Here is a 45,049-nt window from a genome sequence, read left to right as displayed (position 1 = left end):
GCCACCTGCACCGGCCGCTGGGCGTGGGCCACCTGCACCCGCTGCTGGGCGCTGGCCACGCTCGTCGTCGCGACGCCTGGCGAGGCATGCCCTGTGAGGGTGCGAACGGGTTGTTGCCTGGCCGGGGTCCGCCTGAACGATCGCCGTCGCCGCGCCCTGAACGGGGCATGCCCTGTGAGGGTGCGAACGGGTTGTTGCCTGGCCGCGGTGCGCCGGGGCGAGCCGCACCGGGACGCGCGGCTGGAGCCTGCGCATCGGCTGGCTTCGGTGCCGGGCGAGCGCCCGGCTTGGCTGCCGACGATTCTTCCTTGGCCGCTGGCTGGGCTGCTTGTTCCGCTGCCGGCGCCTGCGGTGCCGCTGGTGCCGCAGCCGCTGGTGCCGTAGCCGCTGGCTCGGGAGCCGCTGCTGGGGTCTCCTGGCGATCCTTCGCCGGTGCCTTCGGCCCTGGAGTGGCCGATGTTGCTGCCTTCGGCGTGGCAGCCTTCGGTGCGGCGGGGGTGGAGGACGCCGGGGTTGCTGCGGGCGCCGAAGCTGCCTTTTCGGGCGCTGGGTCGGCCGCAGACTTGGCTGGTGCCGGTGCGGCTGGAGCTGCTGCCGGTGCCGCTGCTGGGAAAGCGCCGCGAAGTTTCTTCACGACGGGCGCCTCAATCGTTGATGAGGCGGAACGGACGAATTCGCCCAGCTCCTGCAGTTTGGCTACTGCATCTTTTGAAGTAATTCCGAGCTCTTTGGCGAGCTCGTGTACGCGGACCTTAGCCACATTTCTCCTGTCTCGGTCCGCACCGAGTCAGGCACGAACCGTCTAATTCCTACTGCAGACCACAGTTGCCGGAGCAACCGAAAAGCCATTTGCAAAGCTCAACAGATTTTTCATCGTTGGGCACTCATCGCTGGGTACTCATCGGGAATCCATCAGTTTTCTGACCCGCTTTCAGGGAGGACGGTTTGTTTAGGGTGGCTTCCTAGTGAAGCTTCCTTGAGTGCGTGAAGTCGATCCTCAACGTCGCGAGTTTCAACCTGGCCCCGGAAGGCACGGTTGAACGCACCGCGTTTGAGGGCCTGCTCCATGCACGCCGGCTGGGGGTGCAACCACGCACCTCTACCGGAGAGTCGGCGGCGATCGTCAATCACAACGGCATTGGAGCCGTCCAGATTTCCTCTCACCAACCGCAGCAAAACAGCCTGGTCATCACGCTTCCGGCAACCTACGCACGTTCTAATGGCGGTTTGTTGGGATGGCAATGACCTAAGCCTCTTCCATTCTAGCGCTTTTCAGCTGGCAAGGCCGCATCTGCGGCACTACCGGGTTGTTCAGGCCTTGGCGGCGTCGGACACGATGTCGATCCGCCACCCGGTCAGCTTCGCTGCCAGCCGTGCATTCTGCCCCTCTTTGCCGATCGCCAGGGAGAGCTGATAGTCGGGAACAACAACGCGTGCCGACCTGGTGCTCTCATCTGTGATCGTCACCGACGACACCCTGGACGGGGAGAGGGAACTGGCAATGAAGGTGGCCGGATCGTCGCTGTAGTCAACGATGTCGATCTTCTCATCATTGAGTTCGTTCATGACTGCCCGCACGCGTGAGCCCATCTCGCCGATGCATGCCCCCTTGGCGTTGACCCCTGGCACCTGAGCCTTCACAGCAATCTTTGTGCGGTGTCCTGCTTCGCGGGCCAGCGCCACAATCTCGACCGTGTGGTCGGCGATCTCCGGCACTTCCAGTTCGAACAACTTGCGGACGAGCCCCGGGTGCGAGCGTGACAGGGTAATCGAGGGGCCCTTCATACCGCGGTGAACGTCGACGACGAAGGCTCGCAGCCGCGAACCGTGCAGATATTTCTCGCCTGGCACCTGTTCCGGCGGCGGCAGCAACGCCTCGACCGATCCGAGGTTGACCTGGATCATGTGGGGGTTGGTGCCCTGCTGGATCATGCCGGCAACCAGTTCGCCCTCCTTGCCGCGGAATTCACCAAGGATGTTGTCGTCCTCGGCGTCCCGGAGCCGCTGCAGGATGATCTGGCGGGCGGTGCTCGCAGCGATCCTGCCGAAACCGGTGGGCGTGTCGTCGAACTCGCCGACGGCGGCGCCGTCGTCGTCGGTCTCAGTTGCCCAGATGGTGACGTGGCCGCTCTTGCGATCCAGTTCCGCCCGCGCAGTATCCTGCGATCCGGGGGTCTTGTGATAGGCCACCAGGAGGGCCTGCTCGATGGTCGGAATCAGGAGCTCAAGCGGTATTTCCCGTTCTCGTTCCAGCAGCCTTAGCGCACTCATATCAATATCCATTTAGGCCTCCGAAACTGTATTTTTGGTGGGGCGGGCATCGTGCTGGATGCCTTCGTCCCCGGTGTCGTCAAGATGCGTGTCGTCAAGATGCGTGTCGTCAAGGTGCGTGAACTCGACCTGGACGGTGCCCTTACGGATCTCGGTGAACAAGAGCGTCAGGGGGTCGCCGGTTTTGGGCTTCATCCCCTTTTTCACTGGTATCTGTGGGGTCAACCGGATGCCGTCGTCGTCAACTTCCAGCAGCCGGCCGGTCACGTCGTCGCCCTTGAGCCGGCGGACCGTGACCATGCGTCCCTTGTTGCGCCGCCAGTGCCGGGGCTGCGAGAGGGGGCGGGAGACTCCCGGGGAAGACACCTCGAGGCTGTACGGACGCCCATGGTCGTGTGGGTCGGCGTCCATCGCGAGTGAGACGTCGTGGGCCACTTCCGAGATCAGGTCCAGGTTGACTGACCCAGTCTGATTCTCCGGCAGGTCTACCACCACGTTGACGATACGGTCCGATCCGGCGGATTTGATCTCTACGGCCTCCAGAAAGAGCCCGTGCCCCTCGACCGTGGGCAGCAGCAGCGCTGTGAGCCTCACCGATTCCGCCTCGACGTCCGCGTCAGGAGCTTGTTGCTGCAGCGTGTTTGCCGCAGGCGGACTGTCATTGCCCGGCCGAACCGCCATTACTGCCTCCCACTCGATGATGTTGTAGCTCTAGGGTACCGACTTTCCGGCGCGTACGGTGTATCAGCCGGAGAACGACCGGGGATCATGACATCATCAAGAGTTGTGAAGGATTCTGCTGACACCCGGCGTTCCGGCTTCCGCGGCACCCTGCGTACTCTCGCACGGCGAACCCTACGGACGGTCGCGCTCCTTCTCGCCTTCACTCTGGTGGTTGCACTGGGATTGAACCTGGATGGTCCCCCCGCTGATGGTCCGCCACCGCTGTCCTTCACTGAAGAAGCGCAATTGGGTGCAGAATCCCGGGCAGCGGACCTGGCTGCTGCTGCGACAGCGCTTTCGGTCGCTGTTTCTTCGGGCGGTGCCTCTTCAGACGGAGCCTCTTCAAACGGTGCCGAATCCGAACTGAGCGGCACCTATGCCGAAACGGCTGGCATCCTTCAGGAGCAAGCCGATGCCCTCTGGCACCCGGTACTTTCGGACCCGCCCGTCACCTCCGCTCCCACTGCCGCAGGTTTGTCGGAACCCACCGTCGCAGCCGAGTCAACGGCAGCTCCCACCCCGACACCCACCCCGGCCGGTTTCGTGGCAGACCTGTTCAGCTCCGCACAGCAGAACCTCAACGCTGCTGTGACGGCGGAACCAGGGATCGCACGGCTACTCGCGTCGGTTGGCGCCAGTCAACGACGCCAGGCGTTAGCTCTCGCCGACCTGCAGGGCCTGAAATCGCCGCCACCGGGACCGTTGCCGAGCGTCGCCGCTGGGCCGTCGCCCACCTGCCCTGCCCCGATACCCCGAAACGGGACTGCGGGCGGCTCCACCCCGCGCGCTGGAACTAGCCCCGAAGATCATCCGGAGGCTGATCTGCTTGGCGAGGCGGTTGCCGCCGAACACCGGTCCGCCTATGCGTACGAGGTCGCTGCGGCCCGTGGGGCTGAGCCGTCGACCCTGGTCGAGTTCGCGGCCGAGCACGCCAGCGCTGCCGGCGCCGGCGAGACCCTGCTGCGGACCATCACCTGCCCTCAACCCGGCCCCCAGGCGCCGGCATTTGCCCTCGACGCGGCGTTCTTCGACGACCCTGAGGCGACGCTCGCCGCCCTGAACACTGAGCTCATGACCATGTACGTCGACATGGTGGGTTTGACCGACGGCCCCGCCCGGCGCTGGGCCGTCCAACGATTCAGTGATCTTGCCCACCATCAACACCTGGCCACCGACGCTGTTGAAGCGTTTCCCGGCATTCGCAACTGACCTGCCAAGGGCAACCCGCGGTGCGACCAGCCTTGGGCAATGCCGCACCGGGCAACACCTGAAGCCTAGACTTGGCCTCGTGGAACTCCCTGGAATTGAACTCCCGGCGGCCTTGGTTCGCAACGCCTCACGGCTGCCCGGCGGGCGCGCCTGGCTGAGCCGGTGGCAGGACCTGGTTCACAGCGCGCTGGCTGAATGGGAGCTGACCCTCGATCTACCCGGCGGGAGACGCCCCTGGTTCGGCAGCGCCGCCGTCGTGCTGCCCGTGCACCGGGCTGACGGTAGCCGGGCGGTCCTGAAGGTCACAGTCCCCCACGATGACGCACTCCCCGAGCCCGACGCTCTGAGGCTTTGGGCTGGCTGCGGGGCCGTCAAACTGCTGGAAGCCAGCCGGGAGGACTACGTTCTGTTGCTGGAGCGACTCGACGGGGACCAATCTCTCGCAGGGGTGCCGCTGGCAGAGACAGCCGGGATCTGGGGTGGCCTGGTGAAGGATTTGGCGTTGGCTCCGGGTAGCGGCGAGCTCTGGCAGGACATTCCATCGGTGGCCGCCCAAGCGGAAATGTGGACGGACACTCTCCCGGCAGACTGGGACCGGCTGGGCCGTCCGTTTGAACGCTGGCTTCTTGAGTGTGCCCTGGAGGTCTGCCAGGTGCGCGGAGCTGTTGGACGACGCTCTGAGCAGGACGTACTGCTGCACTCCGACCTCCACTACCTCAATATCCGGGCCCGCCCTTCCCCCGCCGACGCGATCGTTCCGGTCGGTCCGGCGGATGCCCCGGCGCCTGCTCCCAGCTACGTGGCCATCGATCCGAAGCCGGTTGTCGGGGACGCGGAGTTCGCCGTCGCACCGATGCTATGGAACCGGATTGGAGACCTGTTTCCGGGTGATCCTGCGGGCCATCTGCGGGAGCGGTGCTCCGATCTGGCTTTCGCCGCTGATCTTGACCCGCTGTTGGCGAGGGACTGGTCGGTGGTCCGTGAGGTGCAAAACGCACTTTCGGCCGTGGAGTCGGGGAACCGTGACGACGCGCAGCGTTCCCTCTGGGTGGCAAGTACGCTGCTGCGTCGGACCCTGCCCGAGCTGCCGTCGCCAGCGGACCTGGTCAGCCCCTAGCCCGCACCCGGACTGGAGCTACAGTGCCGGTCGGATGTTCTCGACCCAGACGTCGTAACCGAGTTTGGCGATCAGCGCCGCGACCACCACGAGGAAGACGATCCTGATGAATTTGCTGCCCTGGGTGATGGCCATCCTCGATCCGAGATAGCCGCCGGCCATGTTGGCCAGGCCGAGTACCAGCCCGAGACCCCAGAGCAGCGACCCGTTGGGCAGGAAAAACATCAGCGCACCAAAGTTGGTGGCCAGGTTCACGATCTTGGATTTGGCGCTGGCGTCCAGGAAGCTGTAGCCGAGCAGGGTGACCATCGCGATGATCAGGAAGGATCCGGTACCGGGGCCGATCAGCCCGTCATAGAAGCCAATGACCAGCCCGATCGCCGCGGCTGTTCCATAGTGTCGCCCGCCGGTGTGGCGCAACTTTGTCAGGGTGCCGACGGTTGGACGGAACGCGGTGAACACCGCGACGGCGATGAGAGCGGCGACGATGATGGGCTTGAAGACCGACGACGGCAGCGACGTCGCGATGATCGCGCCACCGAACCCACCGACCAGGGCGATTCCTGCCATCGGTAACGCAGTCCTGAGATCGGGTCTGGCCCGTCGATAGTAGGTGATTGCGCTGGTGGTGGTGCCGAAAAGCGAACCCATCTTATTGGTGGCCAACGCCTGCACCGGGGTAATCCCGGGTACTAAAAGGAGGGCGGGGAGTTGCAGCAGCCCCCCACCGCCGACCACCGCGTCGACCCAGCCCGCAGCGAACCCTGCAACCACCACCAGCAGGATCGTCGCGAGCTGGATATCCTCCAGCCCGGAATTCAAGCTGTCCTGCTAGGCGCTGACGAGGCGGCGAAGGTATTCCACGACCTCAGCCACTGCTACGTTCCCTGCCTCGCCACTGCGGCGGTCCTTGACCTCCACCACTCCATCCGCCAGACCGCGCCCGACGACGACGATGGTCGGTACACCGATCAGCTCGGCATCACCGAACTTTACCCCCGGGGACACCTTGGGGCGGTCGTCATACATGACGTCAAGACCGGCGGCCGTCAGGTCTTCGGCGAGCTGATTGGCTGCTGCGAAGATTTCCTCGCCCTTGCCCGTAGCGACCAGGTGGATATCGGCCGGGGCTACGTTTCGAGGCCAGATGATGCCCTTGTCATCCCGGTTGGATTCGGCAAGCGCCGCAATCGCACGGGTCACCCCCACCCCATAGGAGCCCATGGTCACGGTGGCGAGTTTGCCGTTCTGGTCCAGGACCTTCAGTCCTAGCGCTTCAGCGTATTTGCGGCCGAGCTGGAAGATGTGGCCCATTTCGATGCCGCGGGCGGCCTTCAGCGGTCCGGAGCCGTCGGGCGCTTCGTCGCCGTCGCGAACCTCGACTGACTCGATGACCCCATCCCAGGCGAAATCGCGGGACGCGACCAGGCCGAACACATGTTTGCCGAAGACGTTGGCACCGGTGATCCAGGACGTGCCGGAGACCACCCGTGGATCCACCAGATAGGGGATCCCGGTGAGCCCGTCCGCGCCGAGTACCGGAGCATCAAGCTCAGGCCCGGCCCGATGTAACCCTTGACCAGGCCCGGGTGTTTCCGCAGGTCCTCATCGGAGGCCGGCTCCACCATCACTTCGCCACCGACCTCGAGGTGCGGCGCGAGATTCGCTTCGACGCGCTTCAGATCGACGGTGCGATCACCGGGCAGCCCGATAATAACCAGACGGCGTTCACCGGTGGGCAGGACTGCTGCCAATACGACGTTCTTGAGGGTGTCAGCAGCCGTCCAGGGGCCGGCGTCCCGCGCCAGGACCTCGTTCGCGTGGCTGACCAGCGTGTCGATGGTTGGGGTGTCGGGTGTGTCCCTGATTTCTGCCGGGGCCGCGTCGGAGAAATCTATGTCCTCGGGCACGACGGTGGTGACGGCCTCAACGTTCGCGGTGTAACCGCCTTCAGATGCGACGAACGTGTCCTCGCCGATTTCGGAGGGGTGCAAGAACTCTTCGCTTTTGGATCCACCCATCGCACCGGCAGTCGCGGCCACGGGGACCACTGTCAGCCCGAGCCGCTCGAAAATCCGCAGGTAGGCGCTGCGGTGCAGCTGGTAGCTGCGCTCCAGGCCGGCGTCGTCGATGTCGAAGGAGTAGGAGTCCTTCATGATGAATTCGCGTCCCCGCAGCAGGCCGGCGCGCGGCCGCGCCTCGTCCCGGTACTTGGACTGGATCTGGAACAGGCTCACCGGCAGGTCCTTGTACGAGTTGTACAGGTCCTTGACCAGCAGCGTGAACATCTCTTCATGGGTTGGGGCCAGGAGATAATCCGCGCCCTTGCGGTCCTGCAACCGGAAGATGCCGTCGCCGTACTCGGTCCAACGGTTGGTTGCCTCGTAGGGCTCTTTGGGGAGCAGCGCAGGGAAATGCACTTCCTGGGCGCCGATGGCTGCCATTTCCTCACGGATAATGGTCTCCACCTTGCCGAGCACCCTCAGGCCGAGCGGCAACCAGCTGTAGATTCCGGGGGCAGCCCTGCGGATGTAGCCCGCACGCACGAGGAGCCGGTGACTGGCTACCTCGGCGTCGGAGGGGTCCTCGCGCAAGGTGCGCAGGAAAAGGGTTGAGAGTCGAAGGACCACGCGTTTAAATCCGTTTCTTCAGCACTGGCTGCCAAGGCAGCTTAATCAGATACCAATCTATCCGTTTCGGGCAGCGCCCGGTGACACGCACCCTCGCCGCAGGCGATTACAGGGATCGCAGTGCGGTTATTGTCGCGTCGACGAGACTTTCGCCGCGGGCCAGATCCTGCGCAACGTCACCCGAACTGCCGATCGTCACGTTGATGGTGGTGGTTCCGATCAAGGCGGTCAGTGACACGGTCTCCTGAATTGTCCCGGGAACCTGCACCACGGTCCTGACCGCGAAGGTTTCATCGGCATTGGTGCTGGCCGTCAGCTCCGTCACCGCCACCGAGACCTCCTCTCCCCTGATCTCCATGTCGAACGCCGAACACTCGGCGAGCTGGGTCCGGTTGGCCTCGATTTGATCCTGGATTGATTCGTCCGATTTCTGGCTGGTCAGGCTGACCGAATCCGGTTGCAGGGAAGAGGCCCCGGCAAAGGTCATCACGCCGAGGGTGGCACTCAGGGCCTGCCCGGCGAGGTTCGGATCGGCGAACACGTCGCATTCCTCCGGGGTCACGGTCAGGTCGCTTGTCCCATCGTCGGCCCCGTTGACGAGCTCCCTAATGGCCGAATCGTCAAGGATAACCCCGGCAAGGGATTCCTGCTCATCGACCGCTTCCAGTGCCATCTCTAGCTCGGTTGCCGTGTACTCGTTGTCCTGGCCGGGCGTCGGGTCGCTGCCCGGGTCGGCGCCGACCGGCGGGTCTGCGTCTTCAGTCGGCTCTGCTGGGGTTGGTGCGGCGGGCAGGGTGGCAGGGGCGGGCAGTTCATCTGTTCCCTCATCCGCGGTGCAGCCGGTGCCGACGATCAGGACGGCGCAGGATAGAACAGTCAGCCAACGCCGGCCTGCGGTGCTCACAGGAGGACCGTTGCGAAGGTCCCCACTTCGCGGAACCCAACCGTCTGATAGGCGGCCAGGGCCCGGGTGTTGAATGAGTTGACGTACAGGCTCACCACCGGGGCGCGTTGCTGTGCAGCGAGGACGACGGCAGCAAGGTAGCTGGCGCTAAGGCCCTGTCCGCGGTACGCCGGGTTCATCCAGACACCCTGAATCTGGACGGTGGTGCTTGAGACAGTACCCAGTTCGGCTTTGAAGATTACCTGGCCGTCGTCGTCGAAATCGGCGAGCGACGCCTGCCGTCTGACCAGTGACGCCACCCGACGCCGATAGTGTTCTCCCCCGCCAGTGAACGGCGAATATCCCACCTCTTCTTCGAACATGGCGGCACACGCCGGGACTATGACGTCCAGTTCGTCATCCCGGGTGAATCTGAGACCCGCGGCAGGTTCCACCTTGGGTGTCCCAGTGATCGCCAGCAACGGCTGGGAGGGGCGCACATCAAATGGCTCGGGGCTGTACTCGCGCAGCGTGGACCAAATGGCCAGGACGGCTTCGGCTGGCCCGAAAATGGAGGAAAACTTCCGCCCCGACTTGCCCAGGTGGGTGCCTAACGCTGCGCCATCGGCCTCGGAAACCCCGATGGGTACCAGGTTGACGCCCGCCCAACACGCTGCAACCAGGTCGCCGTTCCTGAAAACGCCGATCACCTCGCCCCCGGCGTAGGACGGCGAGAGGCCGCGGGAGGCTTCCAGATGCGAGGCGATGAACACGTTGGCGGTGGGATCACGGTCGACCAGGCGCCCGAGTGCTTCGTTGTGTTCCTTGTCGAGCGTCACGAACCCGTCGGGCACAACCGCATCGGGTGCCCCGACCCGCCCGGAAGTGTCGAGCTGCCCGGAGTGTGACCTAACTGACGGTAACCATGGGGCCACCCTGGCCAGCAGTCTCGCCATCGGCTTCCCCCATCTCCTCAGCTATTCTCATTGCTTCTTCAATGAGTGTCTCAACAATCTGGTCTTCGGGAACAGTCTTGATGACTTGTCCCTTAACGAAGATCTGGCCTTTTCCGTTGCCGGAGGCGACGCCGAGATCGGCTTCACGCGCTTCGCCTGGGCCGTTCACGACGCAGCCCATCACTGCCACGCGCAGCGGGATTTCCATTCCCTCAAGGCCCGCCGTCACCTGCTCAGCGAGGGTGTACACGTCCACCTGGGCGCGGCCGCAGGAAGGGCAGGACACAATTTCCAGCTTGCGGGGGCGCAGGTTCAGCGACTGCAGAATCTGGTTTCCGACCTTGATTTCCTCGACCGGAGGGGCCGACAGGGACACGCGGATGGTGTCGCCGATGCCCTTGGACAGGAGCGCTCCGAAGGCCGTGGCTGATTTGATGGTGCCCTGGAAGGCGGGGCCTGCCTCGGTGACGCCGAGGTGGAGGGGCCAGTCGCCGCGTTCGGCAAGCAGCTCGTAGGCGCGGACCATGATCACCGGGTCGTTGTGCTTGACGGAGATCTTGAAGTCGTGGAAGTCGTGTTCCTCAAAAAGGGACGCTTCCCAGACCGCGGATTCCACCAGCGCCTCGGGTGTTGCCTTGCCGTACTTTTCCATCAGACGAGGATCGAGCGAGCCGGCGTTGACGCCAATGCGGATCGAGGTGCCGGCGTCCTTGGCCGCGGCGGCAATCTCTTTGATCTGGTCGTCGAACTTGCGGATATTGCCGGGGTTGACCCGAACCGCCGCGCAGCCGGCGTCGATCGCTGCGAAGACGTACTTCGGCTGGAAGTGAATGTCGGCGATGACGGGGATCTGCGACTTCCTGGCGATAATCGGCAGTGCTGCGGCGTCGTCGGCCGATGGGCACGCAACACGCACGATGTCGCACCCGGTGGCAGTCAGTTCAGCGATCTGCTGCAGCGTCGCGTTGATGTCAGTGGTCGGGGTGGTGGTCATGGACTGGATGCTGATAGGCGAATCCGATCCCACCCCCACTGAACCCACTTTAATCTGCCGGGTTTTCCGGCGGGGGGCAAGGACGGGCGGTGGTGCGGCTGGCATTCCTAAACTGACCGAGGTCAAAGGATCCTCCATGTGTAGTTCATCGGTACAACAAATTTTGTGGGCTCAGGCATACTGCGAGAACTGGCCGATGCCGGGCTTCCACTCGGTGGCCTTGACTGCGGCGATAGCGCCCTCGAGCGCGAACGGATCCTGGCGGAGGAGGTCGTTGAGCGACTGCTCGTCGTCGGCGGTGAAGATCAGAAGGGCTCCTGCTCCGTCGGTGAAGGCGCCGGCGGAGAGCACCCGCCCGTCGCTCACCAGGCTATTGAGCCAGTCGCGGTGAGCCGGTCGGTGCTCGTCGCGTAGGTCGGAGCTATCAGGGCCGTATACATATTCCACTGCGAAAACACTCATAGAACCACCTTATACGTGATTACAACAGGTACGCCGCCGCGAAGGCAGCAACCCCGGCGGCCCATAACAGCGAGGTCAGGGTCCCGATGATGAAACGCTCGGCAACTGCAGGGGTTTCTTTCAACTCTGCGTACCTGCCGAGACCTTTGATGGCCACCACATACGCGATCGCCACCGGTTCGTTGGCGAGGATGGCCCCCGCAACACCAAGACGTTCGAGAATGCCGATGACGAGCCCGCCACGAAGAACACCCGGTCGAGGTGCCGGCAGGCCCCCCGGTGTCGCCGGTGCCGGTCTTGCTGGTGCCGGTGTTGCCGGCGCCGGTGTCACTGGGTCGTTTTCCGGCGGGTCGGGAATCACAATTCCCGGGGTCTTTTCAACCACGACAGGCGCTGCAGGCCCCTGCTGATCTACCGTTTCCTGGCGCTCAGCCGTTTCCTCGCCACCCGGCGCCTTCTCGTGTTCGTCGACTGAGCGAGCGAGCTTCAGCACGCCTACGGTTACCGGCCAGCCAACGCCGGCTGCCACCAGCAGGGTCAGTATCACCCACAGCACTTCCATGTCGGCCCTCGTCTTCCTGTCGTTACACCGGGACTCTACAGTCCGCGTCCGACATTCCACTTCCGGAGCCAAATTCCGAAGCTACTCCCGGAGCTACTTCCGGAGCTACTTCCGGAGCCTCTTCGGGGCTATGCCTGACGTTCCACGTCCGGAGCTATTTCCGGAGCGCAGCATCAGCCCGGCGCAGGAGCACGGCGGCTGCGGGTCGGGCTGCCCATTCCTCCACCCATGCCGAGCGGGCCACGGCTTTACTGACGGCCTGGGACGTGATGCCGAGGTGCCGCGCTGCGACGGTTTGGGTCCCCCACTTGCCTGGTTCCAGGAGGTCCAGGATGCGCCACTCGGCTGCGGTCCGTTTCATGACGTGTAGCCCAATCAGCATCAGGACGCCTTCGGCTTCGGCCGTCCCGGAACCACCCTCCACCGCAACAGTGGCACGATCCCCTGCCTTCTTGGCCCGTTCGACCGCCGCGCGCGCAGCGACAAACGCGTCGCCCCTCCCCTCCCGCGCGGTGGCTGGTAGCGGCAGTTCGACGTCGCCTACCCCGATCCCCACATACCAGTTGCCGGCCCGCAGGCAGAGCAGCGTGGCGTCGACCACTGCCTCTGGAGCGTCGAGAACACCCTGTGCTTCATCGCCCACGGAGCGTTCGAAGGGTACGACGGATGGGACCTGGCGTAACAGGTCGAGCAGGCCGGGGACGCCGTCGTCGGCCTGTGAGCTCCCCTTCTGATCGATTGTCATCACAAACATGGTTCAACCTTATGCGGGTGTAAATCAAATAACAACCTATTTAGAGCTCAAATTGATTTACAACCACTTTGGCCCGCGTGCCCGTCAGCCGAAGAGATTCACCGGTTTCACAATGTCCGCGTAGATCAGCAGCGCGCCCATTCCCATTAGAAGAACTGCAACGACATAGGTGAGCGGCAGGAGCTTGGCCATGTCGAAGGGACCGGGATCCGGACGTTTGAACAACCGTGCGACGGTCCTGCGGACGCCTTCCCAGAGTGCCCCGGCGATGTGTCCGCCGTCGAGGGGCAGCAAAGGGATGAGGTTGAAGACAAACAACGCAATGTTGACACCGCCCACCAGCCCCACGAGGGTTGCCAGGCGGGATTCGACAGGAATCTCGTCCATCGCCGAAACCTCACCGGCAATCCGGCCGACGCCCACCACGCTGATGGGGCCTTCCGGGTCGCGGGGTGCATCGGAGAACGCTGCCTGCCCCACCTCGACAACACGCTGCGGGAGATTAATCACCACACCGGTTACTGCGACGATGTTATCCCCCACCGCGGGAAGCACGTCGCTTGGCGGACCCGGAGCCAGTTCCTGCTGTGAGCCGACGCCGATGAACCCGACGGCTTCGAGGACTTGGGTGCCATCGGCGTTGAGTTTAGGCCGTCCGTCAATGTCGGGGACGGGCCGTTCGGTCAGCAGCGGGGTGATGGTGGTGCTGACGGTTTCGCCGTCGCGGAGGTAGCTGATGGCGGTCTCGTCGCCCGCCGTGTCGCGGATCCAGGCGGACAGTTGGGTCCAGTCCGTCACATCCTGACCGTCGTAGCTCACCACCCGGTCACCGGGTTGCAGGCCCGCGTCGAACGCGGGGGCGGCGGGGTCCTCGTCGGTGCAGGCAGTTTGACCGGTGGAGGCCTGCTGGCTGGCTGGCACCACGCACTCGTAGACCTCGGACACCGTGGTGGTGGCCTGTGGCGAACCGAACCCCATGATGAGGATGGCAAACATGATCACGCCGATGATCAGGTTCATCACCGGCCCGCCGAGCATGATGATGATGCGTTTGTAGATCGGCAGCTTGTAGAAAACCCTGTCCTCATCGCCAGGACGGAGCTGTTCCGCGGCCGCCTGTCGTGCGTCAGTAGTGAGCTGCTGAAACATTCCCGTACTGGAGGGGCGGACGGCAGTGCCGGTGCCGTCGCCGTCGTCGACCCTGGCGGGAGGGAACATGCCGACCATCGAGACGTACCCGCCCAGGGGAATGGCCTTGAGCCCATACTCGGTGTCTCCGCGGCGGCGGGAGAAGAGCGTTGGACCGAACCCGATCATGTACTGGGTGACCCGGACCTTGAAGAGCTTGGCGGGGACAAGGTGCCCCACTTCGTGGAGCGCGATGGACGCCGCAATACCTATTGCGACGAAAAGCACTCCCAGAACGAAGAGCAGAATGGACAACGTGGTTCCTTTGGCTTAGCTGTACTGATCCTGCACACCACAACGAATTCGGGCGAGTGTGCGTGCCCGTTTCTCGGCGTCGAGCACGCTGCCGAGAGTGAGCGGCCCGCCGTCGTCATGCTCGGCGGTGACGGCCTCTACCGTATCCACAATCTCAGTGAAACCTATTGCTCCGCTGTGAAAAGCCTCGACAGCTTCCTCGTTGGCTGCGTTGTAGACCGCCATTGCCGTTCCGCCCCGCTGTGCAGCCGCTTTGGCGAGCCTAACGGCGGGGAACGCTTCTTCGTCGAGGGGCTCGAAAGTCCAGGTCGCGGCCGTGGTCCAGTCGCAGGGGGTTGCCGCTCCCGGGACGCGGTGTGGCCAGCCGATGCCGAGGGCGATGGGCAGGCGCATATCCGGGGGCGAGGCCTGGGCGATCGTTGACCCGTCGCTGAACTGCACCATTGAGTGAATGATCGATTGGGGATGAACGACGACGTCGATCCGCTCCAGCGGGATGCCGAAGAGCAGATGCGCCTCGATAACCTCAAGCGCCTTGTTGACCATGGTGGCGGAGTTGGTGGTGACCATTTTGCCCATGTCCCAGGTGGGATGCGCCAGGGCCTGCTGCGGGGTGACATTTTCGAGGTCTTTTCTCGCCTTGCCGCGGAAAGGGCCGCCGGAAGCGGTGAGGATCAGCCGGTCCACTTCGCCTGCTGCGCCGGAGCGGAGGCACTGGGCGATGGCCGAGTGTTCGGAATCCACTGGGACGATCTGGCCGTCGGCTGCGGCATCCTGGACCAGCTGACCGCCGACAATGAGGGATTCCTTGTTGGCAAGGGCGAGTAGGTGTCCGGCCTTTAGCGCCGCCAACGTAGGGGCAAGCCCGATGGATCCGGTGATGCCGTTGAGGACGACGTCGGCGTCGGGCCAGGCGGCGAGGTGGGTGGTGGCATCGGGGCCAGTGAACAGGACCGGAGAATAGTTCTTGGCGGACGACGTTTTGGCGGCTGCTGTGCGGATGGCGTCGCTGAGTTCAGCTTCGGTGCTGGTGGCTGAGGCGACTGCCTGGGCGTTGGTAGCGACGGCCTGCTCGGCCAGAAGCGGCAGATTTCCACCACCGGCTGCGAGGCTGTGACGATGAATCGTTCGGGCGCCTGGCGGATGACGTCGATGGCCTGCGTTCCGATCGAGCCGGTGGATCCGAGGATGACAATCCGGCGGCGTCCTGTGTCAGGGGCAGTGAATTCCATGGTTTAAGTATCGCGCACGCGGATGTGCCGTGCCGGCGGAGTCCCTCAGCCGCAGAAACGGCCCGCAGGCTCAGGACCGCCGGTTGGAAGGGCAGTTTCTGAGCCTACGGGCCGTTTCTTTGGCTACGGGCGTTTACTTGGCCGGTTGGCCTAGCGGTTGATGGACGCCAGCGCGTCCGCGATGGTTTCTTCGCCGGAGATCACCTCGAGTACTTGCCGGTCCCCCAGCTTCGTCTCAAGCAGAGCCGCGATGACGGTTGCCACATCCTTGCGCGGCACCGATCCCTGCCCGGTCTTTGACGAGAGGCGCACCCGACCAGTTGCTGCGTCGTCGGTGAGTCCGCCGGGCCGGACGATGGTCCAGCTAAAGGACGAGCGTGCCGCCAGATCCTCTTCTGCGGCTAGTTTCGCCTGAAGGTAGGCGTAGAAGATGTCGTCAAGGCCGTCGGGGCGTTGACCGTCTCGAACGGAGTCGGCTCCCATCGATGAGACCTGAACGAATCGTTTGACCCCTGCGACTTCAGCTGCATCGGCCAGCAGCACCGATGCTCCGCGGTCGACTGAGTCCTTGCGCTCGGCGCTACTTCCTGGACCAGCTCCGGCTGCGAAGACAACTGCGTCTGCTCCCGATAGCACTTTGGCGAGCTCGTCTGCTGTGCTCGACTCGAGGTCGACCACTGCTGGCGTGCCGCCGTCGTTCTCAATGTCCTTGTTGTGGTCCGGATTGCGCACCAATCCGACAACCTCGTGACCCTGTTGAACAAGTTGGCGGGTGAGTTCGCGGGCAATTTTTCCGTGGGCTCCTGCTATCACTGTTCTCATACTGGGGTAACGGCCAATGGGGCCCGACTAATTCCCGGGAGCCAGAATGTCGCCGGACCTCGCCAGGGTCTGCTCGGCGTGACGGAGAATCGGACCATCAATCATCCGACCCCGAAATTGGAAGACACCGCCGCTGCTGGCTGCCTCGGCCAGGATGGACCGGGCATAGTCGACTTCCTCGGAAGACGGCAGATAAGCCTCGCTGATGATTGGCGCCTGGCTTGGATGGATACACGCCTTCGAGCCGAACCCTGAAGCGACAGCATCCCGCGACTCAGCAGCCAACCCGTCAAGATCGCCGATGTTGATATAGACCGCATCCATTGCCGCCTTGCCTGCAGCTGCAGCCGACAGCAGCACATGGGACCGGGCATGCAACGCAACCTGACGATACGACCCGTCCTCGTTACGGCTCGAGGATCCGCCCAACGATGCCACCAGGTCCTCGGCACCCCACATCAACGCCACCACATTGGGTTCGGCTGCAATCGCCTGCGCGTTGAGCACACCGGTAGCCGTCTCACACAGAGCGATCACCGAAAAAGCACTCAACCCCCACAGATCGGCCGCAGATTCGGTTTTCGCCAACATCACCGTGCGGTACGCCGTGTGCTTTAGCATCTCGATGTCCAGAGCGAAGTCGGTTGTCGACGCCGGGTTGACCCGGACGATGGTACGTTTCGGGTCCAGCCGGCTTGCGGCCACCGCTTCTCGCGCCGCCGGCTTATCCCCGGGAGCCACTGCATCCTCAAGATCGAGGATCACCGCACTTGCCCGGTCGGCCGCTTTGCCAAATCGCTCCGGACGGTCCGCCGGACAGAACAAAAGGGCTGGTCCCATGGTGAAACTGGTCATGAATCCGAGTGTCCTTCCTTGGTCCACATCAGCACACTCCGGGTCAGCGTCGCGACGACGGTACCCTCCTGATTGCGGCCGGTATGTTCCATCGTGACGATACCCTGACCGGGTCTGGACGACGACAGCCGCTTCTCGATCACCACAGTCTCCGTGTACAGGGTGTCGCCATGAAACAACGGGTGGGGGAAACGCACATTGGTCATACCCAGCTGCGCGACGATGGTCCCCTGAGTCAGCTGCGGAACCGACTGCCCGACAACAGTTGCCAGGGTCAGCATTGAATTCATCAGACGCTGGCCAAAAGGCTGGGATTCACTCCACGCTGCATCGAGGTGGAGGGCCTGGGTGTTCATTGTCATGGTCGTGAACAGCACGTTGTCAGTCTCGGTCAGGGTCCGCCCCGGCTTGTGCGAATAGATCACTTCGGTGTCGAGCTCCTCGAAGTACAGCCCGCGCTGTTCAATGACGGTCCGCTGTGGGTCCGCCGGCTGCTCAGCCATTCAGGTCGACCTCCAGTGGAGCGCCAGTGGCGGCGATGACCTCTTCGACGCTCACTCCGGGCGCCGTTTCACGCAGCACCAGGGTGCCACCGTTGCGGTTGGGGTCGACGTCGATCACCGCGAGATCGGTGATGATCCGGTTGACGCACCCCTTTCCGGTCAACGGAAGTGAGCAGGAGCTGACAATCTTGGGCTTGCCGCTGCGGTCGACGTGTTCCATCATCACGATGACCCGCTTCGCGCCAAAGACCAGGTCCATGGCTCCGCCCATGCCCTTGACCATCTTTCCGGGAATCATCCAGTTCGCGAGGTCACCATTCGCCGCAACCTCCATGGCGCCGAGCACAGCCACGTCGACGTGCCCACCCCTGATCATGCCGAAGGACGCAGCCGAATCGAAGAAGGCAGCCCCGGCGTTCACGGTCACGGTTTCCTTGCCGGCGTTGATCAGATCCGGGTCAAGTTGCGCTTCGGTGGGATAGGGCCCGACGCCGAGAATACCGTTCTCGGAGTGGAGCACCACCTCGACGCCCGCGGGGATGTAGTTGGGAATCAGGGTAGCATGCCGATACCCAGATTGACGTACTGCCCGTTCTCCAGTTCCTGGGCAACGCGCGCTGCTAGTTCGTTACGTGTCAGTGCCATGTCTCAGACCGCCTTCGCCGGGTTGGAACTATCGGATGCTTCGGAGAACAGCGCCTGCTCGGAAGACTGTGCCGGGCCGGAAGGCTCTGACTGCTCGGCCGCAAGCGACACCGTGCGCTTTTCGACTCGCTTCTCCGGATCAGCAGCAAGCACCACCCGCTGGACAAAGATTCCAGGGATGTGTACCTGCGCCGGATCAAGTTCGCCGGGTTCAACCAACTCCTCGACCTCCGCGATGGTGGTCTTCCCGGCCTGGGCGCAGAGCGGATTGAAGTTCATTGCTGTGGCATGGAAGACAAGGTTGCCGTGCCGGTCACCCTTCCAGGCATGAACCAGAGCGAAATCGGGGTTGACCGACTCCTCAAGCACATAGTCCTGCCCGCCGAAGGTGCGCACCTCTTTTGGCGCTGAGGCGACGGTGACGTGACCGGCGTCGTCGTACTTCTGCGGCAAGCCACCTTCGCTCACCTGCGTGCCAACGCCAGCAGGAGTGTAGAAGGCGGGAATCCCGGCGCCGCCGGCGCGCAGCCGCTCGGCCAGCGTGCCCTGCGGAGTCAACTCGACCTCGAGTTCACCCGAAAGGTACTGGCGGGCGAACTCCTTGTTCTCCCCCACATAGGAGCTGATGGTGCGACGGATCCGTCCGTCAAACAGCAGGACGCCGAGGCCCCAGTCGTCCACCCCGCAGTTGTTGCTGATCGTTTCGAGATCGGTGGTGCCTTGCTGGTGCAGCGCGTCGATCAGGGCCACCGGAATCCCGCAGAGCCCAAACCCGCCCACGGCCAGTGATGCACCATCGGGGATATCGGCCACTGCCTCGGCGGCGGTCGCAACAACTTTGTCGATCACTGTAACTCCTTAGGTACTGGCGTGGGGCGTGCTGCTATAGACCGAGTTCCCGAGCGATCAGCATCAGCTGAACCTCGGTCGTGCCTTCACCCACCTCGAGAATCTTCGAGTCGCGGTAGTGACGTGACACGGTGAACTCGTTGATAAACCCGTATCCACCGAAAATCTGGGTAGCATCGCGGGCGTTGTCCATTGCAGCCTCACCAGCCACCAGCTTAGCGATGGAAGCCTCGGTCTTGAACGGCTTGCCGGCGAGCATGCGCGAGGCGGCGTCGTAATAGGCCAACCGCGCGGTGTGCGCACGCGCCTGCATCCGCGCAATCTTGAACTGGATCGACTGGAAAGATCCGATATTGGTGCCGAAGGCCTGACGCTCCTTGGCGTACTTGATTGACTCTTCGACACAGCCCTGGGCGGCACCGGTGGCGAGCGCCGCAATCGCGATACGTCCCTCATCGAGGATCTGCAGGAAATTCGCATAGCCGCGGCCGCGGGTACCCAGCAGATTCGCTTCGGGAACGTGGACATCGGTGAGGGTGAGCGGGTGGGTGTCCGAGGCGTTCCAGCCCACCTTGTTGTAGGCCTTCTCGGCCTTGAAGCCTGGCGTATTGGTCGGCACCAGGATGGTCGAGATTTCCTTCTTGACGGAGCCATCATCGCGCGTGGTGGTGTCGGTGACCGCGGTGACGGTGACCAGCTGGGTGATATCGGTACCGGAGTTGGTGATGAACTCCTTGGTGCCGTTGATGACCCACTCGCCGTTCTCGAGCTTCGCCGTCGTCTTGGTCCCTGACGCATCCGAACCGGCCTCCGACTCGGTCAGGCCAAAGCCGCCGAGCGCCTTTCCGCTGGCCAGCAGCGGCAGCCATTGACGCTTCTGCTCCTCGCTGCCAAACCGGTAGACCGGCATCGCACCGAGTGACACGCCGGCCTCGAGGGTGATGGCCACTGACTGGTCGACCCGGGCGAGCTGCTCCAAGGCGAGGCAGAGGGCGAAGTAGTCCCCACCCATGCCGCCGTATTCCTCGGGGAAGGGCAACCCGAACAGGCCCATCTCGGCCATCTGGTCGACGACGGCGTACGGGAAGCTGTGCTCCTCGTCATGCTTGGCCGATACTGGCGCAACAACCTCGTCGGCGAAATCGCGGACGGTGTCTACCAGATCCTGGTATTCCTCGCTGAGTTCAAAGTTCATGACTTGCGTTCTTCTTTCATTCGGGTGTTCCTGCAGCGTCGGGCTGAATTTCTGTCGCGTGGATGCGTGCAACGATCTGGTTGGCTTTGACCAGGTCGCCGGGTTGGAGGTGGATCGATACGGTTCCGGCGACCGAGGCGGTCAGCTGGTGTTCCATCTTCATGGCCTCGACGCTGAGCAACGTCTGGCCGGTCTCGACCGTCTCACCGTCGGCAACCGACACCGAGGTGACCGTTCCCGGCATGGTTGAGCGAATTTCGGGGTCGGCCGTCCCCTCAGCGCGAGCAAGCTGCGAAAGCTGGGTTTCGAGCCGCTCGGTCCGGTTCAGGATCCGTACCGACGTCGACCATCCGGCGTCGGAATACCAGAGGGTGCTGCCGTGGTGGTCGGTTGACGCTGAACGTTCGATTACCGTCCGACGCTGGATGCCATCCACCGTTGCAGTGCCCCGTGCCCGGTCATAGCTGACGGACCGTACTGGATCGTCGCCACCGTCGCCGAGACGGACGTCATACCCCGCACTGGTGGGCTGCACGAGCACCTCCCGCACATCGCCGGGCGCGACGGCGAGATGCAGCGTTCGAGGTCGCGGCGTCCCCATCCGCCACCCGTCCCGGCGGGCCCAGGGCGAGCCGACTGGGTGGAAACTCGCCGGTTCGGACGTCGAGCTGCCAGCTTCGACTGCTGCGAGGACTGCGATTTCCTCGTCGGAAATGTGGCGGAACGCCAGCCCGGGCAGCTTGCGTTCGATCATGGTGGTGTCGAGCCGGCCAGCGCGGACGTCGTCGTCGTTGATCAGAAGCCTGAGGTACTCAATGTTGGTCTTGACCCCCACCACCACGGTGTCGGCGAGCGCCCGGTCGAGACGGTTCAGGGCTTCAGTGCGGTTGCGCCCCCAGGCGATGATCTTGGACAGCATCGGGTCGTAGCTGGCCGAAATTTCCAGTCCGCCGAGCAGCGAACTGTCAACGCGGATCCCTTCGCCGTCCGGTTCGGCGAGCTGGCTCACGACGCCGGTCGACGGCAGGAACTCGGCTTCGGGATCTTCGGCGTAGACCCGCGCTTCGACCGCGTGGCCGGTGAGTACGACGTCGTCCTGGGACAGGGTGAGTTTCTCACCGGCAGCGATCCGCACCTGCCACTGCACCAGGTCGGCGCCGGTAACCATCTCGGTGACAGGGTGTTCCACCTGGAGACGCGTATTCATCTCCATAAAGAAGAACTCATCGGGCGCATCGGCCGATACGAGGAACTCGACGGTTCCCGCTCCGCTGTAATCAACGCTGCGGGCCGCGTTGCATGCAGCTTCGCCGATCCGGGCCCGGGTCGCCTGGTCAAGCAGCGGCGATGGAGCCTCTTCGATGACCTTCTGGTGCCGGCGCTGCAGCGAACACTCCCGCTCGCCCAGATGAATCACGTTCCCGTGGTTGTCGGCGAGGATCTGGACTTCGATGTGTCGCGGCGTGAGGATCAGGCGTTCCAGGAACAGGGTGTCGTCGCCGAAAGCTGAGGCGGCAACGCGGCGCGCGGTCGGCAGGGTCCCGGCGAGGTCCTCCTCCCGTTCAACGGCATGCATTCCCTTCCCGCCGCCGCCGGCCGAGGGTTTGATCAACAGCGGGTATCCGACGTCGGCTGCAGCGTTCAGCAGTTGCTGATCGGTCAGGCCGGGCCGGGCGATGCCGGGCACCACCGGCACGCCATAATCCATCACATGATTCTTGGACCTGATCTTGTCGCCCATGACATTCAGCGCATGCACCGAAGGACCAATGAAGGCGATGTCTGCGTCGCTCAGGGCCTGGGCGAAGGCCTGGTTTTCGCTGAGGAACCCATAGCCCGGGTGCACCGCCTGCGCGCCGGTGCGGCGGCAGGCGTCGAGGATCGCGTCGATGGACAGGTAGCTCAGCGCTGGCGACGCGGGCCCGATCCGCACCGCCACATCAGCTTCACGCACGTGGAGGGCACCGGCGTCGGCGTCGCTATAGACCGCGACCGAGCGAATGCCCAGCGCCCGGAGGGAGCGGATCACCCGGCACGCAATTTCCCCGCGGTTGGCGACCAGCACGGTATCGAACAGGGCAGCGTCAGTGGTTGGTTCGATGGGTAACATCTCGCTCACATCCGGAAAAGGCCGAAGGAGGTGTCCCGGACCGGCGCATTGGCACAAATGTCCAAGGCGAGGCCGAGCACCGTGCGGGTATCCGCGGGGTCAATAATGCCGTCATCCCAGAGTCGGGCCGTCGAGTAGTAGGGGCTTCCCTGCTCCTCGTACTGGTCGCGGATCGGGGCTTTGAACGCCTCTTCGTCCTCGGCGCTCCACTCGTCGCCGCGGCCCTCAAGCTGATCCCGCTTCACTGTGCCCAGCACCGCAGAGGCCTGGTTCCCGCCCATCACCGAAATCCGGCTGGAAGGCCACATCCACAGGAATCGCGGCGAATAGGCCCTCCCGCACATCGAGTAGTTCCGGCACCGAAGGACCCGCCGACGACGACCGTCAGTTTGGGGACCCGGCAGGTGGCGACCGCCGTCACCATCTTGGCGCCATTCTTGGCAATGCCCCCGGCCTCGTAATCGCGGCCAACCATGAACCCTGACAGGTTCTGCAGAAAGATCAGCGGGATTCCACGCTGGTCGCAGAGCTCGATAAAGTGGGCGCCCTTGAGTGCCGACTCGCTGAACAGGACGCCGTTGTTGGCGACGATGCCCACCTGATGGCCGTGCAAGGTCGCGAAACCGGTGACCAGGGTAGCGCCGTATTCTTTCTTGAATTCGTGGAACCGGCTGCCGTCGACGAGCCGGGCAATAACCTCGCGGGCATCATAGGAGGCGTTGACGTCGGTGGGAACCGCTCCGTAGACCTCGTCGGGGTCGACAGCTGGTTCGGTGGAGGCCGTAATCTCCCAGGCCTGCGGGTTCCGCGGCAGGGTCGAGATGATGTCACGCACGATCTCCAGCGCGTGGGTATCGTTCTCCGCCAGGTGATCGGTGACCCCCGAAATTTTCGAATGAACGTCTCCCCCACCCAGCTCCTCGGCGGTGACGATCTCGCCGATTGCCGCTTTCACCAGGGGCGGGCCGCCGAGGAAGATGGTGCCCTGGTTACGGACGATGACCGTCTCATCGCTCATGGCCGGAACATACGCTCCACCGGCGGTACAGGACCCCATGACCGCAGCAATCTGGGGGATCTTCCGGGAGGACATGGTGGCCTGGTTGAAGAAAATCCGACCGAAGTGCTCCTTGTCGGGAAACACCTCGTCCTGTTTGGGCAGGAACGCTCCGCCGGAGTCCACCAGGTAGACACAGGGCAGGTTGTTTTCCAGCGCAATTTCCTGGGCTCGCAAATGCTTTTTCACCGTCAGGGGGTAGTAGGTACCGCCCTTGACGGTTGCGTCGTTGGAAATCACCAGCACGTGGCGCCCGTGGATCAGGCCGACGCCGGCGATTACCCCGGCCCCGGGGCACTCGTCGTCGTACAGTCCATTGGCAGCCAGCGGTGCGATTTCCAGGAAGGGGCTGCCGTCGTCGAGCAGTTGGTCAATGCGCTCCCGCGGCAGGAGCTTGCCGCGGGCGACATGACGTTCCCGAGACCGCTGCGGTCCGCCGAGGGAAGCCTCTGCGAGGCGTTCGCGCAATTCGGTGACCAGTTGGCGCTGTGCAGTATCGTTCTCGCGAAAGCCGGGGCTGGTGGGATCTACCTGGGATGTCAGCGTCTGCATGGGGTCTTTCCCTGACTGGTTGCTCGTCGGCGAGCGGACCGTCTGTTTGGAAGCATTTTCAGTTAGTATGTACTAACTGAGATTAGGTTAGTAGCTAATAACCGACTTGTCCACCAAAATGGGATGACCGGTCCACCAGGCCGTACGAGATGGGGGCATCAATGGAAGCTTCTGCTCCGAGCCGGATCACCGGCCGCAGCATGGCGAAGGCTTCCCGCCGCGCCGCGCTGCTGGATGCCGCGGCCCAGTTGTTTGCCGATCGCGGCTACAACGGCGTTTCCATCGAAGACCTCGGCGCCGCCGCCGGCGTCAGCGGTCCGGCGGTGTACCGTCACTTCAGCAATAAACCGGCAGTGCTTGGTGCCCTCCTGGCCGGGGTCAGCGAAGACCTGCTCCATGGCAGCAACGCGGTGGTCGCCAATGCTCCGGACCCGGCGTCGGCGCTTCGCGGGCTGATCGAGTTCCAGGTGGACTTCGCGCTGCGAAATGCCAATGTGATCAGGGTGCAGGACCGGGACCTCAACAGCCTGACCCCCGAAGATGAGCACACCGTGCGGTTCCTGCAGCGTCAATATGTGGAAGTGTGGGTGGATGTCATGGCCAAACTCCTGCCCGACGACGACCCCGCCCAACTTCGACGGAAGGCTCACGCGGCCTTCGGACTGATCAATTCGACTCCGCACACAACTCCCCGCCGGAAAAGCAGCAGCGACATTGCCGACCTGCGGCTCCTGCTGGAGAAAATGGCATGGTCGGCGCTTAATGCATAGCTCATTGCCTAGTAACCTGTTCCTACCCGCCATCTAACCGAAAGTTCGATGTGACTTCACTACGCGCCGTTGAACCCTCCGACCTGGACGAGTTTTTCACCCATCAACTCGATCCCAGTGCCAACCACATGGCCGCATTCACGGCCAAGAACCCAGCGGACCGCGGGGTGTTCAACCATCACTGGCAGAACATCCTGAACGATCCCCAGATCACCGTGCGCACCATCCTTCACGACGGCGCAGTGGTGGGCAGCATCCTCGCCTACCGCAATGACGAGACCCCCGAGATCAGCTACTGGATTGACAAGGCCAGCTGGGGCCAGGGCATCACCACGGACGCCGTCGGGCTATTCCTTGAGGAGTTCACCGATCGGCCGATCCGTGCCCGCGCCGTCGTCGACAACGTCAACTCCATCCGGATCCTCGAGCGCTACGGTTTCGAGCACATTGGTGAGGTACAGGGATTCGCCAACGCCCGCGGCGCGGTCGTCAAGGAACTGGTCCTCGAGCTCCGCTAGCTCCACGTCCAGGCTTCCGTGGCGCGTGATTGCGACGCCGGTGCCCGACTACCGAGGTCGGTGCAGGCCAGCGTCGGTGCAGGCCGACGTCGAAGCAGGCCAACGCCGAAGCCCGTCGGGGCGCCGCCCGCCGGGGCGCGGCCCACGCTAGATCATGGTGAGGACCATGCCGGGATCGGACAGGACGGTTCCGATATCGGCAAGGAACCGCGATCCCTGCTCGCCGTCCACCAGCCGATGGTCGAAGGACAGGCTCAGCGTCATTACTGAGCGCAAGGCGATCTCGCCCTGGTACTCCCACGGGGTGCGACGGACTGCTCCCATCGCCAGGATGGCTGCCTCCCCCGGATTGAGGATCGGCGTCCCCGCATCGATCCCAAACACCCCCACGTTGGTGATGGAGATGGTGCCGCCGGAGAGGTCTGCCGGGGTTGTTTTGCCGGCTCGCGCTGTCTCCGCCAGACCGGTCAACGCCTGGGCGAGCTCTTTCAGGCCGAGCCGATCGGCGTCTTTGATGTTCGGCACCATGAGACCCCGCGGTGTTGCCGCTGCAATGCCAAGATTCACAAAATGGTGCTGCACAATCTCGGAACTGGCGTCGTCCCACCGGGAGTTGACCGTCGGGTTTCGGGCCACCGCGATACAGAGCGCCTTGGCCACCACTGTGAGCGGCGTAATCTTCACATCGGCAAACGCCCGACTGGCTTTCAAGCGCGCGACAAGTTCCACGGTCGGAGTTACATCGATGGTCAGAAACTCAGTGACGTGCGGCGCGGTGAACGCGCTGGCCACCATCGCCGCCGCGGTGTGCTTGCGGACTCCCTTGATCGGCGTCCGGGTTTCACGCTGGTCGGCGGACCGTGCGGGGGCCGCTGAAACCGGCACGGCAGCGGCTGTCGCCGGAGCACCGGAGGCCGAGGACGCTTCCGTATGGCTTCCGGCGGCTGCAAGCACATCGTCGCGGATGATCAGTCCGCCGGGGCCGGTCCCGGCCACTGATTCCAGCTCGACCCCGAGGTCTCGCGCGAGTTTCCGCACCGGCGGAGTGGACCGGGGCCGTTCGGACGCCGATAGATTCACTGCCGGAGCCGGTGCTGTCTCACTAACCGCGGGCGACTGCGCCCGGTCCGGCGCCGGTGCCTGATCCTGAGCCGGTGCCTGATCCTGAGCCGGTGCCGCAGGACTGACAGCGGATCCGCCGCGGGCACGCCGGGCTGGCCGGCCCCCCTTCTCTACTGCTGCACCGTAACCGACCAGGTTGGGTTCGCGTTTGGCGGGCGCGACGTCGTCGGCCGGGCTCGTGACAGCGACGGCCCCCTCGGAATCCGCCGCAGCAGGTCCCCCGACGCCGACGCCGCCCTCCGCACCCGCAGCGGCTGGAACGTCGAAGGAAATGATCGGGGCGCCGACCTCCACCACCGTGCCGGGCTGCTCGTGCAGCCGCGCAACAACTCCCGCGTAGGGGGACGGCAGCTCGACCACTGCCTTGGCGGTCTCCACATCGGCAATGATCTGGTTGAGTTCGACGACGTCGCCCTCGGCTACGTGCCAACTGACAATTTCCGACTCGGTCAGACCTTCGCCTAGGTCCGGGAGCCTGAATTCCTTAATCACGGTTGCCACTACCTTTCGATCCCGCTCAGCGAATTGGTTCGTCCCATGACGCGGTCAACGCCGTCAAGAATCCGGTCCAGATCGGGCAGGTGATGGAATTCAAGTTTGGAATACGGGTAGGGGATGTCGAAGCCGGTAACCCGGACCGGTGCATGCTCGAGATAGTTGAAGCAGCGTTCAGTGATGCTGGCAGCGATTTCCGCACCCAGCCCACCCGACTGTGCTGCCTCGTGGGTGATGACCAGCCGCCCGGTTTTACGCACCGAGGCTTCGATGGTGGCGAAGTCGATGGGAGCCAGCGACCGCAAGTCAATGACCTCGACGGAAATACCTTCATCCGACGCCGCGATTGCAGCGTCACGGGCGGTGGGAACCAGCGGACCGTAGGTCACCAGAGTGACCTCGTCACCCTCGGCGACCACATGGGCGTCTTCCATCGATGATGCTGCGAGCTCAATCGACTCATCCACCTCGCCCTTGACGTGGTAGCGCCGTTTCGGCTCAAAGTACAGTACTGGGTCGTCGCAGGCGATGGCCTGCTGGATCATCGTGTAGGCGTCCTGCGGGTTGGAAACGCTGACCACTCGCAACCCCGAGGTGTGGGTGAAATAGGCTTCGGGCGACTCCGAGTGGTGCTCGGGCGAACCAATGCCGCCGCCGAACGGCACCCTGATGGTAATCGGCATTTTGACTGCACCCTGGGTCCGGTAATGCAGTTTGGCCACCTGGCAGACGATCTGGTCAAAAGCGGGGTAGATGAATCCGTCGAACTGGATCTCCACCACCGGCCGGTACCCGCGGTAAGCCATGCCGACGGCGGTCCCCATAATGGCCGACTCCGCCAATGGAGTGTCCAGAACACGGTGCTCCCCGAAATCCTTCTGCAGGCCCTCGGTAATCCGGAAAACACCGCCGAGCTTGCCGATATCCTCACCCATGAGGATCACCTTCGGGTCGTTTTCCATGGCCCGACGCATGCCGGCGTTGATGGCGCGGCCAAATGTCATGGTGGACATCAGAGGCTTCCTTCCGTGGCTGTTCCACTGCTCTTCTGCGACTCGGATCCAACAGGCTCGGAGTCGAAGGAGGCGAGGTAGCGGCCGTAGTTCTCCTGCTGCCGGTCCAGCCAGGAGTTGGGGGTGCTGTAAACGTGCTTGAAGACGTCCATGGGCGCGGGCTCCGGCATTTCAATGCACCCGGCGCGGAGCCTGGCTGCGACGTCGTTGGCCTTCGTGTTCACCGCGGCAAGGAAATCTGGTGTCAGCAGACCGAGCGAATCGAGGAGCACTGACAGTCGGGCGATCGGATCCTTAGCCGCCCAGTCCTCGAGTTCGTTCGCGTCGCGGTACTTGGTGGGGTCGTCAGCTGTGGTGTGGGGCCCCATCCGGTAGGTGACCGCTTCGATGAAGCTCGGCCCACCGCCGGTCCGTGCCCGGTCGAGCGCTTCCCGCGTCACGGCCAGGCAGGCCAGAACGTCGTTGCCGTCCACCCGGACGGACGGGATCCCGAAGCCTGGCGCACGGTTGGCAATCGGGACATGGGCCTGCAGGCCCACCGGCTCCGAGATGGCCCAGTGGTTGTTTTGGCAGAAGAAGATGACCGGCGCCTGGTAGCTGGCGGCGAAGACCATCGCCTCGTTGACGTCACCCTGGCTGGTGGCACCGTCGCCGAAGTAGGTGACGGCCACGGAATCAGCGCCGTCGTTCTGGATGCCCATCGCATAACCCGTGGCATGAAGGGTTTGCGCACCGATAATGACCTGCGGGGTGGCCATGTTGATGGAGAACGGGTCCCAGCCGGAGGAGGCGTTGCCCCGCCACACCCGGAGGATATCGGTGAAGTCGACGCCGCGACAGTAGGCCACAGCGTTCTCGCGGTAGCTGGAGAAGACAAAGTCGTCCTCCCGGAGTGCCCGGCCTGAGCCGATTTGGGCTGCTTCCTGTCCCAGCAGGGGCGGCCAAAGCGCGAGTTCGCCCTGCCGCTGGAGCGCGGTCGCCTCGGCGTCGATCCGGCGGACCACCACCATGTCTTCATAGAGTGCCTGCAGCGCCGGGCCGTCGACGTCGGCAACCCACCTGTCGTAGTCCCCGCTGGACTGCCGAACACCCGAGGGGGTCAGCAGCTGGATCAGTGAGTTTTCTCCAGCGGAAGCGGTGTCATTCAGGGGCACAATTACACAACCTTCATTGAGTGCACCGACCCGCCAACGGATCACCCTGATCCGGTCGCGTCGTCGGACCTTGACCCTCGGGCGTCTTTACCCAAAGATATTGTGACCCTACTCACAGAGGCCAAGGAGCACAACCGATCCCCGTTTGGCTGAGCATCCTGCCCAATTTATGCAGCCTGCACCGTGTTAGCATTGCGCATTATGCAACCCCTGGATTCCACTGACACTCGTCTCCTGATGGCCCTGGCGAAGGACCCCCGGCGCACCGTCGTCGCGTTGGCGCAGAAACTGGGCCTGTCCCGCAATACGGTGCAGGCCAGGATGGCCCAGCTGGAGAAGAAGTCGGTGTTCCTGTCTTTTGAGCGGCGGATCAATCCGGTTGCCCTTGGCTACCCCCTGATGGCCTTCATTCATGTGCATGTGCAACAGCAGAAACTCGCGGCCATCACCGAGCAGCTCGCGGGTATTCCCGAGGTGCTCGAAGCGTATGGTCTGACCGGACAGGCGGACATTCTGGTCCGCGTGGTCTGCGCGGATGCCGAGGACCTCTTCAGAATCAACGGGAAAATCCTCGGTTGCGACGGAGTGGAACGCTGTGACACCTCCCTGGCCATGGGGGAACTGGTCCCTTTCCGGGTTGAGCCCCTCCTGGAACGTGGACCACGGCAGCCGGGTGCGTAGGAAGGGGCACACGTAACACCGGAATTCCCGCCCCGTGCGCGGCATGCCCCCTTGCGGAAAGACCCTGTACACGGCAACAGGCCGGCCCGGATTCGGGCCGGCCTGTTGCCGTTGAAATAGGTGTCGAAGCGGGCGGCTAGTGTTCCGTTGCCTTTTCCGCACCAACTCCGGTCAGGGACCGGACTTCCATTTCCGCCTGCTTCTGCGGATCTTCGGTGGTCTTGGCAAGGACGCTTCCGAGCCAGCCGAGGAAGAACGCCAGCGGGATGGAGACGATGCCCGGGTTGTTCAGTGGGAACAGGACAAAGTCGGCGCCCTGGATCATCGAGGTTTCCCGGCCCGAAACGACAGGAGAGAAGGCGATGAGCAGCATTGCGGAACCGAGTCCGCCGTACATGCTCCAGATCGCACCCTGGGTGTTGAAGCGCTTCCAGAAGAGCGAGTAGAGGATGGTCGGCAGGTTGGCGCTTGCCGCAACTGCGAAGGCCAGCGCCACCAGGAAGGCAATGTTCTGCCCCTGCGCGCCGATGCCGCCGAGGATGGACAGGATACCGATGACGACGACGGTGCGGCGTGCAACCTTCACCTCGCCGTCGGGGTCGAGGTTGCCCTTGCGGATCACGTTTGCGTAGATGTCGTGGGCAAACGATGCTGCCGCGGTGATCGTCAGGCCGGCAACCACCGCGAGGATGGTGGCGAACGCGACTGCCGAAATGACCCCGAGCAGGATTGGCCCGCCCAGTTCAAACGCCAGCAGCGGTGCTGCCGAGTTGACGCCACCCGGGGCTGCGGTGATGCGATCGGCACCGATGAGGGCACCAGCGCCATAACCGAGGACCAGGGTGAACAGGTAGAACCCACCGATTAGCCAGATGGCCCAGACCACTGAGCGGCGGGCTTCCTTGGCAGTCGGAACCGTGTAGAAACGCATCAGGACGTGGGGCAGGGCCGCGGTACCGAGGACCAGCGCCAGAGCGAGCGAGACGAAGTCCAACTGCGAGGTGGAGCTGACACCGTACTGCAGGCCAGGGTTGATGATTTCGGGGTTTCCTGCGGTCTCCATGGCGGCACCGAGCAGGGTGGACAGGTTGAAGTTGTGGATAGCGAGAACCCAGATGGTCATCACGAACGCGCCGGTGATCAACATGACGGCCTTGATGATCTGCACCCAGGTGGTGCCCTTCATGCCACCGATCAGTACGTAAAGGATCATCAACCCGCCGACGACGGTGATGACCAGGGACTGACCGAGCCGGTCATCAATGCCCAGCAGGAGGGAGACAAGTCCGCCGGCGCCAGCCATCTGCGCGAGGAGGTAGAAGAAGCAGACGGCCAGGGTGGTGATGGCGGCGGCGATACGCACGGGACGCTGGCGCAACCGGAAGGAGAGGACGTCGGCCATGGTGAACTTGCCGGTGTTGCGTAGCAGCTCAGCCACGAGCAGCAGGGCTACCAGCCAGGCGACAAGGAAACCGATCGAGTAGAGAAACCCGTCGTAGCCGTTGATGGCAATGGCGCCGACGATTCCGAGGAACGAAGCGGCGGAAAGGTAGTCACCGGCGATGGCGGTACCGTTCTGTGGTCCACTGAAGGACCGGCCCGCGGCGTAGTAGTCGGCCGCGGTCTTGGTGTTGCGGCTAGCCCGGAGCACGATCACCAGGGTGACGGCGACGAACAAGCCGAAGATGGTCATGTTGAGCCACGGTTCACCGACCTGGGTGCTTTCGACCGTCTGCATCGGCAGGGAGAGGGGCATCATTTGGTAGCTCCTGGCTTTTCGGTGAAGACCTCCGGAGCGGTGGCCTCAAGCTCGTGGCGGATGTCCGCGGCGATTGGGTCAAGCTTCCGGTTGGCGTAGGTGACATAGCCCATGGTGATGGCAAACGTGGTGACGAACTGCAGCAGACCCATGATGAGTCCGATATTGATGTTTCCCCACACCGGGGTGGACATGAAGTCGGTGGCGTAGGACGCCAGCAGTACGTACAGGAAGTACCAGAGCAGGAAAAAGACTGCCATGGGGAAAACGAAACTGCGGTGGCGTTTGCGCAGTTCCTTGAATTGGGGGTTCTGCTGATATGCGGTGAAGTCGACGGGCGCTGCTGTGCCTGCATCCGGCGGCGATGGCTCGGTAGCCATGATTCCTCCTCGTTGAGAACGTCTTCCGCGCCGGGCCAACTCCGAAGGGTCGGGAGCAGCATCAGGCACGTAAAGATGTGACTCCCATCACCTTGCGTCCTGCGGGCGCGGTTCTCCAGTACCGCAGCACGGTGTATCGCCGAATCGACACTCAGTTGCGGTGAGTGGACCCGTCCTGCGGCGAATGGGACCACCAGCAACCTCGAAGTCCGGCGCGGACGGTTACTGTTGAGCCATGTTCAGCACCGCCGTCGACACCGCCCTGGTGGGCGCCATCGTGGTCATCACGATCGCGGTGGTTGCCGCCCTCGGATTCAAGCTTTCCCGTTCCTACCGCGATCTGGGGTCCGACGCCGACCGCGCCACCTACGCCACCCTGCATACCGCGGCGCTCGCCTCGGAGCACCTTCGTGCTGGGCTGACGCCCGCCGGCGCCTCGAAGGCCAGCAAGCATCTGCGGAGTCTGCTCCGGTGTGACACCCTCCTGATCACCGACGAAAATGCTGTGCTCGCCTGGGACGGCGGGCGCGAAATGCCCGAGCCGGTGATGGAGCTGGTCCAGCAAGTCCTCACCAGTGGGCGCACCCAGATCTTCAGGGAAGCACAGCTGGACCCCACGGCCGTCCCCGGCAGCGGGCAGGTGGTGATCTCCCCCATCCGCGTAGACAAGCGGGTGGTCGGCACCGTGGGGGCGTTCGCCCCGCACGTCAACGCCGGCCTGGTACGCGCCGCCAACGAGGTAGCTGGCTGGGTAGCAACGCAGGTGGAACTTGCCGAACTCGATTCGTCGAGGACTTTGCTGATGGAGGCAGAGGTGCGCGCCCTGCGCGCCCAGATCAGTCCGCATTTCATCTACAACTCCCTCAACGCCATCGCCTCCTTCATCAACACCGACCCGGCACGTGCACGGGAACTGGTGGTGGAGTTCGCTGACTTCACCAGGTACTCCTTCCGCCGACACGGTGATTTCACCACGGTCGCCGAGGAGCTCCAGTCGATTGATCGCTATCTGCTGCTGGAGCGTGCCCGGTTCGGGGAGCGATTGAAAGTCACCCTGGAGATCGGCCCCGAGGTGCTGAGCACTGTGATCCCGTTTCTGAGCCTCCAGCCGCTGGTGGAAAACGCCGTCCGGCATGGGCTTGAGTCCACTGATGGGTCAGGGCACATCACCATCACCGCCCACGACGCCGGTGCATTCGCCGAGGTGACGATCGAGGACGACGGCGTCGGCATTGATCCGGACTACCTGCGCTCGGTCCTGGCCGGCCACACCGAGGGGGTTCATGTGGGCCTGAGGAACGTCGACCAGCGCCTACGCCAGGTCTACGGCGAGGATCACGGGCTCACGATCGACACCGCCGTCGGCGCCGGCACGATGATCACCCTGCGGATCCCCAAGTCTCAGCCGGATCACCAGACGTAGCGTCCCCCACGGTTCGGCCGGACGTCCGGTTCACTTGTCAACGCCGCGATGCGCGTAATCTGGACCACATGGTCAATGTAGTCATCGCCGACGATGAGCTCCCCGCAGTCGAGGAACTGGCTTTCCTCCTCGCCAAGGATGCAAGGATCGAAACAATCCACCGCGCCTCCAGCGGCGCTGAGGCCCTGCGCGCCCTGGAGACCCACGACGTCGACGCATTATTCCTCGACATCCACATGCCGGCCCTCTCGGGCCTGGACATCGCCCGGGTAATCTCCCGGTTCAGCAGGCCCCCTGCGGTGGTCTTCGTCACCGCCGACGAGGATCGCGCGCTGGAGGCCTTCGACCTTCGCGCGGTGGATTACCTCCTCAAGCCGGTGCGGATGGAACGCCTGGCCGAGTCGGTGCGGCGGATCTGCGAGCTGATGGAAACCGGTCAGGATGGGACAGCGGCCCAGCCCGAGGTCATCACTGTTGATCAGGGCGGGGTCAGCCGGATGATCAGACGCGACGAGATCCGCTATGTCCAGGCCCAGGGCGACTATGCTCGGCTACACACCGCAGAATCGAGCTACCTGATCCGGATTCCCCTGAACGATCTTGAACGCCAGTGGGCCGACGCCGGTTTCCTCCGGATCCATCGGTCCTACCTGGTGGCGATGAGTCAGGTCCAGCAGGTCAAAATCGGGGCAGGGCGGGCGTCCCTCATGGTGGGCGGCGCGGAGCTACCGGTCAGCCGCAGGCATCTACCCGTGGTCCGGGACAAGCTTGAGGCGACCCGCCTCCGACCCCGACAGCAGTGAGGCACCCTCAGTGAATCCCGCTGACGATCCTCCCCAACGCGTCCGGGTCACGGCGCCGCGAAGCGCCGGCCGGCCAACGCCCGGATCCTACCCGGTTGCCCGGGAAATGGCTGAACAGTCCGAGGTCGGTGAACTGTTCGTCCGCTCCCTGATCCGTTCCCAGCTCCGGCTTGCCCTGGTGGTGGCCGCGGGCTTCCTGCTCATCCTGATCGGCATTCCGGTGCTGCTGGCCGTCTTCCCGCAAATCGGCGAGTTGTCCGTTTTCACGGTTCCGGTGCCGTGGCTGCTGCTGGGGTTGGGCGTCTACCCGTTGGTCATTAGCTGCGCCGCGCTGTATGTCCGTAGCGCCTCCCGCAACGAGATGCGGTTCAGGGACCTGATCGATGAGGGGTAGGTTGTGAACGCCGAGCTGAACCCGGTGGTCGGCTATGTGGCACTGATCCTGGTCTCCCTGAGCACCGTGTTGATTGGCATCTACGGGCTTCGCATCTCCCGCACCACAGGCGATTTCTATGTCGCATCCCGGACCGTACGGCCCTGGTGGAATGCTTCGGCAATCGGCGGCGAGTACTTGTCGGCGGCCAGTTTCCTCGGTGTCGCCGGATTGATTCTGCTCTCCGGCGTTGACGCCCTGTGGTTTCCGGTCGGCTACACCGCCGGATACCTGATGCTGCTCCTTTTTGTTGCCGCTCCCCTGCGGCGGTCCGGCGCCTATACCATCCCGGACTTCGCTGAAGCCCGGCTCGAATCACTGATGGTCAGGCGGGTGACCAGCCTGCTCGTCGTCGTCGTCGGCTGGCTGTACATTGTGCCGCAACTGCACGGAGCGGCCCTCACCGTCCAGATCACCACCGGCCTCCCGCCGTGGGTGGGCGCGGTGGCGGTGGTGGTGGTGGTCTGCCTCAGCGTGGTCACCGGCGGGATGCGATCCATCACCTTTGTGCAGGCGTTCCAGTACTGGCTCAAGCTCACCGCGCTGGCAGTGCCGATCGTGTTCATCCTGCTGCGCCTGTCATCGACCGGGAGCCCGATCACCGACGCCGGCGCCGTCTTCGCTGCCGAGCTGAACATCGGCGGGGATGCCTCGCTCTACCGCAATATTTCACTGGTCATTGCCCTGCTGTTCGGCACGCTGGGTCTCCCCCATGTCCTGGTGCGCTTCTACACGAATCCCGATGGTGCGTCGGCCCGCCGGACCACGCTGATTGTCCTGGGGCTGCTCTCGGTCTTCTACCTGTTTCCCACCATGTATGGCATCCTCGGCCGGATCTATACCCCCGATCTGGCGGCGGACGGGGCAGCGGACGCCACAGTGCTGCTGCTGCCCAGCCGCATCTTCGACGGGGCCGTGGGCGACCTGCTGTCGGCGCTGGTGACGGCAGGCGCGTTTGCCGCGTTCCTGTCGACGACCAGTGGTCTGGTGGTGTCCCTGGCAGGGGTGGTCAGCCAGGAATTTTTCCAGGGCAGCGTGAAGGGATTCAGGCGGGCCGCAGTGATTTCGGCACTGATCCCGTTGCTGTTGGCGTTAGCCACCAACACGCTGGCATTGGCGGGCAGCGTGAGCATGGTGTTCGCCTTCACAGCGTCAACCATCTGCCCGCTGCTCCTCCTCGGGATCTGGTGGCGGGGCCTGACCGATGTGGGAGCGGTCGCGGGGATGCTGTCCGGAGCGGTACTGTGCGGCGGATCGATTCTCGCCGCAGCGGCGCTCGGTCCGGCGTCGGCCCGCTATGAATGGCTGCAACAGCCCGCACTGTGGACGGTGCCGGCGGCGTTCGCCGTCACCATACTGGTGTCGCGGCTTACCGTTAGCCGCACCCCGGGTAGCGTGTCGCGGGTGCTGGCACGGCTGCACACCCCCGAACCGGTGCAGCGGCCGTAGCAGGTTGCGTCAGCCGGCGCTGGGGGCGGGACCTGACCTAGTCGATAGCCGCCATCAGTTCGACCACCCGGTCCATGAAGGCGTCAACCTGGGTTTCCTCGTAGCCGTCGGCCCCCACAGCTTCGCGGAACACCGACCGTCGCACCACGTCCACGCTCAGCGGAACGTCGTTTTCGAAGTAGCCGAGGAGTTCGTTGCAGAGGGCATCGACGTCGTCGACGTTGTAGCTGGCGGTCTTCCGCTTGGTGGGGCGCCTGAACCGTTCGCCCGGGGCCCGGTGCAGCCTGCCCCGCAGCACCGCCGAGGACCGGCCGATCTGCATCAGCCAGGCGTCCTCGCCCTTCGATTCGATCAGGCGGTCGCGTTCCCGCTGGGCGAAAACGTCTTCCAGGCGGTCGAGCGCAGCATCCACGGCCTGCGGCTCGTACCCGCCCTTCGCCGGGTCGAACGCCATGGATCGCACGTCGGCGCTGGTCACGGGACCGCCGGAGGGGTCCTCCGTGTTGTAGTAGGCCCGCGCCCGGGTCAGGAAACTATCCACCTGCCGAAGGTTGTAGCCGTACTCCCGGCGGCCTACGCGCGCAAAGGGAGAGGTGCTCTGACGAGCTTCATCCATGGTCTACTGAATCCTTTGGGGGTTGGCGGCTGCGAGCTAGAGAAATCCCGGTACCAATGTAACTGACAGCAGGAACGCAACCGGGGAGGCGAACACGATGGAGTCGAGCCGGTCCATCATCCCGCCGTGCCCGGGCAGAATGTTGCCCATATCCTTGACCCCGAGCTCACGTTTAATCATTGACTCTGCGAGGTCGCCGGCGGTCGCCGCGGAGACGGTTGCCACCGCCAGGACGAGGCCAAACCACCAGGGCCGGTCCAGCAGGAACACAGTGGCGAGAGTTCCAACCACGACTGCGCCACCGACTGATCCGGCGAACCCTTCCCAGGACTTCTTCGGACTGATTTTGGGCGCCATGGCGTGCTTGCCGAAGAACGCGCCGACCAGATAGCCGAACGTGTCATTGGCGACGACCAGCAGCAGCAGCGTGGCCACCAGCAGTTTTCCGGATGGTTCCTGCAGGAGCAGCATGGCGAAGCTGAGCATCAGGGGCACCCATAGCACCACAAAAATGCCCGCGGTGATGGATCGGGCCGCATCGGGGGCCGGGTCGAAACTCCGCCAGAGGGCCAGGGCTGTCGTGGAAAGGGCGACGGCGTAGGCCAGCGCCTCCGGTCCGCCGAGGTAAGCGGAGAACGGAAGGGCGATCGTCGCGACGATGGTGGGCACGAGGGGCAGGCGGATCTGACGCACCTCGAGTGCCCGGGATATTTCCCAGACACCCACCAGCGCGAACGCGGTGGTAATCGCCACGAAAGCTATCGGCAGGTAGAGGATTCCGCCCAGCACCGAACCAAGCAGGGCAACGCCGACTGCCGTTGCCGCGGGCAGGTTCCGTCCCGCCCGGGACGGAACCTTGGGCGCCCCCGCGCTCTTGGAGGCTGGCCTGCGACGTACCTGGCGAGTGCCCGGCGCGCGTTGGGCGCGCCGGCCACTTCTGGCAGCATCAACGCCGGCCACGGGCTGAGCCGCTTCTGGTGACTTCGCCCGGTCGGGCTCCGTCGCTGCCCCCGTTGTGGGGGCGCCCTCACCTGGCGCGGAACCTACGTCCCCGTGTGAGACTGGCTGTCCCGCAGTGTTAGCTGAGTGATGGGTGTCGCTCATTAGACCTCAAGCAGCTCGGTTTCCTTGCGCTTGAGCAGCTCGTCAATGGTGTCAGTGTGGGACTTGGTCCGCAGATCGAGTTCTTTTTCGCCGCGCGCGCCTTCGTCTTCCCCGGCGTCGCCATCCTTGACCGCCTTGTCGATGCCGTCCTTCGCCTTACGCCGGATATTCCGGATGGCGATCTTGGCGTCTTCAGCTTGGTTTTGACCAGCTTCACGTACTCCTTGCGGCGTTCCTCGGTCAGCTCGGGCAGGACCACCCGGATGATGTTGCCATCATTGGAGGGGTTGGCGCCGAGGTCCGAATCGCGCAGGGCCCTCTCGATATCGTTCAGTGCTGCCCTATCGAACGGGGTGATCAGGAGCGTACGTGCCTCAGGGTTCTGGAATGAGGCCAGCTGCTGGAGAGGCGTTGGGGCGCCGTAGTAGTTGACCATCACCTTGGAAAACAGCGAGGCATTCGCGCGTCCGGTGCGAATCGTGGCGAAGTCTTCCTTCGCCGCTTCCACAGCCTTGTCCATCTTCTGGGTGGCTTCTAGCAATGTCTCGTCGATCACTGTAACTCCTAAGCTGTGCGTCAGCTGAGCAACAGCCGCGCGTCGTCCGGTTCAGTTTTCAATCCTAGTTCACCTGAGCCACCCATCCGGGGCAGGCTCATGACGTGCCTAGGTGGTTACCGTGGTTCCAATCTTTTCTCCAAGGATTGCGCGGGTGACGTTCCCTTCCCCCTCCATGCCGAAGACAACCATCGACAGGTCGTTGTCCTTGCACATGGTCATGGCGGTCTGGTCCATGACGCGGATGTCCTGGCGCAGGGCGTCGTCGTAGGACAACGTCTCAAGCTTCTTCGCGGTGGGATCCTTGTGCGGGTCCGCGGTGTAGACACCGTCGACACCGCTTTTGGCCATCAGGACCAGGTCTGCATGCACTTCAAGGGCACGCTGAGCCGCCACCGTGTCCGTGGAGAAGTACGGAAGTCCAGCACCGGCACCGAAAATGACCACGCGGCCCTTTTCGAGGTGGCGAATAGCGCGGCGCGGGATGTAGGCCTCGGCCACCTGTCCCATCGTGATCGCACTTTGCACCCGGGTTTCGACACCGGCCTGTTCCAGGAAATCCTGCAGGGCGAGGCAATTCATCACCGTACCCAGCATCCCCATGTAATCAGCCCGGGACCGGTCCATGCCGCTCTGCGAGAGTTCGGCGCCGCGGAAGAAGTTACCCCCGCCGACCACGATCGCGACCTCGACCTGGCCGACCGTCGCTGCGATCTGTTTGGCTACCGATCGCACGGTCTCAGGGTCGACGCCGAGCTTTCCGCCACCGAAAACTTCGCCGGAGAGCTTGAGGAGCACCCGGCGTCGGCGGGTTTCCCGGCCTTGCGTGCCCAAATCAGAGTTGTCCATGGTGCCTCCCAGGGCGGTTGTGGGGTTCGTTGCTAAAAGAATACGTTGCAGTGCTGACGGGAATGGTCCCTAGCAGGAAAGGGGGACAGGACACTTGGGCAGGAAAAAGGGGTGGTCACCGTGGCGACCACCCCTTCTCCTGTGTCTTACTTTGTCCTAGCGGACCTAGGCACCGACCCGGAAACGGGCGAATGCGCTTGGCTTTGCGTTGGCTTCAGTCAGCACCTGAGCGACTGACTTCTTGGCATCCTTCGCGAATGCCTGGTCCACAAGCACTCCCTCTTTGAAGAAGCCGGTGAGGCGACCTTCAACGATCTTGGTCAGTGCGGCCTCTGGCTTGCCTTCGGCGCGTGCCGTTTCATCGGCAATGCGGCGTTCGGTCTCAACGAGTTCCGCTGGTACGTCGTCGCGCACCAGGTACGTCGGCGAGTAGGCAGCAATGTGAACCGCAATGTCGTGAGCGGCTTCCTTGGCTGCATCGCCTTCGCCCTCAATTGCGAAGAGTACGCCGACCTGCGCGGGAAGATCCTTTGAGGTCTTGTGGAGGTAGGCGTCAACAATGCCACCCTCAATGCGTGCAAGGCGGCGGATTGCTACCTTTTCGCCCAGCAGGGCGCCGGCCTCAATGACGTGCTCGGAGACGGGCTTGCCGTCAACCGTGTACGCGAGGAGGGAGTCGACGTCGGCTGCGCCGGATTCGATCGCTGCGGCGAGGACCTTGTTGGAGAATTCAACGAAGGGGCCAGCCTTGGCGACGAAGTCGGTCTCGCAGTTGACCTCAACCATGACGCCGACGTTGCCGTCGACCTTGGCAGCCACGAGGCCCTCAGCGGTTGAGCGGCCTTCGCGCTTGGTTGCACCCTTCAAGCCCTTGATGCGGATGAGCTCCATGGCCTTGCCGGCATCGCCGTCAGCCTCGTCGAGGGCTTTCTTTACGTCCATCATGCCAGCGCCAGTGCGCTCGCGCAGTGCCTTGATATCGGCGGCGGTGTAGTTCGCCATCTGAACTCCTAGGTATGTTGTGTCTAAGAAGAGCTATGCCTGCAGGCGGTGACGCCTGGGCACATGGAGAAGGGGGCGCGGATTTTCACCCGCACCCCCAAATCCAGTTACTTGCTGTCGTCTGCTACTGGAGCTTCTTCGGCTGCTGGGGCTTCCTCAGCGGCGGGAGCAGCGTCGGCTGCGGCTTCGGTTGCTGCTGGAGCTTCCTCGGCTGCTGCCTCTGCAGGCGCGGCGTCGGCTGCTGGTGCAGCTTCCTCGGCTGGCGCGGCGTCGGCTGCTGGTGTGGCGCTATCGCCAAGCAGTTCGCGCTCCCACTCGGCCATTGGCTCGGCTGCTGCTTCGGTGTCATTTCCACCGGAGCGGTTGTGACGGGCGATCAGGCCCTCTGCCACTGCATCTGCTACCACGCGGGTGAGCAGGTGAACGGCGCGGATGGCGTCGTCGTTGCCGGGGATCGGGAAGTCAACTTCGTCGGGGTCGCAGTTGGTGTCGAGGATCGCGACCACTGGGATGCCGAGCTTCTTGGCTTCGTCGATGGCCAGGTGTTCCTTCTTCGTGTCAACGATCCACACGACTGAAGGAGCCTTGGTCAGGTTGCGGATACCACCGAGGTTGGTTTCCAGCTTGGTGAGTTCGCGGCGCAGGAGGAGGAGTTCCTTCTTGGTGTGACCGGAGCCGGCCACATCGTCGAAGTTGATTTCCTCGAGCTCCTTCATGCGCTGGATGCGCTTGGAGACGGTCTGGAAGTTGGTGAGCATGCCACCGAGCCAGCGCTGGTTGACGTAGGGCTGGCCAACACGGGTAGCCTGCTCGGCGATGGCTTCCTGTGCCTGCTTCTTCGTACCGACGAAGAGGACAGTGCCGCCGTGCGCGACGGTGGCCTTGATGAACTCGTAGGCGCGGTCAATGTAGGACAGTGACTGCTGCAGGTCGATGATGTAGATGCCGTTGCGCTCGGTGAAGATGAAACGCTTCATCTTCGGGTTCCAGCGACGGGTCTGGTGGCCAAAATGTACGCCGCTGTCGAGCAGCTGGCGCATGGTAACGACTGGCATGTCGTTCCTTTCTATCGGCAGGGCGCAGGGCGCCTGTTCTGCCTGTTGACGGTTGCTAGTGTTCCGTTCGGGTTGAACGTCACTCCTGGTACCGGTTGGTTTTCACCCATGGAGTCCATCACCGGAAACGTATCCGGACCGTTGGACCCATGCCCTTCGCTATCCGTGAGATAGCTGGGGTCGAGGTACGCGTAGTCAGATGCGACGAGCCGAGGTGTGCCAGAAATGTTCTCCGGGCACGCGGCATCGCAGCAAACTGCTGTGTTGAGTCTACTACATGGCAGGAGTCGACCGGGACGGGGATTCGGGGCTCTGGCAGTCAGAAGAGTGCGGTTACCCACATAGGTGCAGACAGCGACCCACGCGGAATGAAACGGCGGAACAGTTGTTGCATGAGCACGAAACTCTTCCGTCGACGAGCAATTATTCTCGCAGTGTTAGTGGTCACGGCGCTGGGTAGCACTGGATCGATGGCGACCAGGTGCACGGCCACCGGGTCCATGGCCACGGCGGCGACGGCGACGGCGACGGCGACCTACGATCCCCCGTGGGGTTGGCCGCTTGCCCCTACCCCGGTAGTGCTGAGGCACTTCGATCCACCAGCGCAGCGCTGGCTGCCGGGACACCGTGGCGTCGATCTGGCCGCTGCTGACGGGGCGGTGGTACTCAGTCCGGCGCCGGGCAGGGTGGTCTTCGCCGGATGGGTTGTCGATCGCCCGGTGATGACCATCGACCATGGCGGCGGGCTGTTGAGCAGCCTTGAGCCGGTCGCCGCCCTCCTCGACCGGGGTGAGGCGGTCGAGGGGGGCCAGACGCTGGGGACGGTCGCTTCGCTAACGGCCGGGTCGCACTGCCCCGCGGGATGTCTTCATTGGGGCGTACGACTGAGGGGTCAGTACGTCAATCCGCTCAATTATGTGCTGGACCGCAGGCCGTCGGTCCTGCTGCCGCTGCACGGCCCCTGACGTCCCGTCCCAGTCATTACGCGAAAGGCCTCATCCAGCACGTCCTGCGACAGGCACCCGGAAGGCTCAGGCGCCCCTGATATTCCAGCCGCCTAAACGAACGCGGCGATCCCGGTGATGGCCCGCCCGGTCACGAGGGTGTTGATTTCGTGGGTGCCCTCGTAGGAGTACACCGCTTCGGCGTCGGAGAAGATCTTGGCCATTTCGTAGTCTGTGACGATGCCGTTTCCACCCAGCAGGCTGCGGCCCATTGCGACGGTTTCGCGCATCCGCGCCGTGGTGAAAGCCTTGGCCAGTGCCGACTGCTCGTCCTTGGCCTGCCCTTCGTCCTCGAGCTGGGCCAGCCGGACCATCATGCCCATTGAGCTGACCGTGTTGCCCAGCATTTCGACGAGTTGTTGCTGGACCAGCTGGAAGGAGGCCAGCGGACGGCCAAACTGGTGGCGTTCGACGGCATATCGCCGTGCCACATCAAATGCCGCGAGCTGCTGGCCTACCGCCTGCCACGCAACCGAGAGGCGGGTTACCTTCAGTACCTTGTTGGTGTCTTTGAAACTGTTGGCGGCTTTGAGGTGGAAGTCATCATGGACCACCACGTTGTCGAGGATGATGTCGGCGTTTTCAACGGTGCGCAGCGCGATCTTATTCTCGATCTTGGTGGCGCTATAGCCCTTGAGCGTGGTGTCAACGAGGAAGCCTTTGACCTGGTTATCGGCGAGATCGCGAGCATAGATGACCACCCAGTCGGAGAACGTGGCGTTGCCAATCCACCGTTTGGCGCCGTTGATGATCCAGCTATCGCCTTCCCGGCGGGCCGTGGTGCGGGTGCCGCCTGCGACATCAGATCCGCCCAGGGGTTCAGTCAGCCCGAAAGCGCCGATCTTCTTCATCGAGTAGATATCGGGCAGCCAGGCTTCCTGCTGTTCCGGCGACGCGAGCTCCTCGATCGATCCGGTGAACAGACCGTCGTGAACACCCAGGAAGGTGGCAATTGAGGTATCGGCGCGGGTGATCTCAGCGTGCATTAGCCCGGCGAACAGGTTTGAGTACCCCTGCCGGCGGACTGGGCTCATCACGTCCAGCTCAGCAAGCTTGGGAATGAGGTCTTTCGGGAAGGTTGAATCGTTCCACCACCCGGTGGCGTGCGGCTTCACCTCGGTCCGCAGGAACTGGCGGATCTCCTCGAGCCGATCCCGCTCTTTTTGACTCAGGAGCGCCTCGAAAGAGTAGAAGTCGCCGTCGGCATAGGGAAGGTTGTTTACATCGATGACTGGCTTGCTCATGCGGGTGTCCTTTGCGTCGTCCAGCGGTTCTTTCGCTCTATGTTACCCACGAGTAACTTCCTTGCCAATCATCTGGAGCGCGGAACGACAAAGTCCCCGGAACAGAAGCGTTCCGGGGACTTTGAAAGGGGGTAGGGCTGCTGGGGCTTAAACCCAGGACAAAGGGATTAGCAACTCCGGTCTTTCGTTGGTTTCCGGTGGATTCCATCACCCCGCAAATTCCCAGCAATAGCGCCAATCGAGCGATTCCAACTGATCATTATCTTTCGTCCTTGCTCGTTGTTTCCGGTGGGTAAGCGGTGGGCTAAGCGCCACCGGGCGTGCGGCGAACCGCACCCCGAGCCGCATCAGCCAAATCAGCGGAGACGTCGTCACGGAATCCGACGCCAAAGCTCTCTTCGACCACACGTTCCACCCGGATACCGGCACTCCCCTAGGCCGTCAGCACGGTCAACCCGCGGTCGTCCAGAACTGCCAAGGCCGAACCGAAAAGCGCCGGACCGTCGTCAGTTTCGACCTCACGTTTAGCGTTCCCAAATCCGTGTCCGCCCTATGGGTCCTAAGCCCCCGCGCCCTTCAGGACCAAATCCTCCAGACAGTACAGCCCGCATGCTGGCCCGGACAACGGGCCTGCCGGTACTGTGGTGTGCATCGGCCGAAGCATTCAAGGAGGAATCCGGCATGGACGTGATCACTATCGAAACCCCGCCGCTCGGAGACGGCAGCTACCTCGTCCACGACGGGTAAGTGGCCGGGGTGATCGACCCGCAACGCGACACGGACAGGGTGGAAAAGAAGCCGCCAACGCCAGATACACGGCCTGGTGGTCTTTGGCCAGCTGTAGTCCGCCGGTGACGTAGTCGTTGTGGATGTGGGTTTCTGCCACATGAGTGATCTGCACCCCACCCGTACCGCAAGTACCCTCACCTCTACCGGCCTATCCTGCCGGTAGAGAGGCATCACTCAGTAATCGTCACGAACCCGACCAGCCCAGCAAAGCGTCGTTCCCAGTGTTCGGCCCGGGTGCCGCGCGCCTGTCCCTGCCACTCCCCCAGCTCTCTGCTACCTGGCGATGAACCCAGAGACGCCAGCAGCGGGCTCGATGTCGCAGTCACCTACTCAGACGGCAGCACCGGCACACACCGGCTCAGCTTGTAGAGGCGCCGACGCCAAAGGCTCGATGCCTCACGCACATCCATGAAGCTCTTACGCGCATCATCTATCGCTCGAAGGCAGCCAATAGGCGCCATGTGACCGCTTGAGAGGTTAACGCAGGTCTCGTTCACGCCGCGGTCAGCAAGAAACTGTGGCGTCCAGTTAGATAATGCCCCTTCTTCCGGCCACGACGAATCTTCCGCGCATACGGCTCGTCCTCCCGCACCCCTGAGGGTTCCCGTGAATCGAACATGGGTTCTAAGTTTAACCCTGACGATAGAACCGATCACCGGGTGAAGGGTGGCGCACACATGACAGCACAAACGACGGAAGCGAAGCCACGCACGGTCAACGAACCGGTAGACGTGACGTTCGGCTGCAGCGGCGCCCCTTCTGGCGATGCGGTGGCTAGGCCGGGTCTGGCAGGCAGCCGGGGAACCGGTGACCTGGCCCAGTGCCCTAGGCCCTAGGCCCTAACTTGATGGTGGCGGTGTCATAGGGAACTGGGGGATCTTCTAGGACACCGGCACGGTGAACCGAGGACTCTCGATGACTCGACTCGCTTCAAAGCCTATTTTTCGTTTCTGAGAGTTAGCAGATTGGCCGCAACGCCGTGAGTCAGAACAAGCGGTACAGGAAC

General features: G+C 63.6%; 39 protein-coding genes and 6 pseudogenes. 11 read left to right on the top strand and 34 right to left on the bottom strand.

The genetic code is table 11. The features are described from left to right. The 4 genes and pseudogenes from DDA93_RS13915 to rimP form a co-directional block, all read right to left on the bottom strand. Positions 1-760: pseudogene (locus tag DDA93_RS13915) on the bottom strand (translation initiation factor IF-2 N-terminal domain-containing protein); the annotation flags it as partial. A 152-nt stretch (positions 761-912) separates the two neighbouring features. Next, positions 913-1,164 (bottom strand): YlxR family protein, encoded by a 252-nt coding sequence (locus DDA93_RS13910; protein ID WP_243400644.1) that lies wholly within the window; start codon positions 1,162-1,164, stop codon positions 913-915. 147 nt (positions 1,165-1,311) lie between these two features. Further along, positions 1,312-2,283, bottom strand: a complete 972-nt coding sequence (gene nusA / locus DDA93_RS13905; protein WP_019483472.1) for a transcription termination factor NusA — start codon at positions 2,281-2,283, stop codon at positions 1,312-1,314. After that, positions 2,284-2,952 (bottom strand): ribosome maturation factor RimP, encoded by a 669-nt coding sequence (gene rimP, locus DDA93_RS13900; RefSeq protein WP_116779097.1) that lies wholly within the window; start codon positions 2,950-2,952, stop codon positions 2,284-2,286. It lies immediately after the preceding gene. A gap of 105 nt (positions 2,953-3,057) precedes the next feature. Between rimP and DDA93_RS13895 the strand changes: the two genes are divergently transcribed. Further along, positions 3,058-4,203 carry a DUF4439 domain-containing protein gene (locus DDA93_RS13895; RefSeq protein WP_165802645.1) on the top strand — a complete coding sequence of 382 codons (1,146 nt, stop codon included), beginning with the start codon at positions 3,058-3,060 and terminating at the stop codon, positions 4,201-4,203. Positions 4,204-4,282: 79 nt separating this feature from the next. Further along, complete coding sequence (locus DDA93_RS13890) at positions 4,283-5,320, top strand: aminoglycoside phosphotransferase family protein (protein ID WP_116779095.1); 1,038 nt, start codon at positions 4,283-4,285, stop codon at positions 5,318-5,320. 18 nt (positions 5,321-5,338) lie between these two features. Here the strand turns inward: DDA93_RS13890 and DDA93_RS13885 are convergent, their stop codons facing one another. The 18 genes and pseudogenes from DDA93_RS13885 to DDA93_RS13800 all read right to left on the bottom strand — a co-directional run bounded on the left by DDA93_RS13885 (position 5,339) and on the right by DDA93_RS13800 (position 23,824). Next, positions 5,339-6,142 carry a TSUP family transporter gene (locus DDA93_RS13885; RefSeq protein WP_116779094.1) on the bottom strand — a complete coding sequence of 268 codons (804 nt, stop codon included), beginning with the start codon at positions 6,140-6,142 and terminating at the stop codon, positions 5,339-5,341. Between the two features lie 9 nt (positions 6,143-6,151). Beyond that, positions 6,152-7,950: pseudogene (locus DDA93_RS13880) on the bottom strand (proline--tRNA ligase). 106 nt (positions 7,951-8,056) lie between these two features. Further along, complete coding sequence (locus DDA93_RS13875; protein WP_024477000.1) at positions 8,057-8,854, bottom strand: hypothetical protein; 798 nt, start codon at positions 8,852-8,854, stop codon at positions 8,057-8,059. Continuing rightward, entirely contained in the window at positions 8,851-9,789 is a 939-nt protein-coding gene (locus DDA93_RS13870) for a GNAT family N-acetyltransferase (RefSeq protein WP_084442894.1), read from the bottom strand. Before DDA93_RS13870 ends, DDA93_RS13875 begins: the two co-directional genes overlap by 4 nt. Next, the gene (gene ispG / locus DDA93_RS13865; RefSeq protein ID WP_116779093.1) at positions 9,743-10,909 is read right to left on the bottom strand and encodes a flavodoxin-dependent (E)-4-hydroxy-3-methylbut-2-enyl-diphosphate synthase; all 1,167 of its coding nucleotides are present in this window, start codon (positions 10,907-10,909) and stop codon (positions 9,743-9,745) included. Before ispG ends, DDA93_RS13870 begins: the two co-directional genes overlap by 47 nt. 45 nt (positions 10,910-10,954) lie before the next feature. Further along, on the bottom strand, positions 10,955-11,245 hold the full coding sequence (locus DDA93_RS13860; protein ID WP_019483480.1) for a YciI family protein: 291 nt from the start codon (positions 11,243-11,245) through the stop codon (positions 10,955-10,957). A 19-nt stretch (positions 11,246-11,264) separates the two neighbouring features. Then, positions 11,265-11,807, bottom strand: coding sequence for a hypothetical protein (locus DDA93_RS13855; protein WP_019483481.1), 543 nt, complete (start codon positions 11,805-11,807; stop codon positions 11,265-11,267). Between the two features lie 154 nt (positions 11,808-11,961). After that, positions 11,962-12,561 carry a helix-turn-helix domain-containing protein gene (locus DDA93_RS13850; protein WP_116779092.1) on the bottom strand — a complete coding sequence of 200 codons (600 nt, stop codon included), beginning with the start codon at positions 12,559-12,561 and terminating at the stop codon, positions 11,962-11,964. An 84-nt stretch (positions 12,562-12,645) separates the two neighbouring features. Next, positions 12,646-14,004 (bottom strand): site-2 protease family protein, encoded by a 1,359-nt coding sequence (locus tag DDA93_RS13845; RefSeq protein WP_116779091.1) that lies wholly within the window; start codon positions 14,002-14,004, stop codon positions 12,646-12,648. A 15-nt stretch (positions 14,005-14,019) separates the two neighbouring features. After that, positions 14,020-15,236, bottom strand: a pseudogene (gene dxr / locus DDA93_RS13840) (1-deoxy-D-xylulose-5-phosphate reductoisomerase). A gap of 150 nt (positions 15,237-15,386) precedes the next feature. After that, positions 15,387-16,058, bottom strand: a complete 672-nt coding sequence (locus tag DDA93_RS13835) for an NAD(P)-binding oxidoreductase (RefSeq protein WP_024477006.1) — start codon at positions 16,056-16,058, stop codon at positions 15,387-15,389. Positions 16,059-16,085: 27 nt separating this feature from the next. Next, entirely contained in the window at positions 16,086-16,913 is an 828-nt protein-coding gene (locus tag DDA93_RS13830; protein ID WP_116779090.1) for a CoA ester lyase, read from the bottom strand. Continuing rightward, positions 16,910-17,416 carry a MaoC family dehydratase gene (locus tag DDA93_RS13825; RefSeq protein ID WP_019483487.1) on the bottom strand — a complete coding sequence of 169 codons (507 nt, stop codon included), beginning with the start codon at positions 17,414-17,416 and terminating at the stop codon, positions 16,910-16,912. Before DDA93_RS13825 ends, DDA93_RS13830 begins: the two co-directional genes overlap by 4 nt. After that, positions 17,409-18,061 (bottom strand): annotated as a pseudogene (locus tag DDA93_RS13820) (CoA transferase subunit B). Before DDA93_RS13820 ends, DDA93_RS13825 begins: the two are co-directional and overlap by 8 nt. A gap of 3 nt (positions 18,062-18,064) precedes the next feature. After that, the gene (locus DDA93_RS13815) at positions 18,065-18,910 is read right to left on the bottom strand and encodes a CoA transferase subunit A (RefSeq protein WP_116779089.1); all 846 of its coding nucleotides are present in this window, start codon (positions 18,908-18,910) and stop codon (positions 18,065-18,067) included. Between the two features lie 34 nt (positions 18,911-18,944). Further along, positions 18,945-20,105, bottom strand: a complete 1,161-nt coding sequence (locus DDA93_RS13810; RefSeq protein WP_019483490.1) for an acyl-CoA dehydrogenase family protein — start codon at positions 20,103-20,105, stop codon at positions 18,945-18,947. A 16-nt stretch (positions 20,106-20,121) separates the two neighbouring features. Beyond that, positions 20,122-22,215, bottom strand: a complete 2,094-nt coding sequence (locus DDA93_RS13805) for a biotin carboxylase N-terminal domain-containing protein (RefSeq protein ID WP_116779088.1) — start codon at positions 22,213-22,215, stop codon at positions 20,122-20,124. Positions 22,216-22,220: 5 nt separating this feature from the next. Beyond that, positions 22,221-23,824 (bottom strand): annotated as a pseudogene (locus tag DDA93_RS13800) (carboxyl transferase domain-containing protein). A gap of 161 nt (positions 23,825-23,985) precedes the next feature. Here DDA93_RS13800 and DDA93_RS13795 point away from each other — a divergent pair. Then, a complete protein-coding gene (locus DDA93_RS13795) occupies positions 23,986-24,594 on the top strand; it encodes a TetR/AcrR family transcriptional regulator (RefSeq protein WP_035748099.1) in 609 nt (202 codons plus the stop codon). 50 nt (positions 24,595-24,644) lie between these two features. Further along, positions 24,645-25,112, top strand: coding sequence for a GNAT family N-acetyltransferase (locus DDA93_RS13790; protein ID WP_019483495.1), 468 nt, complete (start codon positions 24,645-24,647; stop codon positions 25,110-25,112). A 147-nt stretch (positions 25,113-25,259) separates the two neighbouring features. Here DDA93_RS13790 and DDA93_RS13785 read toward each other — a convergent pair whose 3' ends face one another. The 3 genes from DDA93_RS13785 to pdhA are packed head-to-tail and all read right to left on the bottom strand — an operon-like array spanning position 25,260 to position 28,896. Next, a complete protein-coding gene (locus DDA93_RS13785; protein ID WP_207771350.1) occupies positions 25,260-26,726 on the bottom strand; it encodes a dihydrolipoamide acetyltransferase family protein in 1,467 nt (488 codons plus the stop codon). 8 nt (positions 26,727-26,734) lie between these two features. Further along, positions 26,735-27,742 carry an alpha-ketoacid dehydrogenase subunit beta gene (locus tag DDA93_RS13780; protein ID WP_019483497.1) on the bottom strand — a complete coding sequence of 336 codons (1,008 nt, stop codon included), beginning with the start codon at positions 27,740-27,742 and terminating at the stop codon, positions 26,735-26,737. Continuing rightward, positions 27,742-28,896, bottom strand: coding sequence for a pyruvate dehydrogenase (acetyl-transferring) E1 component subunit alpha (gene pdhA, locus DDA93_RS13775; RefSeq protein ID WP_116779086.1), 1,155 nt, complete (start codon positions 28,894-28,896; stop codon positions 27,742-27,744). The genes DDA93_RS13780 and pdhA overlap by 1 nt, the downstream gene beginning before the upstream one ends. Before the next feature lie 201 nt (positions 28,897-29,097). On the opposite strand from pdhA, the gene DDA93_RS13770 reads away from it, so the two are divergent. Next, a complete protein-coding gene (locus tag DDA93_RS13770; RefSeq protein ID WP_024477013.1) occupies positions 29,098-29,577 on the top strand; it encodes an Lrp/AsnC family transcriptional regulator in 480 nt (159 codons plus the stop codon). 136 nt (positions 29,578-29,713) lie between these two features. Here the strand turns inward: DDA93_RS13770 and DDA93_RS13765 are convergent, their stop codons facing one another. After that, positions 29,714-31,336, bottom strand: a complete 1,623-nt coding sequence (locus DDA93_RS13765; protein WP_019483500.1) for a cation acetate symporter — start codon at positions 31,334-31,336, stop codon at positions 29,714-29,716. After that, positions 31,333-31,716: a DUF485 domain-containing protein gene (locus DDA93_RS13760; RefSeq protein ID WP_019483501.1), complete on the bottom strand. Its 384-nt coding sequence runs from the start codon at positions 31,714-31,716 to the stop codon at positions 31,333-31,335. The genes DDA93_RS13765 and DDA93_RS13760 overlap by 4 nt, the downstream gene beginning before the upstream one ends. Positions 31,717-31,951: 235 nt before the next feature. Between DDA93_RS13760 and DDA93_RS13755 the strand changes: the two genes are divergently transcribed. From DDA93_RS13755 to DDA93_RS13740, 4 genes are all read left to right on the top strand, one after another. Continuing rightward, positions 31,952-33,139 (top strand): histidine kinase, encoded by a 1,188-nt coding sequence (locus DDA93_RS13755; RefSeq protein ID WP_019483502.1) that lies wholly within the window; start codon positions 31,952-31,954, stop codon positions 33,137-33,139. Between the two features lie 68 nt (positions 33,140-33,207). Then, positions 33,208-33,942: a LytTR family DNA-binding domain-containing protein gene (locus DDA93_RS13750; protein ID WP_019483503.1), complete on the top strand. Its 735-nt coding sequence runs from the start codon at positions 33,208-33,210 to the stop codon at positions 33,940-33,942. A gap of 10 nt (positions 33,943-33,952) precedes the next feature. Continuing rightward, the gene (locus DDA93_RS13745; protein ID WP_026041174.1) at positions 33,953-34,336 is read left to right on the top strand and encodes a membrane protein; all 384 of its coding nucleotides are present in this window, start codon (positions 33,953-33,955) and stop codon (positions 34,334-34,336) included. 15 nt (positions 34,337-34,351) lie between these two features. Then, positions 34,352-35,824 carry a cation acetate symporter gene (locus DDA93_RS13740; protein ID WP_024476575.1) on the top strand — a complete coding sequence of 491 codons (1,473 nt, stop codon included), beginning with the start codon at positions 34,352-34,354 and terminating at the stop codon, positions 35,822-35,824. Positions 35,825-35,861: 37 nt separating this feature from the next. Here DDA93_RS13740 and DDA93_RS13735 read toward each other — a convergent pair whose 3' ends face one another. The 6 genes and pseudogenes from DDA93_RS13735 to rpsB all read right to left on the bottom strand — a co-directional run bounded on the left by DDA93_RS13735 (position 35,862) and on the right by rpsB (position 41,006). After that, positions 35,862-36,440, bottom strand: coding sequence for a DivIVA domain-containing protein (locus tag DDA93_RS13735; RefSeq protein WP_019483506.1), 579 nt, complete (start codon positions 36,438-36,440; stop codon positions 35,862-35,864). Between the two features lie 36 nt (positions 36,441-36,476). Beyond that, a complete protein-coding gene (locus DDA93_RS13730; RefSeq protein ID WP_243400643.1) occupies positions 36,477-37,544 on the bottom strand; it encodes a phosphatidate cytidylyltransferase in 1,068 nt (355 codons plus the stop codon). After that, positions 37,544-38,100 (bottom strand): annotated as a pseudogene (frr, locus tag DDA93_RS13725) (ribosome recycling factor). Before frr ends, DDA93_RS13730 begins: the two are co-directional and overlap by 1 nt. Positions 38,101-38,208: 108 nt before the next feature. Continuing rightward, complete coding sequence (pyrH, locus tag DDA93_RS13720) at positions 38,209-38,949, bottom strand: UMP kinase (protein WP_019483509.1); 741 nt, start codon at positions 38,947-38,949, stop codon at positions 38,209-38,211. A gap of 165 nt (positions 38,950-39,114) precedes the next feature. Continuing rightward, positions 39,115-39,951, bottom strand: coding sequence for a translation elongation factor Ts (tsf, locus tag DDA93_RS13715; protein WP_019483510.1), 837 nt, complete (start codon positions 39,949-39,951; stop codon positions 39,115-39,117). 107 nt (positions 39,952-40,058) lie between these two features. Further along, a complete protein-coding gene (gene rpsB, locus DDA93_RS13710) occupies positions 40,059-41,006 on the bottom strand; it encodes a 30S ribosomal protein S2 (RefSeq protein WP_116779084.1) in 948 nt (315 codons plus the stop codon). A 392-nt stretch (positions 41,007-41,398) separates the two neighbouring features. Between rpsB and DDA93_RS13705 the strand changes: the two genes are divergently transcribed. After that, the gene (locus DDA93_RS13705) at positions 41,399-41,971 is read left to right on the top strand and encodes a M23 family metallopeptidase (protein ID WP_116779083.1); all 573 of its coding nucleotides are present in this window, start codon (positions 41,399-41,401) and stop codon (positions 41,969-41,971) included. A 92-nt stretch (positions 41,972-42,063) separates the two neighbouring features. Here DDA93_RS13705 and DDA93_RS13700 read toward each other — a convergent pair whose 3' ends face one another. Beyond that, a complete protein-coding gene (locus tag DDA93_RS13700; protein WP_116779082.1) occupies positions 42,064-43,254 on the bottom strand; it encodes an acyl-CoA dehydrogenase family protein in 1,191 nt (396 codons plus the stop codon). 609 nt (positions 43,255-43,863) lie between these two features. Here DDA93_RS13700 and DDA93_RS16875 point away from each other — a divergent pair. Continuing rightward, positions 43,864-44,001, top strand: a complete 138-nt coding sequence (locus DDA93_RS16875; RefSeq protein ID WP_243400642.1) for a hypothetical protein — start codon at positions 43,864-43,866, stop codon at positions 43,999-44,001. Positions 44,002-45,049 lie beyond the last annotated feature (1,048 nt).

The organism is Arthrobacter sp. Bz4 (assembly GCF_003075455.1).
Classification (GTDB): domain Bacteria; phylum Actinomycetota; class Actinomycetes; order Actinomycetales; family Micrococcaceae; genus Arthrobacter_D.
This window is presented reverse-complemented; position numbering and strand designations above follow the sequence as displayed.

Coding starts and splice junctions, on each gene's coding strand:
- rpsB (WP_116779084.1), bottom strand. CDS start 41,006: ATGCCAGTCGTTACCATGCGCCAGCTGCTCGACAGCGGCGTACATTTT.
- tsf (WP_019483510.1), bottom strand. CDS start 39,951: ATGGCGAACTACACCGCCGCCGATATCAAGGCACTGCGCGAGCGCACT.
- DDA93_RS13760 (WP_019483501.1), bottom strand. CDS start 31,716: ATGGCTACCGAGCCATCGCCGCCGGATGCAGGCACAGCAGCGCCCGTC.
- pyrH (WP_019483509.1), bottom strand. CDS start 38,949: ATGGACAACTCTGATTTGGGCACGCAAGGCCGGGAAACCCGCCGACGC.
- DDA93_RS13795 (WP_035748099.1), top strand. CDS start 23,986: ATGGAAGCTTCTGCTCCGAGCCGGATCACCGGCCGCAGCATGGCGAAG.
- DDA93_RS13730 (WP_243400643.1), bottom strand. CDS start 37,544: ATGAGCGACACCCATCACTCAGCTAACACTGCGGGACAGCCAGTCTCA.
- DDA93_RS13860 (WP_019483480.1), bottom strand. CDS start 11,245: ATGAGTGTTTTCGCAGTGGAATATGTATACGGCCCTGATAGCTCCGAC.
- DDA93_RS13825 (WP_019483487.1), bottom strand. CDS start 17,416: ATGGCTGAGCAGCCGGCGGACCCACAGCGGACCGTCATTGAACAGCGC.
- DDA93_RS16875 (WP_243400642.1), top strand. CDS start 43,864: ATGCTGGCCCGGACAACGGGCCTGCCGGTACTGTGGTGTGCATCGGCC.
- DDA93_RS13805 (WP_116779088.1), bottom strand. CDS start 22,215: ATGTTACCCATCGAACCAACCACTGACGCTGCCCTGTTCGATACCGTG.
- DDA93_RS13780 (WP_019483497.1), bottom strand. CDS start 27,742: ATGTCCACCATGACATTTGGCCGCGCCATCAACGCCGGCATGCGTCGG.
- DDA93_RS13850 (WP_116779092.1), bottom strand. CDS start 12,561: ATGTTTGTGATGACAATCGATCAGAAGGGGAGCTCACAGGCCGACGAC.
- DDA93_RS13770 (WP_024477013.1), top strand. CDS start 29,098: ATGCAACCCCTGGATTCCACTGACACTCGTCTCCTGATGGCCCTGGCG.
- DDA93_RS13750 (WP_019483503.1), top strand. CDS start 33,208: ATGGTCAATGTAGTCATCGCCGACGATGAGCTCCCCGCAGTCGAGGAA.
- DDA93_RS13755 (WP_019483502.1), top strand. CDS start 31,952: ATGTTCAGCACCGCCGTCGACACCGCCCTGGTGGGCGCCATCGTGGTC.
- DDA93_RS13705 (WP_116779083.1), top strand. CDS start 41,399: ATGAGCACGAAACTCTTCCGTCGACGAGCAATTATTCTCGCAGTGTTA.
- DDA93_RS13700 (WP_116779082.1), bottom strand. CDS start 43,254: ATGAGCAAGCCAGTCATCGATGTAAACAACCTTCCCTATGCCGACGGC.
- DDA93_RS13810 (WP_019483490.1), bottom strand. CDS start 20,105: ATGAACTTTGAACTCAGCGAGGAATACCAGGATCTGGTAGACACCGTC.
- rimP (WP_116779097.1), bottom strand. CDS start 2,952: ATGGCGGTTCGGCCGGGCAATGACAGTCCGCCTGCGGCAAACACGCTG.
- DDA93_RS13835 (WP_024477006.1), bottom strand. CDS start 16,058: ATGAGAACAGTGATAGCAGGAGCCCACGGAAAAATTGCCCGCGAACTC.
- DDA93_RS13765 (WP_019483500.1), bottom strand. CDS start 31,336: ATGATGCCCCTCTCCCTGCCGATGCAGACGGTCGAAAGCACCCAGGTC.
- DDA93_RS13830 (WP_116779090.1), bottom strand. CDS start 16,913: ATGACCAGTTTCACCATGGGACCAGCCCTTTTGTTCTGTCCGGCGGAC.
- DDA93_RS13855 (WP_019483481.1), bottom strand. CDS start 11,807: ATGGAAGTGCTGTGGGTGATACTGACCCTGCTGGTGGCAGCCGGCGTT.
- nusA (WP_019483472.1), bottom strand. CDS start 2,283: ATGGATATTGATATGAGTGCGCTAAGGCTGCTGGAACGAGAACGGGAA.
- DDA93_RS13735 (WP_019483506.1), bottom strand. CDS start 36,440: ATGGATGAAGCTCGTCAGAGCACCTCTCCCTTTGCGCGCGTAGGCCGC.
- DDA93_RS13870 (WP_084442894.1), bottom strand. CDS start 9,789: ATGGCGAGACTGCTGGCCAGGGTGGCCCCATGGTTACCGTCAGTTAGG.